This is a genomic window from Massilia haematophila, assembly GCF_042647645.1.
Lineage (GTDB): Bacteria > Pseudomonadota > Gammaproteobacteria > Burkholderiales > Burkholderiaceae_D > Telluria > Telluria haematophila.
Genome location: NZ_JBHRVV010000001.1, coordinates 1,702,501 through 1,759,680 on the forward strand (window position 1 = coordinate 1,702,501; position 57,180 = coordinate 1,759,680).

The window sequence follows — 57,180 nt, forward strand, 5'->3', positions numbered from 1 at the left end:
GGCGCCAGGAAGATACGCTTGCTGCCCCAGACCTGGGCGAACAGGTTGTCGTCGTAGTCGCAATGCAGCGGCGTGACCGTTCCGGCCGGTCCCAGCCAGAAGCGCGGTGGGCCCGGCTTCCTGAGCCAGCCCGGCCAGTGGCAGAAACGGTTCAGCGCGCGCAGCTCCAGGTTGCCGACATAAGGCGGCAGCGCCTGCTCACCTTCCGCCACCAGGTCCAGGTAGTCGAGCATCGACATGTCGCGCATCGCCCGGTCGGATGCGAAGGCGGTGCCGACGTAGTCGCCGACGCGCGCCCGCACCGGCAGCGCGCCGAAGCGCTCGCGCAGGGTTTGCGGAGTCAGCCCGCACAGCGGCCAGCGCCTGGCCGCGCCGCGCAGCAGGAACGGCAGCCCCTGGGCCGCGCGCGCCTGGAAGCCGGCGGCATCGATCGCGCCCACGCTCGGCACCTCGTGCAAGGTCGGAAGGTCGCGCGATGCGTGCTTGATGGCCTCGCGCATGGACTCGATCGATGTCACCCCGCGCACCTCGGCGTCCCGCTGCGCGCGTGCCTTTGCCTGCGCTTGCGCATCGTCGGCAGCCAGCGCTGGCCGCGGCGGCAGGCGCAGCGCCGCGTCTGTATGAATTGTGTTGTCGCCGAGCGTCTCGACGTCGTTCTTGTTCAGCATGCGCTTGCGAGCGGTAAAGTTCATATGGGGCGACAGCATAGCCTACGCAGCGAGGCAGGCCCAAGCCCTGCCGGCGCACGCATTGCCAGCGCGGCCCATTCCATGGATGATCTCGTTTTCACGAGACCAGACCGATGAGCATCCTGCACCCCTGCCCCGACGACGACGGCCGCCCCGTCCCCATCCGCCAGCCCTCGATCCCCACGCCCCTGTCCAGCTGGAGCGATCCGCGCGCGCTCGCGACCGTCGTCCCGGGCGGCGCGCTGCCGGCCGCGCTGAACGGCCTGCCCTTAGCGCCCTGGACCGACGCGCCCGATACGACGCAGGGCTGGAGCGCCTGCGCCATGGAAGCCGCGCTCGACGAGCCGCCCTTCGTCCTGCCCGCGGGCATGGCGGCGGCTGCCGGGGCCGTGATCCTGGAGGACGACGGGCGCGTGTGGCTGGTCGCGCCCTCGAACCGCTTCGGCGGCTATGCTGCCACCTTCCCGAAGGGACGGGTCGACCCCGGCACCAGCCTGCAGTGCGCCAGCGTGCGCGAAGCCTTCGAGGAGTCGGGGCTGCGGGTGCGGGTCGACGCCTTCCTGCTCGACATCCGGCGCACCCAGACTTACACGCGCTATTACATTGCGCGCCGCACCGGCGGCAGCCCGGGCTGCATGGGCTGGGAATCGCAGGCAGTCCACTTGGCGCCGCTCGACCGGCTGCGGCAGGTGGCTGTCCATCCGAACGACGCGCCGGTGATCGCGGCCCTCGAATGCTGGCTGGGCAGCTAGACTTAGAGCGCCTAACAAAACCTTCAGGGCAAGGGATGCGGCCACCCGACGCGGCGACGAAGACAGTACGCCTGTACGGCGAGGCGCTGCAACGCAGCTATGGAGGTTTTGTTAGGCGCTCCTAGGCTGTCTTCTTGTTCAGGCCGAGATAGGTATCGATCACCCGCGGATCGTTCGCCAGCGTCGCGGCCGGTCCTTCCATCACCACCTCGCCGGTTTCCAGCACATAGCCGTAGTCCGCGGCCTGCAGCGCGGCGCGCGCGTTCTGCTCGACCAGCAGGATGCCGACGCCGGTCTCCTTCAGGCGCACGATGACGCGGAAGATCTCCTTGACGATCAGCGGCGCCAGGCCGAGGCTGGGCTCGTCCAGCATCAGCAAGGTGGGCTTGGCCATCAAAGCGCGGCCCAGCGCCACCATCTGGCGCTCGCCGCCCGACATCGTGCCGGCCGCCTGCGACCGCCGCTCGCGCAGGCGCGGGAACAATTCGTAGACGAAGCCGAGCTGCTCCGCGTAATCCTTGTCGCCGCGCTTGTAGCGGCTGTAGCTGCCGAGCAGCAGGTTGTCCTCGACGCTCATGGTGGTGAACAGGTCGCGGCTTTCCGGCACCAGGCTCATGCCGCGGGCGACGCGCCCCTCGACCGGGTACGCGCTCACGTCCACGCCGCCCAGCCGTACGGCCCCGCGGGTCAAGGCGGTCGCGCCCAGCGCGCCGGCGACGGCGTTGAGCATGGTCGACTTGCCGGCGCCGTTCGGGCCGATGACGGTGACGATCTGGCCGGCGCCGACCGTGATGCTCGGGCCATGCAGGGCCTCGACCTTGCCGTAGGCGACGTGCAGCCCGTCGATCTGGAGAATGGGCGTGTTCATTCAGTCGATTCCTCCGAGGTAGGCTTCCAGCACGGCCGGGTCCTGCTGCACCTGGGCCGGCGCGCCTTCCGCGATCTTGGTCCCAAACTCCATCACGACCAGCCGGTCGGCCAGGTTCATCACGAAGTCCATGTCGTGCTCGACCAGCAGGATGCTCATGCCCTCGCCTTTCAGTTTGTTGATCAGGCTCGCCAGCGCCTGCTTCTCCTTATAGCGCAGGCCGGCCGCCGGTTCGTCGAGCAGGAGCAGCGCCGGATCGGCGCACAATGCGCGCGCGATCTCCAGGATGCGCTGCTGGCCGAGCGCCAGGTTGCCGGCCTGCTCGTACTGCAGTTCGCCCAGCCCCACGCGCTCGAGTTGGCGGCGCGCCTCGAACAGCAGCGCCGCCTCTTCCTCGCGGTCGAGCCGCAGCGCGCTGGCCAGCACGCCACGCCGTGCGCGCAGGTGGGCGCCGATGGCGACGTTCTCCAGCACGGTCATTTCCGGCAGCAGGTGCACGTGCTGGAAGCTGCGGCCGATGCCGAGCTTGACGATCTCGCGCGCCGGCAGCGTGTCGATGCGCGCCAGGGCCTCGCCGCGGCGCAGGCGGATCTCGCCGCCGCTGGCCGGCAGCACGCCCGTCACCAGGTTGAACATGGTCGACTTGCCGGCGCCGTTCGGCCCGATCAGGCCGACGATCTCGCCGCCGTGCACCGTGAAGCTCATGTCGTTCACCGCGACCAGGCCGCCGAACTGCTTGCGCGCCTTGTCGACCACCAGCAGCGGATAGCCCGGCGCCGCCTTGTCCCGCTGCGGCAGGGCCGCGCCACCCTCGGGCGCACTGTCCGGCGCCACCGCCGCCGGCCGCTGCGGCAGGTACTGGGCGATGAAGGGCCAGAGCCCGTTGCGCGCGCGCTGCAGCAGGATCACCATCAGGATGCCGAACACGATGATCTCGAAGTTCCCGTTGGCGCCGATCAGGGACGGCAGCCAGCTTTGCAGCTGGTCCTTCAGGATGGTCAGCACCGCTGCGCCGAGGATCGCGCCCCACAGGTAGCCGGCGCCGCCGATCACCGCCATGAACAGGTATTCGATGCCGGAATTCAGGCCGAAGGGCGACGGGTTCACGGCGCGCTGCAGGTGGGCGTAGAGCCAGCCCGAGACGCAGGCCAGCAACGCCGCGATCACGAAAATCCGGATCTTCATGGCCGCGGTGTTCACCCCCATCGCCTCGGCCATCAGGGCGCCGCCCTTGAGCGCGCGGATCGCCCGCCCGGAGCGCGAATCGAGCAGGTTGCGCAGCACGGCCACAAAGCCGAGCACCGCCAGCCAGATCATGAAGTACATGCTCTTGCCGGAGCCGAGATCGAGGCCGAACAGCGTGATCGGCGGGATGCCGGCGATGCCGTCGTACTTGCCGAGGAATTCCATGTTCCCGAACAGGTAGTATAGCGACAGGCCCCAGGCGATGGTCCCGAGCGGCAGGTAGTGGCCCGACAGGCGCAGCATGATGGCGCCGATGAACAGCGCACAGCCGGCCGTGATGACGAGGCCGCAGACCAGCCCCAGCCAGGGCGACAGGCCGTGGGCGGTGGCGAGGTAAGCGGTGGCGTAGGCGCCGAGGCCGACGAAAGCCGCCTGGCCGAAGGAGGTCAGGCCGCCGACGCCGGTCAGCAGCACCAGGCCGAGGGCGACGATCGCATACAGGCCGATGTAGTTGCCGAGGGTGATCCAGTACGGCGGCAGCGGCAGCAGGCCGAAGGCCAGCGCCGCCAGTCCGAAGATGAGCAGCGAACGGCGCGTCATGCTTCCTCCTCCTCGACCTGGGGATGGACGATCGAGCGCCACAGCAGCACCGGAATGATCAGGGTGAACACGATGACCTCCTTCAGCGCGCTGGCGTAGAACGAGGAATAGGCCTCGAGCAGTCCGACCAGCAGCGCGCCGCCGGCGGCCAGCGGATAACTCGCCAGGCCACCGATGATGGCGCCGACGAAACCCTTCAGCCCCATCAGGAAGCCGCTGTCGTAGTAAACCGTGGTGATCGGCGCGATCAGGACGCCGCACAGGGTGCCGATGATCGAGGCCAGCAGGAAGGCCAGGCGCCCGGCCTGGACCGTGCCGATGCCGACCAGGCGCGCGCCGCGCCGGTTGACCGCCGTGGCGCGCAGCGCCTTGCCGGACAGGGTGCGGTCGAAATACAGCCAGAGCGCGCCGATCAGGAGCAGCGCCGCCGCGATCACGACCACGCTCTGGCCCGAAATCGTCACCGTGCCGAGGTTGAAGACTTCCGTCCAGAACGGCGTCGTGCGCGAGCCTTCGGCGCCGAACAGCACCAGGCCGATGCCGAGCATCACCAGGTGCACGGCAACCGCCACGATCAGGAGGACCAGCACCGGGCTCTCGGCCAGCGGCTGGAAGGCCAGACGGTAGACCATCGGCCCCATCGGCACCACGATGGCAAAGGCCAGCAGCAGTTGCGCCAGCATCGGCAGGGCCGCGCCGTCGACGCTGCGTGCGATTCCGTAGACGGCGACCGGCAGCAGCACGAACTTGAGAAAGGATACGGCCAGCGCACGGCCCGGCGTGTGCTGGCCGGCCGGACTGCGCAAGGTGACGAACGCTTCCTGCGCGAAGCTGGCGACGCCCAGGATCACCAGCAGGGTGGCGCTTTGCGGGAAGTGGCCGGCCTGGAAGGCGGCCATGGTCAGGGCCCCGAAGGCGACGAACTCGCCCAGCGGAATGAAGATGACGCGGGTGATCGAGAACACCAGCACCAGCGCCAGGGCCAGCAGCACGTACACCGCGCCGCTGGCGATGCCGTCCTGGGTCAGGATGGCGAAGATAGATAGATCCATACCGCTGCCGATGGGCGCGACGGCTCCCGGCGGCGGCGCCGCTACCGACGTACGGCGCGCCACGGGCCGGCCACGCCCGCGTGGCCCTCCTCTCTCCAATCGTTGTTATGGGCGGCGCTTCGGGAATGACTCCGGCAACGCCCGCTTATGCGTAGATGATATTCGAAAAACATTGAAAATCGACATTTTTTCCAGCCGAGCGGCCTATACTATGGCGTGTTCCCGCCTCGTTCGTCTTCGCTGGAACGGTTGGCGGCACCCACTTCAAAACAACAAAGGAGACTGGCATGACCGCAACACCGCGTTTCCCTCTCGTCCGCAAGCGCGTCCTCGCGCTCGCCGCCCTCGCCACCCTGGCTGCCGCCAACGTCCACGCGCAGATCAAGGTCGGCGTCTCGATCTCGACCACCGGCCCGGCCGCCTCGCTCGGCATCCCCGAGAAGAACACCGTCTCGCTGTTCCCGGCCGAGATCGCCGGCCAGAAGGTGCAGTACATCGTGCTCGACGACGCCTCCGACGCCACCCAGGCCGTCAAGAACGCGCGCAAGCTGGTTTCCGAAGACAAGGTCGACCTCCTGATCGGCTCCTCGATCACGCCGACCTCGCTGGCCATGCTGGAAGTGGCGGCGGAGACCCAGACCCCGATGATCTCGATCGCCGGCGGCTCGCGCATCGTCGAGCCGATGGACGCCAAGCGCCACTGGGTATTCAAGACCACCCAGCACGACGGCCAGATGGCGGCCGCCATCACCCAGCACATGGCGAACAACGGCGTCAAGAGCATGGGCTTCATCAGCTTCAGCGACGCCTACGGCGACGGCTGGTGGACCGAGGCCCAGAAGATGGCGGACGTGCGCAAGATCAAGGTCGTGGCCAACGAACGCTTCGCCCGCACCGACACCTCGGTCACCGGCCAGGTGCTGAAACTGGTCTCGGCCAATCCGGACGCGATCCTGATCGCCGCCTCCGGCACCCCGGCCGCGCTGCCGCAAAAGGCGCTGCGCGAACGCGGCTACCGCGGCAAGATCTACCAGACCCACGGCGTTGCCAACAGCGACTTCCTGCGCGTCTGCGGCGCCGACTGCGAAGGCACCTTCATCCCGGCCGGCCCGATGCTGGTCGCCGCCCAGCTGCCCGACGCCAACCCGGTGAAGAAATCGGCGCTGGCCTACGTCAACAAATACACGGCCGCCTACAACAAGGACAGCCTGTCGACCTTCGGCGGCCACGCCTGGGATGCCGCCCTGCTGCTGCAGGAAGCGGCGAAGACGGCGGTGCCGAAGGCAAAACCGGGCACCAAGGAATTCCGCGCCGCCCTGCGCGACGGCCTGGAAGGCATCAAGAACCTGCCGGCCTCGCACGGCATCTTCAACATGACGCCGACCAACCACCAGGGGCTGGACCAGCGTTCGCAGGTAATGGTGCGGATCGAGAAAGGGGCCTGGAAGTACGTGCCCTGAGGATGCCGAGGCATCCCCCGGGGATGGTTTAGCCATGACGACCGCTTGATAGACGACGATGCCGTTCAGGAAAACCTGAACGGCATTATTGTTTTCCGATCGGGCCGCCGCCGCGGCGAGTTGCCGAGTTGCCGAGTTGCCGGCTGTGGGAATGCGCGCATTTTGGCAAGCGCCAGGCTGCTATCCTGCAATGCGGTCATGGGCGCGAGACCGTCCGTTCCAGGCCATCTGCCTGCGATACCAAAACAAGCTTTTCTTTTCAAAACAGGGACACTATGAATATCGGCGTTAATTCGACACCGTTCGAGATTACATGTCATTGGATCGATGTATGCCTCGACAGGATGCGCGTGCTGGGATATCGCGACGGCAAAGAAATTTCCTGGGTTTCCATGCCAGGCGAGAGTGTCAATGCGCGTGCAAATCCTGGCGACATCGCTCGGATCTCTCATGAAATCGGCATCCGTGACGGCCTGATCGTCAAGCTGCATCAGGCCACCGGCGATTTCTGCAAGACGCGCTCCACTGCCGACGTGAAGTACGTCGGCATGCGGCAAGCGATGTACGCGCTGTTTGCGAAAGAGGTCTGGCGCGATACCCATCTGTGGTTATTCCGCTTTGGACTCTCGTTCACGGTCTTTCACGAAGTCGGACACCTGAACCAGCAACATGGACTCTTCCGCCGCAAGCTGGGTCTCCGCGCCGGCAACCATTCCCTGGATGACGATGCGCATGTCGAATACGCCGACGGCGATGCCGAACTGACAGGCGAGGAGGCGCTTCTTGCGCAGACGCTCGAACGCTGCGCCGATTTCGAAGGCGTCAAGCGCACCATGGACGTGATCCGGGCCATGTCGAGCACACCCGACGGGAAGCCGCAGCATCGCGAGCAGACGACGCGGATGGTCTGGCTGGCGCTGGTGGGCATGTGCATATTCTGCTATCTGCTGCATGAGGAACGCGGTAGCCGGCAGCTCTATCCGCTGCTAGGCGGCCATCCGCGTCCATCGGCGCGCATGCTCGAGATCGTTCGAGATACGCATCAGTATATTCTTCGCTATCCCGACTTTTTCCCGCTCAGCGAGGACCCCGATGCATGCCTCGACTTTCTTGAAGAAGCCGTCATCACCGCCTCGCAATTCTGGCATTCCCGCTCGTCGTCGCCGGAAATTCCAACGGTACACGCCGAGATGCAGGACAGTGCAGACTATCTGCGCTGGCGCGAGAGCATCCGGACTAAATGGAACGAGATTGTGCCGGTACTGAACGCACAACGCATTTGCAAAGGTGCCGAGTTGCCCGAACTGCCGTCTGCGGCATGACGCAGCAGCTGGCGAGCCGCTTCACTCCAGCACGCGGTTGCGCGACTCCACGTCCACGAGTGCAATCGCCAGCGCCCCGAGCGCCAGAAAGCCGGCCAGCATGGCCAGCGCCAGTGTGAAGTGGGTCGCCATCACCGGCGCCACGATGGCCGGCGCGAACAGGCCGCCGAAGCGCGCCACCGCGCCGGCCGTGCCCATGCCGCTGGCGCGCAGGTCGGTCGGGTAGACCTCGGGCGTAAAGGCGTACAGCGCGCCCCAGGTCCCCAGCAGCGCAAAGCTCATCAACAGGGTCGAGCCGACCACCACCGCGGTGGCGCTGCCGAAGCTGTAGAGCATGCAGCCCAGGGCGCTCAGCAGCAGGAAGCCGATCAGGGTGGGCTTCCTGCCCCAGCGTTCCACGCCGTAGGCCGACAGCGCGAAGCCGGGCAACTGCACCAGGGCGAGCAGGATCAGGAATTCCTGGCCGCGCATGAAGCCGAAGCCTTCGCTGCTCAGGCGCACCGGCAGGTAGACGAACACGCCGTAGTAGGCGATCGAGATCAGCGCCCAGGCCGCGAACAGGCAGACGCTGCGGCGCAGCAGTCCGTGCGAGAACAGCGCCGACAGCCCGTGCTTGACCGGGCTTTCCTGATGCAGCGCGGGAATCGCCACCTGGCGGCCATTCACCCGCGCGACGCGCTCGAGCACCGCGCGCGCCTGCTCCGGCATGCCGCTGCGGTTCAGGTACATCGGCGACTCGGGAATCGACAGGCGCAGCACCACGCCCACCAGGGCCGGGATCCCGGTCACGAAGAAGATCACGCGCCAGGCGTCCTCGCCCCAGCGCAGCGCCACCAGGGCCAGCACCGCCAGCAGGATGGTGCCGACCGCCCAGAAGGATTCGAGCAGCACCAGCCAGCGCCCGCGCCGGTCGCTCGGCAGGAATTCGGCCATCATCGTGTAGTCGACCGGCAGCGTGCCGCCGACGCCGATGCCGGTCAGGAAGCGCAGCGCCAGCAGCCAGGTGAAATCCGGCGCAAAGGCGGAGGCGACGCCGAAGCAGGCGTCGACCAGCACCGCCGTCATCAGCACCGGGCGGCGTCCGATGCGGTCGGCCAGGCGGCCGAAACCGAAGGCGCCGAGCAGCATGCCGACGAAAAATACGGTGCCGGTCTCGAGCGCCTGCGGCATGGCGATGCCGAAGGTTTTCGCGATCGAGGGCGCGGTGAAGCCGATCGACAGCACCTGCATGGCGTCGGCCATCCAGACCAGGCCGAAGATCATGAACAGGCGGTACTGGAATTTGCCGACACCGGCTGCCTGTATGCCCTGCTCGACGGTCATGCGCGATGTCGCCATCTGTTTCCCTTCAAGGTTGCTGTGCTTACGATCGGGCAATTTTAACGTTTTCCCATCGGCCCTGCGGGCTCTCCGATAGCGCCGAGTGTGCAGGACATCGCCGGCGCGGACGGTGCAATGGAAGACATAGCGGCGAAAAACCGGCGACCTTCGGCATCCAGGCTGCGGCCAGTGCTTGACAGCGTCGATTACGAGTGTAATCATCGCTGGCGATTACAACTGTAAATGATTCTCTCATGCCGACTACTTCTGAAACCAACATCAGCGACGCCGAGACGCACGTCATGGAGGTGCTGTGGCGCGCACCCGGACCCGTCGTGGCCGAACAGGTCGTGGTTGCCCTTTCCGAAAGCCAGCACTGGCAAAGCGCCACCGTCAAGACCCTCCTCAACCGTCTGCTCAAGAAGGGTGCGATCGCGGCCACCAAGGATGGACGGCGTTTCCTCTACCATGCGGTGCTGCGGCGCGAGGACTGGCTGGCGCGCGAAAGCGAGGGCCTGGTGCAGCGTCTGTTCGGCGGGCGCATCGCGCCGCTGGTCGCGCACTTCGGCAGCCGGCGCAAGCTGTCGCCCGCAGACCTCCAGGAGCTACGCCGCCTGGTCGATGAGTTCGACGATGGCAAGTGAGCCTGCTCCCTGCCGGGACGCGCTGCGCCCTTCGCCAGCCTTGCGATCCTTATCCTGCTGGCTCGGCACAAGCTCCATGGAAGGCGTGAGACCGACCACCGAACCGACCGTGCGCGCAGCAGCGACGCTATGGGTCTTTATGAGCGCGGCGCCGCGTTAAGGTAGCGGAGCACTTGGAGTGACGCTACCAGCGTTCGGAACCGATGGGCACCGACGCGGGAGGAGAAGGACTGGACAGCCAAGCGATGGAGGAGTTCGCCCCGAACGGTGTGACTACACGCAACTGTGAATTGTCGGTTCGGCTACATAATTATGTGGTCAGTCAAAAAAAGGGCCGGGAGGGGTTCCCGGCCCCTGGCACAACATAGAAAGGACTCAAATGCGAATGACATACGCGTTGCGAAGTTTCAGGTTTACGATCCACCTACATCCGGCGATCATCGTCGTCTTCATCGCGACATCGCTGCCTTTGCATTGATTATTTAAAACTATCCGGCGTTCGGTCTGCACACCGGGCGCCGGACAAGCATTAGCGTATTCCCATCCTTAAGGACCGTCAAACCCCCACATCAAGTTGAGCCTGACTCCAATCAATGCATAACTTTTGATGCAAGTCACATACGCGCCCTGAACTCACCCTGCAGGCGCCTCCTGCCCCCCACTGGTCGGCCCTTGCGTGACCGGCCGCCCGTCTTCCCAGTTCAACAGGTCGATGCACATGCGGCGCGCGGTCTGGGCCGTGTCCCAGGCGTGATACACGATCCAGGTCTGGCTGTCGTCGGGCGAGGTGGTGAAGGAGTTGTGTCCCGGCCCGAGGATGCCGGGCCGGCTGCGCATCAGCAGCGCCTCGTGCCCGCCCTCGGGCCGGCGATACGGTCCGAGCGGGTGGTCGGCCAAGACGTAGCTGACGCCGTAGTTCTCGCGCTCCCAGGCGCCGCCGCTGTAGAAGCAGTAGACGCGGCCATCGTGCACCTGCACCGCGGCGCCCTCCACCGTGTGCCAGTCGTGGACGCTGCCGTACATGGTGCGCCCCTTGCGGAAGATGTGCCAGTCCTGGTGCGGGCGCACCACGACCTGGGGCTGGCCGGCCAGGGTCGTCATGTCGAGCAGGCGGTCGACCACGATGCCGGTGCCGACCCGGTGGTCGTCCTCGATGTCGAGGAAATCGACGCAATAGAACAGGTACCACTCGCCGTCGAGGTGCCGGTAGGGATGGGCGTCGATCGAGAACGGCTGGTCCGGCACCAGGATCTTGCCGCAATCGACGAAGGGGCCGGCCGGATCGTCGGCGACGGCCACGCGCAGCTTCTGGTCGGTGCCCTCGTCGGCCGAGCCCGATGAGTAGTACATGTAGAAGCGGCCCGCGTGGAAGGCCACTTCCGGCGCCCAGTAGTGCAAGGCGCCGGTCGGCGCCAGCGCATGGCCGAGGGGCTCCCACGCGACCAGGTCCGCCGAACGCAGCACCGGCACCTGGCGGCCGTCCGCGCCGGCTGGGCCCGTGCCGTAGGCGTAATAGACGCCCTCGTGCTTCAGCACGAAGGGGTCGGCGAAGGTCTCCGGATAGACCGGGTTCTGGTAGGTGCGCTGCAATCGCTTCTCCTTGAACGGGACCCTGGCCCTCACATTTTGTAGCGCAGGCTGAGCGCGTAGGTGGTCGGGTTGTAGCGGATGTCGCGCGGCTGGTATGGCCCGAGCGAACTCTCGAACTTGGCCTTGGTCAGGTTGATCGCGTCGAAGTGCAGCGACACGTTCGGCGTCACCTCGTAGCCGATACTCAGGTCGACGAAGGTGGTGGCCTTGACCACGCGGTCCTGGGCGAAGGGCGGCTCGGCGATCTGCTCGACGTAGTCGCCGCGGCGCGTCGCGGCCAGGCGGCCGGTGACGCCGTTGCGCTCGTAGAGCAGCGCGAGGTTGTAGTTCTGCTTGGCCACGCCGATCAGGGCGGTTTTCTCGTAGACGTCGCTGCCGAAGCTCGTTCTGGTCTCGTTGTCGCCGTCGATCCAGGTGTAGTTGGCCTGGACGCCGAAGTCGCTCCAGATACCGGGCAGGAAGTCGAAGAACTTCTGGATGCCGAATTCCGCGCCGCGCAGCGTGCCCTTGCCCGAGTTCTGCGGACGCGTCACGCGGTAGGTCACGCCGCCGATGCTCTCGTCCTGGGTGAAGTTCTGCAGGTAACCGTCGATATCGCGGTGGAACAGCGCGATCTGGGCATAGCCGTTCTTCGCGAAATAGTACTCCAGCGTGGCATCGATATTCTTGGAGCGGGTCGGTTCCAGGTAGGGGTTGCCCGAACCGCCGCTGCCCGGGGCGTTCACCGTCGGCGGAACCAGGGACAGCGCCGGGTTCAGCTCGCGGAAGCCCGGACGGGTCAGGGTCTTGCCGGCCGACAGGTGCGACTGCCATTGCTCGTTCCAGTTGACGACCGCCGAGATGCTCGGCAACACGTTGGTCTCGGAGGTCGACAGGCTGACGTCGCTGACCACGTCGCCGATGCGGTTCTGGCCGCGCAGCGTGCGCTTGTCGCGCAGTACGCGTGCACCCGCTTCGCCGCTGACCTTCACGCCGCCGAACTCGGTTTCCCAGCGTCCCGACAGGTAGAAGGTGGCGTTGCGTTCCTTCTGGTCGAACAGGCGGGTCGGGTCGTCGGGCACGCGGCCGCTCGGCTGGCCATAGGCATTGCGCACGGTGTCGGCGTTATCGAGCAGGAAGTCGGACGACGGCGTGTACCAGGGGCCGCCCAGGCGGTCCAGGCCCGGCACCAGCTGTTCGAAGCCAGGGCCGAACAGGCCGATCGGGGTCGGGCGGTTGGTATTGGCAAGATCGGACGCGCGTTCGGCGCCGTGGTAGCTGGCCTTGCGCTGGGACAGGCGCACACCCGCCAGGATGGCGCGGAAGAAGTCGCCGCCGAGGCGGTAGGTGCCGTCTGCGCGCCACTGCCACTGGTTGCCGGCCTGTTCGTTCCAGTTCTGGACCAGGCCGCGCAGCACGAACCCGTTCGGGTCGCGCAAGGCATTCGCGCTGCCCGGCGTGGTGACCGCGTTGTAGCCGCCATGGCCGTCGGCGCCGACCGCGTACACGCTGGAGCTGGCGCCCGGGACCTGCTGGTCGACGATGATGGTGTCGTTGACGAACTTCGAGCGGGTGTAGGCCACGTGGGTATTCACCGTCAGCGGGCCGTTCGCGTAGCGCAGCGCGAGGTTCAGGTAGTTGGTACGGGTGCGCTCGTCCTGGCCCCAGGTGCTGGTCGCCATGTAGGGGTCCCAGTCATAGGCGCCGGGGCCGAACTGGGCGGCCGCAGCGTCGGCCGACAGGATCGGGCAGATCGTGCCGCGCCGCGTATTGCAGTGGCTGCCCTGCGGCGCCAGCGCCACGTTGGTCAGGCGCGGCGCCCAGGTGACGATGTCGAGAATGTAGTTGACCGCGTTGCGGCCCTGATAGCCCATGCCCAGGTACTGGGCGCTTGCCTGCAGCTGCGGGCTGATCTTCCACTGGAAGGCGCCGTGGATGCTCTGGCGCTCGCGCTTGCCGCTGTTGTAGATGCCGCCGATGTTCGGCAGCTGGCCCAGCACTTCGCCCGGGGCCGCCACCGGCGGCACCCGGTTGTCGAGGCGGGTCGCGGTGCCGTCCGCGTTCACCGAGAACACGTTCTCGGGGCGGTCGACCCATTGCACCGGATAGGCCCAGTTCTCGCGGAACACGGCGACGTCGAGCAGCGCGCCCATTTCGCCGACGCCGGTGTCCCAGCGGTTGCTGACCGAGAAGCCGCCGCCGGGGTTGTGCCGGTCTTTCGTCGCATCGCTGCCGTTGGTCTTCTGCATGCGGTCCTCGACGAAGCCGGTGAAACTGAGGCCCTTGGCGTCGAAGGGCGAGCGCAAACGCACGTTGACGGCGCCGGCGATGCCGCCCTCGAGCTGGGTCGGGGTGGCCGACTTGTAGACCTCAAGGCCGGAGATCGACTGCACCGGCAAATCCTGGTAGGACAGGCGGCGCTGGGCGGCGGTGAAGATCTCGTTGCCATCGATGGTCGTGACCACGTCCGGCAGGCCGCGGATGATGACGGTGTCGGTCTGGCCGCGGTCGCGCCCGACCTGCACCCCGGCCACGCGCTGCAGGGCGTCGCCGGCCTGGCGGTCGGGGAACTTGCCGATGTCCTCGGCATTGATGGCGTCGACCACCTGCAGCGCGTCGCGCTTGATGCTCTCGGCCGAACGCAGGCTCTGGCGCAGGCCGGTGACCTGCACCACCGACACTGCCTGGACCGGCTGGGCCGGCTGGGCGTCGGCGGGCGGCTGGCCTGCCGGCTGCGCGGCCACGGCGGCCTGCCGGTCGGCAGCCTGGTTGGCCTGGCCCGTCGACCCGGCGGAGGCGCTGTCGGCGCCGCTTTGCGCCAGCGCCGGCGCCCCGTAAGCCCACGCCAGCATCAGGGCGGCGCAGAGCGGCTTGACTGTGAATCGGGTCATGCTTGTCTCCTGGGTTTTGTATGAGAGTGACGCTCCCGGGCCGCCGGCCGCTGCCGGCCTGGGCCTTGACGAAATCTTACGAGGCCGGCCCGGCCGTCACCCATAACGAAAAACGCAGGAGCTATCCGAAAACGTCATGTCGTCTGCCCCATGCCACACTCTTCACGCCGCACCGTTCACGGCATGCGCGCGGCCGACGCCCGCGCAGCCGGCGGCTCAGCGGTGCTCTCGACCCATCCCGGCGCGAACACCCGTCCCTCCTCGTCGAACAGGAAGGCGCGCGTGGCCGGGAACACCAGTTCCGCCTTGCTCCCCGGGCTCGGGGGCGCGGTGTCGGCGTCGCACTTGACCGCCACCATCTCGGCCACGCCGTCGACGTGGAAGTAGACCAGGGTGACGTCGCCCAGGTACTCGACCAGGGCGACGGTGGCCGCAATGCCGCCGCCCTCGCCCCCCGGCCTGGCCATCTGCAGGTGCTCGGGCCGGACCCCGAGCGTGACCGGGACGCCGGCCCGGACGCGCGCGGCATCGGCCGCGACCTGGACCCTGGCCCCGCCGGCCAGCGCCACGGTGGCGCCGCGTTCGCCCTGGTGGACGAGCGTCGCATCGAAGAAATTCATGCGCGGGGAGCCGAGGAAGCCGGCCACGAAGCGGTTGGCCGGGCGTTCGTACAGCTCGAAAGGCGTGCCGACCTGCTCGATACGGCCGCCGTTCAGGACCACGATCTTCTGGCCGAGGGTCATCGCTTCGACCTGGTCGTGGGTCACGTAGATCATCGTGCTTTTCAGTTCCCGGTGCAGGCGCGCCAGCTCGACCCGGGTCTGGCCGCGCAGGGCCGCGTCCAGGTTCGACAAGGGCTCGTCGAACAGGAAGACATCGGGTTTGCGCACGATGGCGCGGCCGATCGCCACGCGCTGGCGCTGGCCGCCCGACAGCGCCTTCGGCTTGCGCTCGAGCAGGTGGCCGATCTGCAGGATCTCGGCCGCGCGCCCTACCCGCTCCGCGATCTCCGCCTTCGGCACTTTCGCCAGCTTCAGCGCAAAGCCCATGTTCTCCGCCACGCTCATGTGCGGATAGAGGGCGTAACTTTGGAACACCATGGCGATGCCGCGTTTGGCCGGCTCGACGTCGTTGCTGACGCGCCCGCCGATCTCAAGCGTGCCTTCGCTGATGTCTTCCAGGCCGGCGATGATGCGCAGCAGGGTCGACTTGCCGCAGCCGGAGGGGCCGACGAAGACCACGAATTCGCCGTCCTCGATCGTCAGGTCGATGCCCTTGATGACGCTGTTGTTCTCGTACTGCTTCTTGATGCCGCGTAGGCTGACCGATGCCATGTGGTCTCCTGAATGGTTAGCCTTTGAGGCCGCTCGCCGCAAGGAAGCCCTGGGTCACGCGGCGCTGGAAAGCGATATAGGCCAGCCCGACCGGCAGCGCGCCCAGCAGCGCGGCGGCCATCAGCTGGGCGTAGCGCACCCCGAAGGCGTCGTAGGTCTGGGTCAGGCCCAGCGGGATCGTCATCATCTCGTTCGAGGTGACGATGATGAAGGGCCAGAGGAAGTTGTTCCAGGCGCCGATGAAGGTGACGATCGCCATCGCCCACACGATGTTGCCCGAGATCGGCAGGTAGACGCTCCACAGCACGCGCAAGGGACCGGCGCCGTCCATCACCGCCGCTTCGCGGAAGTCGGCCGGTATCTGGTCGAAGAACTGCTTGAACACGTAGATCACGACCGGCGACACCACCTGCGGCAGCACCAGACCGGCGTAGCTGTTGATCATGCCCAGCTGGTGCATGGTGCGAAACAGCGGCACCAGCAGGGCCTCGAAGGGCAGCAGGAAGGCCAGCATGGCCAGGGCGAACAGCAGCGAACGGCCGCGGAAACGCAGCTGGGAAAAGGCGTAGGCTGCCATCAGGCTGATCGCCATCGTCACCACGGTGACGAGGAGCGCCACCAGGGCGCTGTTGAACAGCCAGCGCGGCATGTTGCCGGCGCTAAGCGTCTTGCGGAAAGCGTCCAGGGTCCAGGTCTGCGGCAGCCAGTGGAACACGGCCGATACGGTTTCGTGTTCCGGGCGCAGCGCCGTCGACAGGGCCCACAGCAGCGGGAAGGCCCAGAGCGCGGCGAGCAGCACGGCCGACGCCAGCGCGGCGATCGTCCATCCGAGTTGGGAGCGCTGCTTCATCGATCCCTCCTCATGTTGCCCTCCTCCCCAGCGCGCGCGCCAGCAGCGACAGGGCGATCACCACCAGCATGAAGGCCATCGCGACCGCCGCCGCGTAGCCGGCGTCGCTCTGGGTAAACGCGGTTTCGTACATGTAGTGCAGGGTGACGCGGCTGGTGTTGTAGGGACCGCCGCTGGTGAGGATGTAGGTCTGGCCGAAGACTTTCAGCGAGGCGATCAGCTGGATCAGCAGCGCGGTGCCGAGCACCGGCTTCAATGCAGGCCAGGTGATCGCCCGGAACAGGGTGAAGCCGCGCGCGCCGTCGAGCGCCGCCGCCTCGTACAGCTCGGCCGGGATGTTGCGCAGGCCGGCCAGCAGCATCAGCATGTTGAAGCCAACCGTCCACCACACGGTGCCGATCGCCACCGCCGGCAGCGCCCAGTGCACGTCGGCCAGCCAGGCGCGCTGTCCGCCCACCAGGTGGTTGATCACGCCCGACGAGGGCTGCAGCATCCAGTCGGCGATCAGGGTCATCACCGAGATCGGCAGCACATAGGGAAGGAAGAAAGCGCCCTGCAGCCAGGCCTGGGCTTTCACGAAGCGGTGCACCAGCAGCGCCATCACCAGGCCCAGGCCGGTCAGCGGGATCACGGTCAGCAGCGCGAAATAGAAGGTGTTCCAGAGCGAGGCCCAGAACGAGGGGTCGGTCACCAGGGTCGCGTAGTTGTCCAGGCCGACGAAGGCGCTGGTGCGCGTCAGGCTGCTTTCGGTGAGGCTCAGGTAGAAGGTATGCAGCGCCGGCACCAGGAAGAACAGCAAAAAGGCGAGCACGAAGGGCGCCAGCAGCAGCGCGGCGGGCAGGCTCTCGGCGCGCGCCCCCTTCCGGGCGGGGACAGAGGCGGCAGGGGCTTGCGCCGTGCTCGGCATCGGTATGTCCATCGGCGTCTCCATCAATACCGCGGCGGCTTCTTGCGCAGCAGGCGCAAGGCCTCTTTCTCGAACATGTCCATCGCCTCGGCCGGGGTGAGCTGGCCGGACAGCGCGCCCGGCATGAACTTCGAGGCCATCGCCTCGACCGGCCCGGCGGCGCCCATGTACCAGCCGTCCGGATCGTAGACGACGTTCTGCGCCGCCTGCGCATACATCGCGTTCGGCATCAGGGCGCGCGCCTCTGCCGATTCGGCCACCGGGCGGTAGGCCGGGACGTGGCCGCCCTCGGCCCAGCCCAGCGAATGGCGGCTGACGTAGGCCATGAAGGCGAGCACCGCCCGCACCTTCTCCGGCGCCATCGGCCGTCCTTCGTTGGCGGGAATCGCAAAAGCGTGCGAATCGGTCCAGACGCTGGCATCCTGGTACAGGCGCGGGAACGGCACGATGCCGTACTCGAAGCCGAGCGTGCCGGCCTCGGTGGTGCGCACCAGTTCCGGCACTTCCCACACCCCGTTGATCATGAAGCCGGCGCCGCCGCCCATGAACTGGCTGGTCGAGGCCGGGTAGTCCAGGCCCACCGGGCCGTAGCCGCGGGTGAACCAGGCGCTGACCCTGGCCAGTTCCTCGACGCCGGCGCGGCCGTAGGCGAAGTGTCCGTTCGCTATCAGCGGCGCCTTGCGCTGCGCCAGCAGCGACACCCACAGGCGCCAGATCGCATACGAACCCTGCCCGGACTCCATCGCCAGGCCGGCCTTGCCCGTGCGCTCCTTTACCGCGCGGAAGGCGTCCGTCAAGGCCTCGTAGCCGACGATGGGCGCCAGGCGGCCCGCGGCGTCGAGCAGCCCGGCCTGCCGCGCCAGCGTCTTGTTGTAGTACAGGACCAGCGGGTGCAGGTCGAGCGGGATCGCGTAGTGGGCGCCGGCGTAGCGCGATTTCTCCCACTGGCGCGGGAAGTAGTCGTCCCCCTTCAGGCCGGCGACGGCCAGCTCGGCCGGGGCGATCGGGCGCAGCACGCCGCCGCCGGCCAGGTTCGGCAGGCGCGACAGGTGCACGGTGGCGAGATCCGGCCCCTCCCCGACCACCGCCGAGGTGATCAGCTTCGTATAAAAGGGTTCGCCCCATTTCAGCGTGGTGCTGACAACGCGCACCCCGCCCTGGCTGGCGTTGAAGGCCTCGACCAGCGCCCGCATGCGCGCGCCGTCCCCGCCGCTAAGGAGGGTCCACATCCTCAGCGTGATCTGTCCACGCGGCTGGGCGCGCAGCAGCGCCGGCGTGCCCAGCGCGCCGAGCAGCATGGAAGCCTTCAGCATGCTCCTGCGTTGCGTCACATCGTCTCCATGTCCGTCGTCGCGGCCTGTCCCTGCCGCTGCCTTGTTTCGAATCGTGTTGCCAACCATCCCGCCATTATCGCTCCCATCCGGCCAGGCCTGCGCCAGCCTGCCCTAGCGGATCAGCGTCGGCCCGCGCGCGACCGGCTTGCCGTCGACCCAGTCGAGCTTGTCGAGGTAGAGGAAGCGCCGCTCGCCGCGTTTGCCGGCGGGTGTCAATTCCCAGGCGTGGTAGGCGATGTAGTCCTGGCCGCCGACCCGGAACACGGCCTGGTGGCCGGGTCCGTACAGCAGGCTCTCCTTGCTGCTCTTCAGGAAGGGCGTGTCGCCGACCGGCTGGCAGGGGCCGAGCGGCCCGGCGCAGCTGGCATGGCCCACCGCATACGAGCCGTCGCCGAAGTCGTTGGCCGAGTAGAACAGGGTGTACCTGCCGTCGCGCAGCACCATGGTCGGCGCCTCGATCACCTTGCCCTCCCAGCTGCGCCCATTGGTCAGGAGCCGCGTCGGCTCCCCCAGCAGCGCCAGGCCGTCGGGCCGCAGCTCCTGCACGAAGATATGGGTCGGCAGCTGGCAGCAGTTGCCGTCGCTCTTGAAGTAGAGGTAAAGACGGCCGCCGTCCAGGAAGGGACTGGCGTCGATGGTGCCGCCCAGCGCCGCCTGGCAGACCAGGGGCCGGCCGGCGCTGTCCACGAAAGGCCCGGCCGGCGACATGCCCACCGCCGCGCCGACGCACTGGCGGTCCGAGGCCTGGTCGTGCGCGGTGTAGTAGAGCACATAGCGCTCGCCCAGCTTGATCACTTCCGGCGCCCAGACGTGGGGCTCGTGCGGGCGTACCCAGCGCGCCAGCGTCGGCATGGCGTCGGGCAGCTTGCGCCAGGCATGCAGGTCGGTCGAATGCAGGACCGGCACGTTGATGCCGTCGCCGTTGGTCGCGTAGGCATAGTAGCCGCCGCCGTCGGGCAGCACGAAGGGATCGGGGAAGTTGCCGATCGCGCTGGTGTCGCGGTCGCCGTGGACGCAGCCCAGCAGGGCTGCGGTGCACAGGCCGGCCAGCAGGGTTCGCAGCCGTTTCATGTCCTGCCCTCGCGCTCGCGCCCGTACTGGCGTCATCTCCAGGCATCCGTGCATGTCTCGCTCCTCGTCTCGTGGCATCGATCCTGTCTGGGATCATACGGACGGGCAGCCGCGATTTCCCATAACGAAATTCGCCGGAGATATGCCAAAACCGTATTCGTCAGGCCTGGAGCGGGGGCGGGAGAATGGGAGGCACGCGAGACGCCAGTCCCGCCGCTTCGCGCAGGGCCGCGAGCATGGCCCCGGCCGAGGGCGACAACTGGTGGCGCTTGCGCGTCACGATGCCATACACGTCGGCGCGCAGCCCGAGCTCGAACGGCAGCACGGCCAGCGTGCCCGCTTCCAGCTCGGCCTGCACCAGGCCGGTCGGCAGCGCGACCACGCGCTCGCCCTGCGCCAGCAGCCGCGTCACCAGCGGCAGCGACAGGGTTTCGACGATGTCGGCCGGTTGCGGCAGGCCGCGCGCGATGAACAGCGCCATCAGCCGGTCGCGCAGGCGCCCCGGCGGCGGCAGGATCCAGGCAGCTTCCGCCAGGTCCTCCAACCCGAGGTCGCTCCGTTCCAGCCAGGGATGGCCGGCGCGCACCACCAGGCTGCGCGCCTCGTCGGCCAGCGGTTCGAAATCGAGTTCGACGCCGGCGGCCGGATCGTGGATGCGGCCGATGACGATGTCGAGTTCGCCGGCGCGCAACTGCTCGACCATGGTATTGCTGCCCTCGACCGAGACCGCGACCTGGATGCGCGGATTGCGTTCCTTGAGCAGCTTGAGCGCCTGCGGCACCAGCGAACTGGCCGGGGACAGCACGCTGCCGATGCAGACCCGCCCGCCGAAGCCGGCCTGGCCCTGGATGATTTCCTGGTGCGCCGCGTCCATCTCGGCCAGGGCCGCGCTGGCGCGCCGGATCAGCACCTTGCCGTACCAGGTCGGGGCCACCCCGCGCGGCAGGCGCTCGAACAGGGGAACGCCGAGCGCGTGCTCGAGTTCGCCGATCAGCTTGGAGGCGCCGGGCTGGGTCAGGCCGGCCGCCTCGGCCGCGTGCAGGATCGAGGCGTGGCGCCCCAGTTCGACCAGCAGCACCAGGTGCCGGATCTTCAGGTGAAAGCGGATGAACCGGGTGGAAGACGAATCTCGCATGCCGCTTTGTGAAATTTTTGTCAAGAAATCATAAGGCAGCGCTGATGCAAGCGTCAATCTAGCGCGGGTAGCGTGTCGGTGTCCTGCAACGTCGGGGTCAGAACGCGACCGCCGTCTTCAGCCCGAGCACGACGGCGTCATGGTGCCAGGTGCTGGCGCCCGGATGCTTCACGTACTGCAGGTTGGGACGGATGCTGACCGACGGCAGCGGTGACCAGCTGTAGAACACTTCGGCCGCGTATTCGTAGCCGTGGGCGATGGCGGCCGTCGCCTGCGGCTGCGCTGCCTCGTCGCGGCGCAGGGCGCGGGCGCGGGCGCGGCGGCCGTTCGCATGGGTGGCGCCGAGCGCCACGCCGATCATGTCGCGCTGGCGGTCGAAGACACCCTTGTATTCCATGCCGATGGCGACCTGGCGATCGATGGCGGCGGTGAACTTGTCGGCCTGGGTCGCATTCAGGAACACGGTCGCTCCCCTGCCGCCGGCGCTGCCCGTGACCTGCTGCTCGAGATTGACGTAGACGCCGTAGGCGCCGTCGCGGCGCAGGGCGTCGGCGCTGCCCGCAACGAGCGGACGGCGCAGCGCGTCCAGCGCCACGTCGTCGCCATCGGAGGTGTTGTACCAGGCGCCGACCTTGTAGCTGCCCGGCAGGCCACGATACAGGCCGCTCTGCGGCTGCCAGCCGAATTCGACCGGGATCAGGGCGCCGGTCGTGCCGTGCGGATTGTTCGGGTGCAGTCCCTTGCGCACGGCGTAACCGTCGTCGAGGTAGCGCGGGTTGACCTGGTAGACGCCCAGCTGCAGGTAGCTTTCGCGCGAGGTGTTCAACCTGGCGACGCCGGCCCAGACGCTGACCGGCCAGTTGGCCCAGTAGCTGCCGACCAGGTTGCCCGGCTGCGAACCGCAAAAAGTCAGGTTCTGGAAGTCGCAGGAAAAGCCGGCGAAGTCGGCGCCGATGCCCATGCGGCCGGCCTTCAGCACCAGCCTGCCGTCGAGCAGCGCCTGCTCGAGGTGGAAGTCGGTCAGGCGCCAGGTCTGGCCGCGGCCGTACACTTCCTGGACCTGCTGGAAGGTGCCGAGCCCGGCGTCCGTGCTCAGGTTCTTGCCGTTGCGGTTGGTGACGGTGGCCTTGAAGGTGGCGCCCTGCCAGCCCCAGAGCTTGCCGAGGTCGAGGCGGCTGCCCAGCACCCACTGGTCGCTGTAGCGGCCCAGTTCGCGTGTGCCGCCAGCGCTGTTGTGCGCCAGTTCCGAGGTATAGCCGAAGTCGAACGAAACGCCCTGTTCGGCCAGGCGGGTGCGCTCGCCGTTCCAGTCGCCGAACAGGTAAGGGCCGGCGTCGGCGGCCGAGGCGAACCCGGACGCCAGCAGGCCCAGCGAAAGTGCGGTGGCGAGGGTGCTCTTGCGTGAGATGGTATTCATGATGTGTTTGCTTCCGGCAATGCAGCGGCCCGGCCGGTCCCGGCGGGAGCCGCCATGCGTTTCCGGATGGTGTCGGAATGTGAAAGTGAAAGGAGAAAGAAGGAAAGAACGAGACAGCACGCGCCGCGCCGCGGCGCGTGCTGTCGAGCAATTACATCTGTTTACTTGTAATTACTTCTTGGTTGCGGGAGCGGCAACACCATCAGGCAGGGCATAGGCAACCATTTCGTCGCCCATCTTGGTGCCCAGCGAGCCGTGGCCGCCGGCCATCACCACGATATATTGCTTGCCGGTCTTGTCCGACACATAGCTCATCGGGGTAGCCTGGCCGCCCGCAGGCAGGCGCGCCTTCCAGATTTCCTTGCCGTTGCTGACGTCGTAGCCGCGGATGTAGTAGTCCAGGGTGCTGCTCAGGAAGGTCACGCCGCCGCCGGTGGTCACCATGCCGCCCAGGCTGGGCACGCCCAGCGGCAGGGCAATCGGCACCGGTGCGCTGTCGCGGGTCGTGCCGTTCTTGTGCATCCAGACCTTCTTCATGGTCTTCAGGTCGACCGCCGCCACGTAGCCCCAGGGCGGTGCCTGGCACGGGAAGCCCAGCGGCGACAGGAAGGGACTGATCTCGACGGCGAACGGAATGCCGGTCTGCGGTTGCAGGCCCATCTCGCCGCCGGTACCGCCCTTGGCCTGGGCTTTCTCGCGCGGGACCAGGCGTTCCAGGAAGCCCATGTAGTTGGGGTTCAGGATCAGCAGCTGGCGCACCGGATCGACACTGGCGCCGCCCCATTCGAAGATACCCAGCGGGCCCGGGGAGATGATGGCGCCCTTGCCTTTCCCGCCCACGGTCTGCGGGGTGAACGGACCTTCGTAGCGGTGGTTCTTGTAGATGATGCGGCAGGCCAGCTGGTCGAAGGGCGTGGTGCCCCACATGTCGGTTTCGCTGATGTTACGCTCCGGCAGGAAGCTCAGTGCCGAGTAAGGCTGGGTCGGCGACAGGTGGTCGCCTGGGGCGGGGTTATCCGTCGGCACCGGTTTTTCCGGCGCCGGCACGACCAGCGTGCCATTGCGGCGGTCGATCACGAAGATGTGGCCGGTCTTGGTCGTCGCGACCACCGATGGCACCTTGCCCTTCGGGGTGTCGATGTCCACCAGGGTCGGCTGGCCGCCGATGTCCATGTCCCAGATGTCGTGGTGGACGGTCTGGTAGACCCAGCGCAGCTTGCCGGTCGCCAGGTCGAGCGCGACGATGGCACTGTTGAAGCGCTCGCCGTTCTTGTTGCGCGTGCCGCCCCAGGTATCCGGGGTCTCGTTGCCCATGGGGATATACACCATGCCCAGCTTCTCGTCGATGCTCGACACGCCCCAGGAATTCGGCGAATTGCGGACGTAGGTTTCGCCTTCGGTCAGCGGATTGGTCTCGTCCGGGCGGGCCGGATCCCAGTTCCATACCAGCTGGCCGGTGACCGGGTCGTAGCCGCGGATGACGCCGGACGGCTCGTCGATCGAGTGGTTGTCGGTCACGCTGGCCGCCATCACGATCATGTTCTGCGCCACCGCCGGCGGCGAGGTCGGCATCAGCATGCCGCGGACCTTGACCGGGTGTCCCTTGTAGAGATCGACGACGCCGTTGTTGCCGAAGGACGCGCAGGATTTGCCGGTATCGGCGTTGACGGCGATCAGGGTGCCGTCCATGGTCGGCGCGATGATGCGGCGCGGGCACTCCATCGTCGCGGCATCGGCCCGTGCGGGAGCGCCGTTCAGCGACGGTGCGTTGGCGTCCCAGTAGGACACGCCGCGGCAGATCATGTGCTGGTAGTGGGCCGCGTCACGGTTGATCTTCGGATCGTGGCGCCAGATTTCCTTGCCGGTGTCCGGATCGAGCGCGATCACGATATTGTGCGGCGTGCACATGTACAGCATGCCGTTCACTTTCAACGGGGTGACCTCGTTGGCGATCTCGCCCGGGTCGGTCGGCCCCTTGAAGTCGCCGGTGTGGTAGCTCCACACCTGCTTCAGCTGGCTGACGTTGGCGGGCGTGATCTGCGCCGCGGGCGCATAGCGGTCGCCGTAGCCGGAGCGGCCGTAGGCCGACCAGTCGTTGGCGGCGACGCCGGCGGCATCGTGGGTGCCGCCGCCGGCCATGTTCTCGGCCGCGACGACACCGTGCAGGTCATGGTAATCCTGGAACAGCGCGACCACGCCGACCAGCAGCGTGACCACGGCAGATGCGATCAGCGCCTTGCGTCCGACGTCAGCGCCTTCCGCGGGCTTGTCCAGGCGGCGGTCGACGAAGGGCAGCAGCAGCCAGACCGCGGCGGCAAACCAGATATCCAGTCGCGGCAGCAATTGCCACCAGTCGAACCGGACTTCGACCAGGGACCAGGCGACGGTCACGACCAGGATCGCCGCCATCAGGCCCAAAGCAGAACGGCGTCGCTTGAGAACAAGGACGCCGTTGATGATCAGTGCCAGGCCCGACACCAGGTAGTAGAAAGAACCGCCGAGTGTGGCCAGATAAATGCCCCCGCCGAGCAGGGCCAGGCCGAGGAGGATGAAGATGGATCCGGTAATCGTCAGAAGCGGTCCGGACCGCGAAGAGGGGTTCATAAAAGTCCTTAGGAAAGTTCCAGGGCGCTATGATATGCTCCCGACACAGGTTTGTAAACCACTTGGTTTCTTAATTTCCTGACAATTACAAGAATACTACCCCATCATCTGAGGAGAAAAATGAACAAGGACGAACGACCCAAGGTCGGCCGCCCCGCCACCTATACGCCCGCACAACTGCTCGACCGTCTGGTCGAGGCGGCGATCGCCATCCTTGACGAACAGGCCGCCAATGCCGATTTCAGTGTTGCGCAAGTGGCCCAGCGCGCAAAGGTATCGAAGCGCAGTGTGTATATGGTTATTTCCAGCAAGGAAGAGTTAATCGGACACATCATCGAGCGGGGCGCCAAGGTCGCCACCACCATGCTCGATGCGCCGGTGACAAGCGCGCAGGATGCGCGCGCGGTACTGGGCCGTTTCCTGGTCGAATGGGTCCGCTTCGCCTGCAGCGCCCAGGCGATCGGCCTGTACGTGATGGCGATCCGCGAGCGCAGCCGCTTTCCCGCGATCGGCGAAGCCTATTACCGCAACCGCAACAAGCACGGTTTGGACCAATTGGTCGCGTGGCTGGAACGCATGCACAGGAAGGATTTTTGCCCGGTGCCGGATGCCTTGCTGACGGCCGACCTGGCGTTGAACATGGCTGCGTCCGAGCGCCAGCGCATCCTCGCGCTGGGCATCGACGCGCCTTATGGCGAGCGCGAACTGGACGAACGCGTCGAGTTCATCCTGCAGTTCGTGTTTCGCGAACCAGCCGCCGGCGTGCGCCCGGCGGCATCTATTTCAGACAGGAGCAAGGAATGATCAAACTGAGTGTGATGTACCCGGCCGGCCCCGATGCGGTGTTCGACCATGCCTACTACCGCGATGTGCACATGCCGCTGCTGAAGCAGCGCATGGGCGCAGCCTGCAGGTGCTACAGCATCGATCAGGGCATCGCCGGCGTCACGCCCGGCAGCACGCCGGCATTCCTGGCGATGTGCCATGTGTACTGCGACTCGGTGGAAGCGCTCATGGCCGGCATCGGTCCACACGCCGCCGAGCTGGCGGCGGACCTGGCCAACTTCACCAATGTCACGCCCGTGCAGCAGATCAGCGCGGTGGTGGCCGACGAGGTGTGAGGATTGATGATGAAGGAAGCCGCGCAGGGACGGACTGGCGTCCGCCCCGACGCGGCTTAAGCCTGACGACTGCTTACACGCCGACCATCGACACCGCCTTGGTGTTCAGGTAGGCCTCCAGCGCTTCCGGTCCGCCCTCGGTGCCGTAGCCCGAATCCTTGATGCCGCCGAAAGGCAGCTCGGCGCTCGGCGTGGCCGGCTGGTTAATCCACAGCATGCCGACTTCGACGCGGTTCATCAGCAGGTGGGCGTTCTTGATCGAGCGCGTGAAGGCATAGCCGGCCAGGCCGTAGGGCAGGCGGTTGGCCTCGAGGATCGCTTCTTCCAGGCTGTCGACGCCGCGGATCGCGGCGACCGGGCCGAAGGGCTCGTCGTTGAACACGCTCGCTTCGAGCGGCACGTCGGCCAGGATGGTCGGTGCGAAGAAGTTGCCGGTCTCGCCGACGCGCCTGCCGCCGAACGCCAACGTGGCGCCCTTGGCCTGCGCATCCTCGACCACCTTGCCGATGGCGGCGACGCGGCGCGCGTTGGCCAGCGGGCCCAGGGTCGTGCCCTCGGCCAGGCCGTCGCCCAGCTTCAGGCCTTCGGCATGCTTGACGAAAGCACGCGTGAATTCTTCCTTGATCGCGTTGTGGACCAGGAAGCGGGTCGGCGAAATGCAGACCTGGCCGGCATTGCGGAACTTGGCGGCGCCGGCGGCCTTGACGGCCAGCGCCACGTCGGCGTCCTCGGCGACGATCACCGGCGCATGGCCGCCCAGCTCCATCGTCACGCGCTTCATGTGGGCGCCGGCCAGCGCGGCCAGCTGCTTGCCGACCGGGGTCGAACCGGTGAAGGTGACCTTGCGGATGACCGGGTGCGGAATCAGGTAGCCGGAAATCTCGGCCGGGTCGCCAAACACCAGGCCCACCACGCCCGGCGGGATGCCGGCGTCGACGAAGCACTGCAGCAGCGCCGCCGGCGAGGCCGGGGTTTCTTCCGGCGCCTTGCACAGGAAGGAGCAGCCGGTGGCCAGCGCCGCGCCCAGTTTACGCACGATCTGGTTGACCGGGAAGTTCCACGGCGTGAAGGCGGCGACCGGGCCGACCGGCTCCTTCAGCACCAGCTGCTGCGCCTTCGGATTGCGCGACGGGACGATGCGGCCATACACGCGCATGCCTTCGGCCGCGAACCAGTCGATGATCTCGGCGCCGGCCAGGATCTCGCCCTTGGCTTCGACCAGCGGCTTGCCCTGCTCCTGGGTCAGCAGGCGGGCGATGTCGCCGGCGCGCTCGCGCAGCAGGCTGGCGGCGCGGCGCATGGTGGCGGCGCGTTCGGCCGCGGGCACGAAGCGCCAGGCCTCGAAGCCCTGCTGCGCCGCGGCCAGCGCGCGGTCCAGGTCGGCGATCGAGGCATGGGCCACCGTGCCGATCGCCTGACCCGTGGCCGGGTTGAGCACCGGGATGGTCTTGCCGCCTTCGGCATCCTGCCATTCGTTGGCGATGAGGAGACGGGTATCGGGATAGCTGGACGTGGTCATGGCGTATCGGTTCCTGTGTTGGAGTGAGAACAGAATGATAACCCGGACGCGGCCAGGATGGAGAGGATGCGGCAGACGATGCCCGCGCGGGCGGCAAGCGTGCGGACCCGCCGCCGGACGGATGCTAGACTTTGGCCCCGGATATCGCACATACTGTCGCCGCCAGGCCCGGCCCTGGCCGCCTGCACGCCACGCGCGACTTGCAGCGAACCGGTCTCCCTCCTCCACTGCATGGCCCGCGGCGCGCCGCCGCCCCCATTCGAAGGATACGTTTTCAGCATGCGTTCATTGATTCTCGGTCTCCTCTTTTTCTTCTCGCTGGCAGCGAGCCTGCCCGCCGGCGCCGTCCTGCCCCTCGTTCCGAAGACCGCCGCGGAAGATCCCGCCGTGCTGCCCGATCCCCTCGGCCGGCAGACGCCGCGCTCGATGATCTCGGGGCTGATCGGCGCCCTGGCCCAGCACGACTACGACCGCGCCGCCCAGTACTTCGAACTGCCGAACAACAGCAACCGCCAGCGCGTCAACGCCGCGACCCAGGCGCGCGCCTTCCAGATGCTGCTCGACGAAGGCGGCTCGCTGCAGCCCTACGCCGTCCTGTCGAACGAGGCCGTCGGCCGGATCGACGACGATTTGCCGATCGAGCAGGAAAGCGTCGGCCAGATCACCATCCAGGGCAAGCGCATCCCGGTCCTGCTGACCCGCAGCGAGGACGAGGGCCAGCAGGTCTGGCGCATCTCGCAGGAGACCATGACCCAGTTGGCGGCGGCAAGCAAACGCCCGGCCGCAGCCCTGGCGGAAGGCCAGAAGCAGAACGAGATCACCATCGCCGGTGCGCCGCTGAAGGACTGGGGCCTGCTGATCGGTCTGGGCGTGCTGATCTTCGGCGGCCTGTGGATGGTGGCCGCGCTGATGGTCGCCATCATGCGCCGCCTGGTGGCGGACCCGACGACCAACGGCCTGTACCGCTTCTTCGAGGCGGCGCTGCCGCCGCTGAGCCTCCTGATCGCGGTGTTCGTCTTCTTCGGCTGGGCCGAGCGCCTGCCGGTGGCCATCGTGGCACGCCAGACCCTGCTGCGCTATACCGGCATCATTTCCGTCATCGCTTTCGTCTGGTTCGGCCTGCGCCTGGTCGACGCGCTCGCCGAACTGGCCATCGTGCGCATGCAGCAGCGCCAGCGGCGCCAGGTGATCTCGGTCATCACCCTGCTGCGGCGTACCGCCAAGGTCCTGCTGCTGCTGTTCTCGGGCATCGGCATCCTCGACACCTTCGGCATCGACGTCACCACGGGGATTGCGGCGCTCGGCATCGGCGGCATCGCCCTGGCCCTGGGCGCGCAGAAGACCGTCGAGAACCTGGTCGGCAGCGTGACGGTGATCGCCGACCGCCCGGCCCAGGTGGGCGACTTCATCAGGGTCGGCGACCTGATCGGCACGGTGGAAGACGTCGGCATCCGCTCGACCCGCATCCGCACCCTGGAGCGGACCCTGGTGACCATCCCCAACGGCGACCTGTCGGCGCGCCAGATCGAGAACTTCGCGCCGCGCGAGCGCTTCCTGTTCAACCCGGTCGTCTGGGTCGACTACCGCGCCTCGTCGGCGAAACTGCGGGAAGCGATCGGCATCGTCCAGCAGGTGCTGAAGGAGCACGAGAAGATCGCCGAGGGCGCGCGCGCCCTGCTCGGCCGGATCGGCGAGCGTTCCTTCAACATCGAGGTGTTCGCCTACATCGACGTGCGCGACTTCGAGGAAAGCCTGCGCATCCGCGAAGCGCTGCTGCTGGCGATCTACGAGCGGCTGGAAGCGGCCGGCATCGGCCTGGCCTTCCCGGCCCAGACCATCGTGGTGTCGCGCGCGCAGCAGGCGGATGCACCCGCAAACGGCGACGACGGAGCGCAGAAAGCGCCGTCCTGAAGCGCGCCGCGTCAGCCCAGCAGCTTCTCGCGCGCCGCCTGCTTCAGCCAGTCCGGGTATTCGCTCATCAGGAGGTCGTAGAGCTGGGCGTCCGAATGCTCGTCGGGGCTGGCGACGGCGAAGAAGTCGGCGTTGTCGATCAGCCGGCCATCGAGCTCGTCGAGCTTTTCCAGGAAGGGAAAGTCGGAGTCGGCGAAGTTCAGGAGGCGCTTGCTCTTCGATTTCTTGCCCTTGCCGATCCCCATGAACTGCCAGAAGATCGGCTCGCGGCTGGCCCAGCGCAGCTGGCGCTCGGTCAGCGGCTGGTCCGAGGTGCCGCCGTCGGTAACGAACATGACGTAGACCGGCAGCGCGGCCTTATCTCCCTGCTTGTTCCGTTGAACAAGCGGTTGCTTGCGCTCGCCGCCGCCGGCATCGGGGAAGTAATGGCGGCGCACCGCCTGCATCGCCGCGCCGTAGCGGGTATCGCCTTCGAGCGGATGGCGCTCGATCAGCTGGCCGACATAGCCGCGGAAGTTGGACAGCCCCATCGGCGCGACGTGGTGCACGTTGCGGCCGAACAGGAAGACATCGATCTCGCCGTCGTCGTCGAAGCGGCAGCCGAGGGCCAGGATGCGCTCGGCGAAGGCTTGCACCAGCCCCTTGCGGTACAGACTGCTCATCGACCCGGAGATGTCGAGCACCAGGCAGACCCGGGCCCGGTGCTGCTCGAGGCCGACCTTCGCCAGCGACACGCCCGCCGATTTCACCAGGCTGACCAGCTGGGGCGCGGCCTGCTCGACGCGTTTTTCCAGGTTGACGGCGGGCGGTTTGGCAGGGATCGCACCCGCCTGCGGCGCCGGCGCGGGCGCCGGCGCGGACGGGGCGACGTCGGCCCCGAAATGCGCCACCAGGGCAGCCAGCCCGCCATTGAAACCCTGGCCGACCGCCATGAAGCGCCAGCCGCCGTCCTTGCGGTAGAGCTCGCCCAGCATCAGCGCCTGCTCGGCGGCGAAGTCCTGTCCCGAGAAATCGACACGCGCGAATTCGGCGTCCTGCGCACCCTGTTGCACCAGCAGGCGCAGGTGACCGGCGCGCAGTTGCGACATGCGGCCGTCGCCGTCGACGCTGGCGGTGATGACCAGGCGCGCGACGCTGGCCGGCAGCCGGCCCAGCTCGAATGCAAAGCCGTCCCGGTCGCTCCCCACCGCTGCGCTGCGCACGCCGCCGCAGGGACTGACCGGCTGGTTGAAGAAGGTCATGTACGGTTCGCCGACCAGCTTGCCGCCCGCATCGAGCGCGAAACAGGCGAAATCGAGCGCCAGTCCCTCGGCGGCCAGGCCGGCCCGCAGGACACCGCCTGGCGCGTGCTCCGCGAGCGCCAGGCGCTCCCCTCTTTTCAGTTGCTTCATTCATCCTCCAGGTACGCAATGGACCGGCCTACGCCGGCGTTCACGAAAACGGGGTGCCGACAGCAGCGTCAGAACAGCTCGAGGTTCGGCGATGGCGGTGGCGCCTTGGTACGCGCCGCGGCCGGCGCCGGCCAGTCGCGCATGCGATCCGCCGGATAATGGCGCAGGAAGCTGTGCGCCATGTCGATGCTGCGGCAGGCCAGCCAGTCCTCGACCTCGTCGTGCGGCAGGATGACCAGCGAACGCTTCTCGTCGCCCGGCTTGTGCATGCGGCGCATCAGCGCGTGCTCGTCGGCATTGATGGTGATCTGGGAGAAGGAAGACGACACGCCGCCGTCGGGCTCCTGCCAGTCGCGCCACAGTCCGGCCACGAAAAACAGCGATTCGTCCGCCATGCCGATCGCGTGGCGAACCGCGCGCCCGCTCTCGTAGCAGGGTTCGTAGAACCAGGCCATCGGCACCGCGCACAACTGCAACCGGCGCCAGGCCGGCGCGAACGAGCGCCGCTCGACCAGCGATTCGGCGCGCGCGTTCATGGTGTCGAAGGGTTTGACGCCGGGCGGGATGTGGCGGCGCGGGACCATGCCGTACGTGGCCAGGCAGGCATCAAGCCGGCCATCGGCGCCCGCCCGCAGGATCGGGGCGGCATAGTCCTTCCAGGTTTCTTCCGGCCAGCGCCAGTCGGCCGGCAGCTCGCTGAAGGCGCCCAGCGAGCCGAACTTGCCGAACTGTTCGGGCGTGGGAGGACGGTAGTTGACGCACATGGCAGCCGCAGCCTTCAGAAACCGTCGAACACGGTGTCGAGGTGGGTCACCTGCGGGGCGCCGTCGAAGCAGTGGCCGACCAGGCGGCGCCACTCCTGGAAATCCTCGCTGCCGCGGAAATGGACGGTATGGTCCTCGAGCGTTTCCCAACGCACCAGCAGGCGGTAGGCACGCGGGTTCTCGATACCGCGCTGCAGCTGCATACCGGCGCAGCCGCGGGCGCGCTGGAACAACGGCGCGGCCTGGCGCACGCCGGCCTCGAACCCGGCTTCCATGCCGGGCTTGATCAGAATTTCCGCGCTTTCGAGCACCATTGAAGCATCCTTCCCTGAAGCGGCGCGCGGACTGCGCGCCTGGCCGGGATTATGCCACGCGCAGCGCCATTTTCAGGAAAGCGCCAGCGCGGCCCGTTCCGCCCGCGCCCACCCGATGCCGGGCGCCCTGGAGTCGATATCCGGGCTGCCGCGCAATGCCCGCTCCCGCTCGGGAATCCGGAAGACGCTGACCGTATCGACCAGGCCGCCGGACTGGTCGCGCAGGGACTGCGCGGCGGCGGCGGCTTCCTCGACCAGGGAAGCGTTCTGCTGGGTGACCATGTCCATTTCGCCGATGGCCTGGTTGATCTGTTCGATCCCGCGTTCCTGCTCGCCGCTGGCGGCGGAGATCTCGGCCATGATGTCGTTCACCTGGCGCACGCTCTGCATCACGCGCTCCATGGTGGCGCCAGCCTCGCCGACCAGCTGGCTGCCGGTTTCCACCTTCTCGACCGAATCGCCGATCAGGTCCTTGATTTCCCTGGCCGCGGTGGCGGAGCGGTGCGCCAGGTTGCGCACCTCGGATGCGACCACGGCGAAGCCGCGGCCCTGCTCGCCTGCCCTGGCCGCTTCCACCGCCGCATTGAGCGCGAGGATATTGGTCTGGAACGCGATGCCATCGATGACCCCGATGATGTCGACGATCTTCTTCGACGACGCGTCGATGAAGCGCATCGTCTCGACCACGCGCGCGACGACTTCGCCGCCCTGCGCGGCGATGGCCGAGGCGCCGGCCGCGAGCGCATTGGCCCGGCGCGCATTCTCGGCGTTCTGCTTGACCGTCGCGGTCAGTTCCTCCATCGAGGACGCGGTCTCCTCCAGCGCGCCGGCCTGCTGCTCGGTGCGCGACGACAGGTCGAGGTTGCCCGCTGCGATTTCCCCCGCCGCCGTGGCGATGGCATCGGTGCTGCCGCGCACCCTGGCGACGATCTCCACCAGGCTGTCGTTCATCGTGCTCAGGGAGGCAAGCAGCTGGCCCGTCTCGTCGCGCGAGTGCACCGAGATGGTGCTGGTCAGGTCGCCGGCGGCGACGGTGCGCGCCAGGGCGACGGCGTCGTTCATCGGCCGCGTGATCGAGCGCGCGCTGGCCCAGGCAATGCCTGCGGCAGCCAGCAGCGCCGCCATGCCAAGGCCGAGCAGGACCCGGTAGGCCTTGGTGCAGGAGGCGTTCGCGGCCTGCTCTTCCTGCTGGTTGACCTGCGCCTGGTAGGCCAGGAGCGCGTCGATGGCGCCCATCCAGGTGTTGACTGCCGGCGCCACGACCGCGGTCAGGTGCTTCACGCCGGCTTCCAGCTCATTGTTCCGGCCATAGCGGCGCACGAGTTCGAACTGCGGCACGGCCACCGCTTCGGCAGCGACGACCTTGTCGAGCAGTGCCCGCCCCTGAGGCGAACGGACGCGCTCCTGCAGCACCGCCATCGCCTGCGCGTACTTGTCGGACGCGGCGGCCATGCGCCCATCCGCCTGCTGCATCGCCTGCTCGTCCGTGACCAGCGTCAGGTCGCGCACGGCAATGGCCAGCTGGCGCTCGGCGTCGCGCAGGTCGGTCACGGCCTCGATCTTCATGTTGTTGTCGTTGACGATCGTGTCGATGGTATCGCGCATCCCGGATAGCGCACTTATGCCCGTGGCCAGCACGGCCACCATGAGGGCGACGACGATGCCGAAACCCAGGGCCAGGCGTTGGCCGATTTTCAGATGTTTCATTGATTTATTAGAAAGGTAGAAGGATGCCGCCGCCTCGCGGCCAGCAAGCCTGAATTGTCGCTTTTGAGGAATAAGCGAAAGATATTGAACGCGATATCCGTATTCGTATCGCTGATTTGCCGATTTTAAGTGCACGCAGTTTCGCAGAGTCAACTTTTATGGCGTTTTCGACCAAAAAAGTACGGATCAGCGAGGACGTGTTGGGGACGGACAAGGATATGAGACATTTCGAGAGAAATGTTCACAATTGCGGGGCGAGATGGGAGGTCAGGCAAGCGCTTGCCTGCCCCCCGGTCTCCTAGAAGTGGTACTGCGCCTTCAGCATCGGCGTCCTTGCCGTCGCACCGGGAATGGTGCGGCCGTCGTTGCCGAACTTGTTGCCGAACTTGTTCTTCCAGTACTGGTAGGCCACCCCCGCCCGGAAGCGTTTCGGCTTGGCGTCGAAGAAGGTGCCGACGTCGAGCATCAGCTGCATGTCGATGTTGGTCTCGGTCGCGGTGTCGCGCCCGAACTCGTTCTTGCCCTTGGCGCCGATCAGGTTCGCATAGCCTTCGAACGACAGCCGCGACGAGGCCAGCGGAAAGGCCCAGACCACGCCCAGCATGGGATGGGTGTCGTAGCGGTAGCGCGGCGTGGCGACCCCGGTGTAGCCGCTGTAGGGCGCATTGCTCTCCCACAGGCCGTACAGGCCGACGTTCAGCATCCCCGGCACGTCGAACATGAAGGTGGGGCCGGCGACCAGCATCCGCTTCTTCGAGTTGTAGCCGGCGTCGTTCTTGGTATTCACGTCGAAGCCCAGGGTCAGGCCGGCGTCGCGCAGGGGGCCGAAGCGCAGCGGGGCGCCGCTGGCCTTGCCCCATTCGACCGTGTGGCGGTAGACCAGGTAGAACTCCTGGGCGCCCGAGGTCGCGCCCTTCGAGGACGGGTCGGTCTTGTCGGACAGGAGGACGTCCAGGTTGGCGAAGTTGGTCCCGTACCTGTAGCCGCTCACGTGGTTCAGCTGGACGATGTGCTTGCGGATGTCGTTCGCATTGAAGGGCTCGGCGAAGCGGGTGCCGGTGCGGTAGCCGATCGAGGTGTCGCTCCAGTCGGCCGCCCGGGCCGTGCCGGCCAACCCGGCCGCGCCGGCGGCCAGGACGATGGCGGCGACAATGTGGGGTGCGCGCCTCATGCCTTGCCCGCCTGCGCAACGGAGTGCTCGATGCCGCCATGCTCTTCGTGGCTGGCGGCCGGAACGGCGCGGCTGCCGTTGAAGAACAGGTTCAGCGCCACCGCGGCCACGGCGGTCAGCAGGATGCCCGATTCCAGCAGCGGATGCAGGTTGTGCGACATCTGCTGGGCCCAGCGCGGCGCCACCAGCGGGATCAGGCCGAAACCGATCGACAGCGCGACGATGTAGAGATTGAAGCGGTTGTTCTGGAAGTCGACCCGCGACAGGATGCGGATCCCGGCCGCCGCCACCATGCCGAACATGACGAGGCCGGCGCCGCCCAGCACGAACTGGGGAATCGCCTCGACCAGGGCCGCCATCTTCGGCAGCATGCCCAGCACGATCATGATGATGCCGCCCGCCACGCAGACCCAGCGGCTCTTCACGCCGGTGACCGCGACCAGGCCGACGTTCTGCGAGAAGCTGGTGTGCGGGAAGGTATTGAAGACGCCGCCGATCACGGTGCCGAGGGCATCGGTGCGCAGCCCGGCCGCGAGCTGGGCCTGGTCGATCTTCTTGCCGGTCATGTCGGACAGGGCCAGGAACATGCCGGCCGACTCGATCATGACGACCACCATCACGACCGCGAGCGTGAGGATCATCACGATGTCGAAGGTCGGCATGCCGAAGGCGAAGGGCGTGACCAGTTCGAACCAGTTGGCCCTGCCGACCTTATCGAAGTGCATCTTGCCGGCGGCGTAGGCCACGCTGCAGCCGGCCACGATGCCGAGCAGGATCGAGATATTGCAGACGAAGCCGCGCGCATACTTCACCAGCGCCAGCACCACGACCAGCACGAAGGCGGCGATCGCCATGTCGTCGAGCGCGCCGTAGGCGGGATTCGGGTTCATCGGGATCGGGCCGGCCAGCTTCAGGGCGGGGACCGCCACCGTTTCCGGCATTGCCGCCGCACTCGCCGCGGCTGCGGCTTTCGCGTCGTCGACCATGGTCGCCAGGCGCGCCACGTCGACCGTCTGCGCCGCCGAGTCCTGGCCACCCATGGCCCAGCCGACGCCGACCCGCATCAGGCTGACGCCGATGACCAGGATGATGGTGCCGGTGACGACCGGCGGAAAGAAGCGCAGCATGCGGCTCATCAGGGGCGCGATCAGGATCGCCAGCAGGCCGGCGCCGATGCCGGCGCCGAAGATGGCGCGGGCGCCGTCGACGCCGGGCACGGCGTTCGCGATCGCCACCATCGGGCCGACGGCGGCGAAGGTGACACCCATCATGACCGGCAGCCGGATGCCGAACCAGGAGCCCAGCCCGAAGGACTGGATCAGGGTCACCAGGCCGCAACAGAACAGGTCGGCCGAGATCAGCATCGTGACCTCGGCCGGCGACAGTTTCAGGGCGCGGCCCACGATCAAAGGTACGGCGATGGCGCCGGCGTACATGACCAGCACGTGCTGCAGGCCGAGTGCGCTCAGTCGCCCGAGTGGCAGTTTCTCGTCCACCGGATGGCGGCTCTGGTGTTTCATGCTTGTCTCCTGATTATTATTGACGTCAGTCTGCAACCAAAGAATGCAAGCTGCTGGCCGGGCGAGGACCGCAGTTACCGGCCCGCCATCCGGTGAGGGCCCGGTTCTTACTCGACCGGGGCGCCCTCTTCGTACCAACGCTTGAGCAAGTCCCGCTCTCCGGCGGTGATCTGGGTAGCGTTATTCAGTGGCATGACCTTCAATACGACGGTCTGCTGGTACATCTGCTGCGCGTGGCGCTTGATCGAGGCCGGCGAATCGAAGGCGATGCCCTTGCTCGGCATCGCCGCCGAGTGGCACATCGCGCAGCGCTGGTCGATCACGCCCTTGACCTGCTGGAAGCTGACCGCGTGGGCGGTGGCGCCGCCGGCAGCCGCTGCGGCGGGGCTTGCGCCTGCCGCAGGGGCTGCCGCAGCGGCCGCCGGCGGCGTCGCCGCCATGACCGGCGCGACCGGCTCGGGCTTCGGCGTCAGCCAGACCACCATCGCCAGCAGGGCCGCGACGCCGGCCATCGCATGTTCCCAGGGCACGCGCTTGCCCAGCACCAGGGCCTTGTGGCGCGCCACGAAGCTGTGCCTTACCAGGGCGCCGGCCAGCATCAGCAGCACCAGCACCACCCAGTTGTGCTCGCCCGAATACAGCCAGCCATAGTGGTTCGAGAGCATGGCGATCAGCACCGGCAGCGTGAAATAGGTGTTGTGGACGCTGCGCTGCTTGGCCCGCCAGCCGTGGATCGGGTCGACCGGCTGGCCGGCCTTGAGCTGGGCCACGACCTTGCGCTGGCCGGGAATGATCCAGAAGAAGACGTTCGCGCTCATCGCGGTGGCGAGCATGGCGCCCACCAGCAGGAAGGCGGCGCGGCCGGCGAACAGCTGGCAGGCCAGCCAGGCGGCGAAGACCACGAACACGAACACGCAGGCGCCGACGATCAGGTCGCCGTTCTTCTTGCGTCCGAAGGCGCGGCAGATGATGTCGTAGACGAACCAGAAGACCGCCAGGAAGCCGAGCGCGCTGGCGACGGCCGCGCCGGACGACCAGTCGTGGACCGTGCGGTCGACCATGAAGGTGCCGGCATTGAACAGGTAGAGCACCGTGAACAGGCCGAAGCCCGAGAGCCAGGTGGCGTAACTCTCCCAGTAGAACCAGTGCAGGTTCTCGGGCATGGCCTTGGGCGCCACCAGGTATTTTTGCGGGTTGTAGAAGCCGCCGCCGTGCACGGCCCAGAGTTCGCCGTCGACGCCCTTTTGCACCAGGTCGGGCGCGGTGGGCTTGTGCAGCGAGTTATCGAGGAAAACGAAGTAGAAGGATGCGCCGATCCAGGCGATCGCCGTGATCACGTGGGTCCAGCGCAGCAACAGGTTGACCCAGTCTAGCAGGTAGGTGTCCATAGAGCCTCAAGCGAAAAGGAAGTACGGCGTCCATGACGCTGTACTGTCCCATCACCACAGCGGGCTCTGTGAGGGGCGATCATCGCAACCATCGGCGGCAGACTGGGCCGGCATACCGATGCGCTCCGCGGCGACGAAACAACTGTATACGATCCCGTTAAGTTTGCATAACGGTTTTTTATGTTTTTATCACCTAGGAGCCACGGTAGGTCGAGTAGGCCCAGGGGCTGACCAGCAGCGGCACATGGTAGTGGCCGGCCGCGTCGGCGATGCCGAAATCGATCGGCACCTCGTCGATGAAGGCCGGTTCCGGCAGCGCGACCCCACGTGCGCGGAAGTAGCGCGCCACCGAGAACACCAGGCGGTAGCGCCCCGCCGCCATGGCGGTCGCGTCGAGCAGCGGGCCGCCGTCGGTGCGGCCGTCCGCGTTCAGTTCCAGGGTCTTGATGGTGGTGGCGCCATTGGCGTCGATGCGTTGCAGGCTGACCTGCATGCCGGCGGCCGGGCAGCCGTGCATGAGGTCGAGCACGTGGGTGCTGAGGTGTCCCATGAGTCTCCTTTTTCGATTGCGGCCCGATGCGGACCGGGTAAGCTGGATTGCATACACTTTTTGTTTTCAATCCAGGAAAAAGTGTATACACTTCAGACATGATGTCAACAATTTATTCTTCTAGCGAATCGTCCAACCGACCATGAGCCGCCCTCGCCCGCCCCTGAAAATCGTCCTGCCGCCGGACGACGTGTCCGCTCCCTTCGGCGTCCAGGATCAGGACCAGGCTGCGCCCGCGGCCAGCGCCACCCAGCGCATCGTCGACGCGATCGTCAACGCCATCGCCGACCGCCGCCTGATGCCCGGCACCAAGCTGTCCGAGCAGAAGATCGGCGACATCTTCAAGGTGTCGCGCACCGTGGTGCGGCAAGCCTTCAACCAGCTCAGCCGCGACCGGCTGGTGGTGCTGGAGCCGGCGCGCGGCGCTTTCGTCGCCACGCCCACGGCCGAGGAAGCGCGCGACGTGTTCGAGGTGCGCGAGATCCTCGAGACGGCGGTGACGAAGCAGCTGTGCGCCACCATCACCGACGAGCAGATCCGCCAGCTGCGCGAACACCTGGAGCGCGAGCGCGCGGCCGTGACCGGCGCCCAGGTGTCGGGGCGCACGCGCCTGCTGGCCGACTTCCACATCGTGCTGGCGCAGATGCTGGGCAACGGCGTGCTGGTCCAGATGCTGGGCGAACTGCTGACGCGCTCGTCCCTGATCGCCCTGATGCGCCAATCGAGCCAGTCGGCCGAGGAATCGCACGACGAGCATGTCGCCATCGTCGACGCCTTCGAACGGCGCGACGCCAAGGCCGCCGTGCGCCTGGTCGGCAAGCACCTGGCCAACGTCCAGCACAACCTGAACCTCGATCCGCAGCGTGTCGACCTGGCCGAGATCCTGAAGCGCTGACCCATCCATTCTGAACCTGAGCCAACCATGACCCCAAGCTATCCACGCGACCTGCAGGGCTACGGCGCCCGCCCACCCCACGCCGACTGGCCCGGCCGCGCCCGTGTCGCCGTGCAGTTCGTCCTGAATTTCGAGGAAGGCGGCGAGAACAGCGTGCTGCACGGCGATGCCGGCAGCGAGCAGTTCCTGTCCGAGATGTTCAACCCGGCCGCCTTCCCGGCGCGCCACCTGAGCATGGAGAGCATCTACGAGTACGGCTCGCGGGTCGGGGTCTGGCGCATCCTGCGCGAGTTCGAGCGGCGCGGCCTGCCGCTGACCGTGTTCGGCGTCGGCATGGCGCTCGAGCGCTGCCCGGACGTGACCGCCGCCTTCCGCGAACTGGGGCACGAGATCGCCTGCCACGGCTGGCGCTGGATCAGCTACCAGAACGTGGACGAGGCGACCGAGCGCGATCACATGGCGCGCGGCATGGAAGCCATCGAGCGCCTGACCGGCGAGCGCGCGCTCGGCTGGTACACCGGCCGCGACAGTCCGCACACGCGGCGCCTGGTGGCCGACTACGGCGGCTTCGAATACGACAGCGACTACTACGGCGACGACCTGCCCTTCTGGCTGCGCGTGCGCCGCAGCGACGGCAGCGAGGCGCCGCAACTGGTCGTACCGTATACCCTGGACTGCAACGACATGCGCTTCGCCCTGCCCCAGGGCTATTCGCACGGCGACCCCTTCTTCTCTTATCTGCGCGACGCCTTCGACGTGCACTATGCCGAAGGCGAAGAACGCCCCTCCATGATGAGCATCGGCATGCACTGCCGCCTGCTCGGACGCCCGGGCCGCTTCCTGGCGCTGCAGCGCTTCCTCGACTACATCGGACAGCACGACCGGGTCTGGGTCGCGCGTCGCATCGATATCGCGCGCCACTGGCAGCGCACCCATCCCTTCGACCCGGCTACGGCCTTCCTCTGGAAGTAACATGCTGATCCCTGATATGCTGACCCTTGAACGTCTCAACGCCGCCGACGAGGCGCAATTCACCGCCCTGCTCGACGGCGTCTACGAACACTCGCCCTGGATCGCGGCGCGTGCCTGGCAGCGCCGTCCCTTCGCCACCCTGGCCCAGCTCAAGCACGCCCTGATCGAGGCGGTGCGCAGCGCGCCGGGCGAAGCGAAGCTCGGCCTGATCCGGGCTCACCCCGAACTGGCCGGCAAGGCCATGGTGTCGAAGTCGCTCACCGCCGAATCGACCAACGAGCAGAACAAGGCCGGCCTGACCGACTGCACGCCCGAGGAATTCGCCACCATCGGGCGCCTGAACGCGGACTACAACGCCAAGTTCGGCTTTCCCTTCATCCTGGCCGTGCGCGGCCCGCGCGGCGCCGGCCTGCCCAAGCGCGAGATCATCGCCACCTTTGCCCGGCGCCTCGCCAACCAGCCCGCATTCGAGCTGGATGAGGCCCTGCGCAACATCCACCGCATCGCGGAGATCCGCCTGAACGACAAGTTCGGCCACGAACCGGTGCTGGGCAATCTGGTCTGGGACTGGGCCGAGGAATTGGCGACGCACAGCGACCCGGGCTACGCCGAACGCGGCGAATTGTGCGTGACTTACCTGACCGACGCCCACTGCGCCTGCGCGGCCCAGCTGGCGCGCTGGATGCGCGAGGACTGCGGTTTCGACGAGGTGAACATCGACGCCGTCGGCAACGTGATCGGGGTCTATCACGGCACCGACCGCAATGCGAAGCGCCTGCTCACCGGCTCGCACTACGACACCGTGCGCAATGGCGGCAAGTATGACGGCCGCCTGGGCATCCTGGTGCCGATGGCCTGCGTGCGCGAGCTGCAGCGCCAGGGACGCCGCCTGCCCTACGGCATCGAGGTGGTCGGTTTCGCCGAAGAGGAAGGCCAGCGCTACAAGGCCGTGTTCCTCGGCTCGGGCGCCCTCACCGGGCAATTCAACCTGAACTGGCTCGACCAGCAGGATGCCGACGGCGTTGCCATGCGCGCCGCCTTCGAACGGGCCGGCCTGCGCGCGCAGGACATCGCGGCATTGAAGCGCGATCCGGCGCGCTACCTCGGCTTCGTCGAAGTCCACATCGAGCAGGGTCCGGTGCTGAACGACGCCGACCTGCCGCTGGGCGTGGTCACCTCGATCAACGGCAGCGTGCGCTTCTTCGGCGAGATCGCCGGCACCGCCTGCCATGCGGGCACGACGCCGATGACGATGCGGCGCGACGCCGCCGCCGCCGCCGCCGAACTGGTGCTCTACGTCGAGGAGCGCGGCGCGGCCGTGCCCGACCTGGTGGCCACCGTCGGCATGCTGGAAGTGCCGAACGGCTCGATCAACGTGGTGCCGGGCCGCTGCCGCTTCAGCCTCGACGTGCGCGCCACCACCAACGAGGTGCGCGACGCCTGCGCGCGCGACATCCAGGAACGCCTGCGCGCGATCTGCGCGCGGCGCGGCCTCGACTACACGCTCGAAGAATCGATGCGCGCCGCCGCCGCGCCCTGCGATCCCGCCTTGCGCGCACGTTGGGAGCGCGCGGTCGACAGCCTCGGCCTGCCGGTATTCCCGATGCCCAGCGGCGCCGGTCACGACGCCATGATGCTGCACCAGATCATGCCCCAGGCCATGCTGTTCCAACGCGGCCTGAACGCCGGCATCAGCCACAACCCGCTGGAAGCGGTCACCAACGACGACACCGAACTGTGCGTGCTTGCCTTCCAATCCCTCCTCCACCAACTTGCCACGGACCCGACATGACCACGACTAGCCCTTACGAGAACCTCGACGCCTGGATCGACGCCCATTTCGACGAGGAGGTGCGCTTCCTGCAGGAGCTGGTGCGCGTCCCCACCGACACCCCGCCGGGCAACAACGCTCCGCACGCCGAGCGCACCACCGAACTGCTGCGCGCGTTCGGCTTCGAGGCCGAGCAGCATGCGGTGCCGGCGCCGGTGGTGCAGGAAGCCGGCCTGCAGACCATCACCAACCTGGTGGTGCGCCGGCAGTACGGTCAAGGAGGTGGCCGCACCGTCGGCCTGAACGCCCACGGCGACGTGGTGCCGCCGGGCGAAGGCTGGACCCATCCGCCCTACGGCGCCGAAATCGCCGACGGCAAGCTGTATGGCCGCGCCGCCGCCGTCAGCAAGTGCGACTTCGCCACCTTCACCTTCGCCACCCGCGCGCTGGAAGCCCTCGGCGCCCCGCTCAAGGGCGGCGTCGAGCTCTACTTCACCTACGACGAGGAATTCGGCGGCGAACTCGGTCCGGGCTGGCTGCTCGAGCAGGGCATCGTCAAGCCCGACCTCCTGATCGCCGCCGGCTTCAGCTACCAGGTCGTCACCGCCCACAACGGCTGCCTGCAGATGGAAGTCACCGTCAACGGCAAGATGGGCCATGCGGCGGTGCCGGAGACCGGCGTCGACGCGCTGCAGGCCGCGACTCGCATCCTGGTCGCGCTGTACGAGCAGAACCGGATTTTCAAAGGCACCCGCAGCCAGGTCAAGGGCATCAACCACCCCTACCTGAACGTCGGCCTGATCGAAGGTGGCACGAATACCAACGTGGTGCCGGGCAAGGTCGTGCTCAAGCTCGACCGCCGCATGATCCCCGAGGAGAACCCGGCCGAGGTCGAGGCGGCGCTGCGCCGGCTGATCCAGGACGCCGTGTCCGACTGCCCGGGCATCACGATCGAGATCCGGCGCCTGCTGCTGGCCAACGCGCTGCAGCCGCTGGCGGGCAACCGGCCCATGGTGGAGGCCCTGTCGCGCCACGGCAGCGCCGTGTTCGACGAACCGGTCGAGGCGGCCGGCACCCCGCTCTACACCGACGCTCGCCTGTTCGGCGAGCGCGGGATTCCGGCCGTGCTGTACGGCTGCGGCCCGCGCACGGTGGGCGAGAGCAATGCCAAGCGCGCGGACGAGCACATCGATCTCGAGGACCTGCGCCGCGCCACCAAGGTGGTCGCGCGTGCGTTGTTCGATTTGCTGGATTGAGCCGTACTGATTGAACAATGGACGGGCGCCGCAAGGCGCCCGTTGGTTTGGTGTGACCGCTTTACCGCACGTCGCTCACCCGTGCCACGTGCAATCGTAGGGTGGGCACTCCGTGCCCACGCGTTACGTGCGCCTCCTTTGTCTGGCGGCTGGCCCCTCTCGCCCGCTAACGTCAATCCCGGCCCGCTTCCATCGCATACTTTGCGGGCGATATTTCGCCGCATGTGACTACCGGCCACGTACGTAACGCGTGGGCACGGGTGCCCACCCTACGACGCGAAACGCAACGGGCGCCGCGAGGCGCCCGTTGTCCGCATATCACGTTTTTATCTTGCGGCTTACGTTACATCACTCACCCGCGCCACGTGCAGCAGGTTGGTGCTGCCGGTCAGCCCGGTAGGGAAGCCCGCAACCACCACCACGTCGTCGTTCGGCTTGGCCAGGCCGTGTTCCCGCGCCGCGCGCACGCCGTCGGCCACCATCATGCTCAGGTCGGCCGCTTCCTCGAAGCGCAGCGGGTGCACGCCCCAGGCCAGCGCCAGGCGCCGGGCGATGCCCAGGTCCGGCGTCAGCGCCAGGATCGGCGCGGCCGGGCGCTCGCGGCTGGCGCGCAGGCAGCTGGCGCCGCTCGCGGTATAGGCCACGATGGCCGCCGGCGCGATCAGGCTGGCGACGCGGCGCAGCGCGCAGCAGATCGCATCCGCCGTGGTCGCCTCGGCCGGCGTGTGGCTGGCGTCCAGGCCGATGCGCCAGCGCGGGTCGCGCTCGACCTCGCGGATCACGTCGTCCATCACCGTCACCGCTTCCACCGGATACTGGCCGGAGGCGGACTCCGCCGACAGCATCACCGCATCGGCCCCTTCGTAGATCGCGCTGGCCACGTCGGAGACCTCGGCGCGCGTCGGCACCGGCGCGGCCACCATCGATTCCAGCATCTGCGTCGCCACCACCACCGGGCGCCCGGCCGCGCGCGCCGCGTACACGATGCGGTGCTGCAGGACCGGCACCTGCTGCGGCGGCAGCTCGACCCCGAGGTCGCCGCGCGCCACCATGATGCCGTCGGACAGCGCGACGATTTCCTCCAGGGCGTCGATGGCGGCCGGCTTTTCCAGCTTGGCCATGATCCAGGCGCGCTTGCCGACCAGGGCGCGCGCCTCGCGGATGTCGTCCGGCCGCTGCACGAAGGAGAGCGCGACCCAGTCCACGCCCAGCTCCAGCCCGAAGGCCAGGTCGGCGCGGTCCTTGGCGGTCAGCGGCGAGATCGGCAGCACCACGCCGGGCACGTTGACGCCCTTGCGGTCCGACAGCCAGCCGCCGACCTGCACGGTGGTCTCGGCGTAGTCGGGCCCGCAGGCATCCACGCGCAGGCGCAGCTTGCCGTCGTCGAGCAGCAGTTCGGCGCCGGGATGCAGGGCGGCGAAGATCTCGGGGTGCGGCAACCGGGCGCGGGTGCTATCGCCATCAAGCGAGTCGAGGTCGAGCCGGAAGCGCGCACCGGCTTCCAGCAGCGCCTTGCCGCCGGCCAGGCTGCCGACGCGCAGCTTCGGGCCTTGCAGGTCCATCAGCACGCCGATCGGCCGCCCGAGTTCGCGCTCCACCGCGCGGATCGCTGCGTAGCGCGCGGCGTGGTCGGCATGGCTGCCGTGGCTGAAGTTCAGGCGGAACACGTCGGCGCCGGCGAGGGCCAGCGCACGGATGCGGTCGATGCCGGAACTGGCGGGGCCGAGGGTGGCGAGGATGCGGGAACGGCGTTGGCGTAGCATGGGAACTCCTGTGGTCTGAAAAAAGACAGGCGCGAACCTGGGTCCGCGCCTGCAAGACAGAAAATGCAGAAAGGCGAAGTCAGGCTTCAGGTGACTAGGATAGCCCGGAAGTCGTTCACGTTGGTCAAAGTCGGCCCCGTCACCAGGGCATCGCCCAGCCGTCCGAAGAATGTGTGGGCGTCGTTCTCGTCGAGGCTGTCGCGCGGCGGCATGCCGGCCGCCCAGGCGCGCGCCAGGGTGTCGGGCGCGAGGAACGCGCCGGCCACCTCCTCCGCGCCGTCGACGCCGTCGGTGTCGGCCGCCACCGCATGGATGCTGGGCGCGCCGTTCAGGGCGATGCCCAGCGCCAGCAGGAACTCGACGTTGCGCCCGCCGCGCCCGCCGCCGCGCAACGTGACCGTGGTCTCGCCGCCCGACAGCAGCACGCACGGAGCGCCCGCCGGCTGGCCGTGGCGGCGCGCCTGCAGGGCGATGCCGGCCATGACCTTGGCCACCTCGCGCGCCTCGCCCTCGATGCTGTCGCCGAGGATCAGCGGGGTGACGCCGGCCGCGCGCGCCACCTCCGCCGCCGCTTCGAGCGCCATCTGGGGCGAAGCGATCAGGTGAGTCGTGACCTTCGCCAGGCGCGGATCGTCCGGTTTAACGCTTTCGCCAAGCCCGCTCTCGAGCAGGGCCCGCGCGCCTGGAGGCAGCGCGATGCCGTAACGGCGCACGATCGCCAGCGCATCCTGGCAGGTCGTCGCGTCGCCCACCGTCGGCCCGGAGGCGATGTCGACCGGATCGTCGCCCGGCACGTCCGAGATCAGCAGGTTGACGACGCGCGCCGGATGGCAGGCCGCCGCCAGGCGCCCGCCCTTGATGCGCGAGAGGTGGCGGCGCACGCAGTTCATCTCGGTAATGCTGGCGCCGCAGGCCAGCAGCGCACGGTTGATGGCCTGCTTGTCTTCCAGCGCGATGCCGGCGCCCGGCAAGGGCAGCAGCACCGAGCCGCCGCCCGACACCAGGCAGATGACCAGGTCGTCCGGGCCCAGGCCCTGTACCGTCTCCAGCATTGCGCGCGCCGCCTGCAGGCCGGCGGCGTCCGGCACCGGGTGCGCGGCCTCGACGATGCGGATGCGCTCGCAAGGCACGGCGTAGCCGTAACGGGTGACGACCAGGCCGGTCAGCGGCCCCGGCCAGGCGCGCTCGAGCGCCTGCGCCATCGCCGCCGAGGCCTTGCCGAAGCCGATGACGACGGTGCGCCCCTTCGGCGGCTCGGGCAGGTAGAGGGGGATGCGGCGCGCCGGCTGGGCCGCGTCGACCGCGGCCTCGAACATGCGCGCCAGCAGGTCGCGGTGGCCGGCGTCCATCAGGCTTCCTGGCCGATGGCGAAGTTGGCCATGATCTCCAGCGCGCGCACCATGGCCGAGTGGTCCCAGCTGCCGCCGTCGTGGGCCGCGCAGGTGTTGAACAGCTCCTGGGCGGTGGCGGTGTTCGGCAGCGCCACGCCGAGCTGGCGCGCGGTGGTCAAGGCGAGGTTCAGGTCCTTGCGGTGCAGGTCGATGCGAAAGCCCGGCCCGAAGTTGCGCTTGACCATGCGCTCGCCGTGCACTTCCAGGATGCGCGAGGAAGCGAAGCCGCCCATCAGCGCTTCGCGCACCCGGGCCGGATCGGCGCCGGCCTTGGCCGCCAGCAGCAGGGCCTCGCCGACCGCCTCGATGGTGAGCGCCACGATGATCTGGTTGGCGACCTTGGTGATCTGGCCGTCGCCGTTGCCGCCGACCAGGGTGATGTTCTTGCCCATCAGCTGGAACAGCGGACGCACGCGATCGAAGGCCGCTTCGCTGCCGCCCACCATGATGGTCAGGCTGGCGGCCTTGGCGCCGACCTCGCCGCCCGATACCGGCGCGTCCAGGTACTCGCAGCCGAATTCGCGGATGCGTTTCGCGAAATCCTTGGTCGCCACCGGCGAGATCGAGCTCATGTCGACCACCACCTTGCCCGCGGTGAGTCCGGCGGCCACGCCATACTCGCCGAACAGCACTTCTTCCACTTGCGGCGTGTCCGGCACCATGACGATGATCACGTCCGCCTGCCGCGCCACCTCGGCGCTGTTGGCGCAGGCCACCGCGCCGGCCTCGATCAGCGAGGCCGGCGTCTCGCCATGCGTGTAGGTGAACAGGCGGTGCCCGTGACTCGCCAGATGTCCCGCCATCGGGGCGCCCATGATGCCCAGGCCAATGAAACCGATCGTTGCCATGTCGTTCTCCTTGATGTTGTGTTTGTCGTCGTTCAGGCCAGCGCCCCGATCCAGCCGAGGCCCGCGCGGGTGTCCGCGGCCGGCTTGTATTCGCAGCCGATCCAGCCGTCGTAGCCGAGGCGGTCGATGTGGCGCAACAGCCAGGGGTAGTTGATCTCGCCCGTGCCCGGCTCGTTGCGTCCGGGGTTGTCGGCCAGCTGGATGTGGGCGATGCGCGCCAGGTGGCGCTCGATGGTGTTCGCGAGCTCGCCCTCCATGCGCTGGGCGTGGTAGATGTCGTACTGCAGGAACAGGTTATCGGACCCGACCTCGTCGAGGATGGCAATCGCCTGCTCGGTGCGGTTCAGGTAGAAGCCCGGGATGTCGCGCGTGTTGACCGGCTCGATCAGCAGGCGGATGCCGGCGCCCTTCAGCTTGTCCGCCGCGAAGCGCAGGTTGTCGACAAAGGTGCGCTGCACCGCGTCCGGATCGACGCCCGCGGGATGGACTCCGGCCAGGCAGTTCACCTGCTTGCAGCCGAGCAGGCGGGCGTAGTCGATGGCGCGGCCGACGCCGTCCTGGAACTCGCCGATGCGGTCCGGGTGGCAGGCGACGCCACGCTCGCCCTTCTCCCAGTCGCCGGCCGGCAGGTTGTGCAGCACCTGGACCAGCTGCAGGCGGTCGAGCCGTTCGGCCAGGGCAGCCGGGTCGTAGGCATAGGGGAACAGGTACTCGACGCCCTTGAAGCCGGCGTTGGCCGCGGCTTCGAAGCGGTCGAGGAAGGCCAGCTCGTTGAACAGCATCGTCAGGTTGGCGGCAAATCTTGGCATGACTGGTTCTCCTTCAGACGTTGGCAATCGCCGTGGGCGCGTCCTCGCGCTGCACGGCCAGTGCTTCGAACTCGTTGACGGCATCGATCTCGGTGCCCATCGCAATGTTGGTGACCCGTTCGAGGATGATCTCGACCACGACCGGCACCCGGTGCTCGCGCATCCAGGCGCGCGCCTGGTCGAAGGCCGGTCCGATCTCCTCGGCGCGGCGCACCCGCAGCGCCTTGCAGCCCAGGCCCTCGGCCACGGCGATATGGTCGACGCCATAGCTTTCCAGTTCGGGCGCATTGATGTTCTCGAAGGCGAGCTGCACGCAGTAGTCCATGTCGAAGCCGCGCTGGGCCTGGCGGATCAGGCCGAGATAGGCGTTGTTCACCACCACGTGCAGGTAGGGCAGCTTGAATTGGGCGCCGACGGCCAGCTCCTCGATCATGAACTGGAAGTCGTAGTCGCCCGAGATCGCGACCACTTCGCGTTCCGGATCGGCGGCGCACACGCCCAGCGCGGCCGGGATGGTCCAGCCCAGCGGGCCGGCCTGGCCGCAGTTGATCCAGTTGCGCTCCTTGTACACGTGCAGGAACTGGGCGGCGGCGATCTGCGACAGGCCGATGGTGCTGACATAGCAGGTGTCCGGCCCGAAGGCGCGGTTCATCTCCTCGTACACGCGCTGCGGCTTGAGCGGCGCGCCGTCGAAGTGGGTCTTGCGCAGCATGGTGCGCTTGCGCGCCTGGCAGTCGGCGACCCAGGCACCGCGGTCGGGCAGGCCGTGGATCAGCTTCAGGCCGCGCGCCACGTCGATCAGGAGGTCGAGCGCGGCGCCGGCGTCGGAGACGATGCCGTAGTCGGGATCGAAGACGCGCCCGATCTGGGTCGGCTCGATGTCGATGTGGACGAACTTGCGCCCTTTCGTATAGACCTCGACCGAGCCGGTATGGCGGTTGGCCCAGCGGTTGCCGATGCCGATCACGAAGTCGGAGGCCAGCATGGTGGCGTTGCCGTAGCGGTGGGAGGTCTGCAGGCCGACCATGCCGGCCATCAGCGGATGGTCGTCGGGGATCGCGCCCCAGCCCATCAGGGTCGGGACCACGGGTACGCCGACCAGTTCGGCGAACGCCTGCAGGCGCGCGGCCGCGTCGGCATTGATCACGCCGCCGCCGCAGACGATCAGCGGCCGTTCGGCGGCGTTCAGCATGGCCAGCGCCTTTTCGGCCTGGGCGCGGGTGGCGGAGGGCTTGTACACCGGCAGCGAGGCATAGGTCTCGATGTCGAATTCGATCTCGGCCATCTGCACGTCGAACGGCAGGTCGATCAGCACCGGCCCCGGGCGGCCCGAGCGCATGATGTGGAAGGCCTGCTGGAAGACGCGCGGCACCAGGGCCGGCTCGCGCACCGTGACCGCCCACTTGGTGACCGGCTTGGCGATCGATTCGATGTCGACCGCCTGGAAGTCTTCCTTGTACAGGCGCGCACGCGGGGCCTGGCCGGTGATGCACAGGATAGGTATCGAATCGGCCCAGGCGGAATAGAGGCCGGTGATCATGTCGGTACCGGCCGGGCCCGAGGTGCCGATGCACACGCCGATGTTGCCGGCCCGCGCGCGGGTATAGCCCTCGGCCATGTGGGAGGCGCCCTCGACGTGGCGCGCCAGCACGTGCTCGAAGCCGCCGTTCTGCTTCATCGCCGAATACAGCGGGTTGATCGCGGCGCCCGGCACCCCGAACACCCTGCCTATGCCTTCCTTGCGCAGCACGGCCGCTGCCGCATCGATTGCCCTCATACGGGCCATAGTCGCCTCCCTTGCCTTGGATTGATCGGATTGTCCAGGTCAGGATAGCGCCGGGTCCAGGAATGTTGAATTGCTGGTACTATTGGCTCTGTCGATACTAAAAGTATGGAGTGAGGCAGGCATGGACCGCTATACCGAAATCCGCAGTTTCGTCCTCGTCACCGAAAAGGGCAGCTTCGCGGCGGCCGCGCTGGCCGAAGGCGTGACCCCGGTGGTGATGGGCCGGCGCCTGGATGCGCTGGAAGGCCGGCTCGGCGTGCGCCTGATGCACCGCTCCACGCGCGGCCTGTCGCTCACGGCCCTGGGCGAACAGTTCCTCGAGCCCTGCCGCCAGTTGCTGCGCGACTTCGAGATCACCGAGAACAGCATCAGCGCGGGCCGCAGCACCGTGCGCGGCCACCTGGTGGTCTCGGCGCCGGCCGCCTTCGGCCGCTCGCACGTGGCGCCGCACGCCCCGCCCTTCCGCGCCATCCACCCGGAACTGAAGATGTCGTTCAACTTCACCGACAGCGTGGTCGACCTGGTGCGCGAAGGCTACGACATGGCGATCCGCATCGGCGAGGTGCAGGACCCGAACTACGTGGCGGTGCCGCTCTTCCCCAACCGCCGCGTGGTCTGCGGCACCCCCGCCTATTTCGCCCGCCACGGCGTGCCGGCCGCGCCGGAAGACCTGGTGCACCACAACTGCCTGGCCTTCAACCTGCAGGGCGGCCAGCAGCGCGGCTGGACCTTCACCCGCGACGGCAGGCTGTTCGCGGTGCGGGTCGACGGCGACCTGGCCTGCAACGACGGCGAACTGCTGTTCGACTGGGTGAAGCAAGGACTGGGCATCGGCTGGCGTTCGACCTGGGAAATCCAGGCCGAACTCAAGCGCGGCGAACTGGTCACCGTGCTCGACGAATTCGCGGTCAACGACTACCCGATCCAGGCCGTCTACCCGCAGCAGCGCTACCTGCCGGCGAAGATCCGCCATTTCATCGATTACCTGAAAGACATCTACAACGCCCCGGGATACTGGGAAAAGCTGGCCGGCACGAAAGCGGACGACAGGACGGCCGCGCCGGGGATGTAGGCGCCAAACTGGCCCGCGCTCTGCGGGAATCGGCGCAATCGACTATCATCCGGTGATCATCAGCGCTGCTGCCGGGTCGGTCCCGGCCAGGCGCCGCCCCATGTGTTGACCAGTCCTTCGGCCCTGTCCTTCGACCTGTCCATCCTTGCGGCGCGGCCGCTTCCGCAGCGCGCCTACCCCACATCAAGGACACCGCAATGACCCCACTTTCCATTCTCGAACTCGGCCGCGTGCGCCAGGGCTCGGACCGCCGCGCCGCCCTCGACGAGGCCAGGACCGTGGCCCAGCATGCCGAGCGGCTGGGTTACCGCCGCATCTGGGTGGCCGAGCACCACAACATGCCAGCCGTGACCACGGCCGCCACCTCGCTCGTGATCGCCCACATCGCCGCCGGCACCAGCACCATCCGCGTCGGCGCCGGCGGCGTGATGCTGCCGAATCACGCGCCCTACCTGATCGCCGAGCAGTTCGGCACCCTGGAAACGCTGTTCCCCGGCCGTATCGACCTCGGGCTGGGCCGCGCGCCCGGCACCGACCAGACCACCCTGCGCGCCCTGCGCCGCAGCCCGGCCAGCGCCGAGAACTTCCCCCAGGACGTGCTCGAGCTGCAGGCCTTCCTCGCGCCCGACGGCGAGGTCGGCGGCATCGAGGCGGTGCCGGGCTCGGGCACCGCGGTGCCGCTCTGGATCCTTGGTTCGAGCATGTTCGGCGCCCAGCTGGCGGCCCACCTGGGTCTGCCATACGGCTTCGCCTCGCACTTCGCGCCGCAGATGCTGCACCAGGCGCTCGAGTATTACCGTTCCCACTTCAAGCCCTCGGCGCAACTGGACAAGCCCTACGCCCTGGTCGGCGTGAACGTCATCGCGGCCGATACCGACGAGGAAGCGCGCTACCTGGCGACCTCGCAGCAGATGGCGTTTGCCGACCTGTTCCGCGGCGTTTCGGGATTGATGCAGCCGCCGGTCGACGATATCGAGGCCTACTGGACGCCCGCGGAGAAATTCCAGGCCGGACGGATGCTGGGCTGCAGCGTGATCGGCAGCCGCGACACCGTGCGCGCGGGTTTGAACAAGCTGGTCGCCGAGACCGGCGCCGACGAACTGATGATCGTGTGCGACGTCTTCGATCCGGCCAAACGGCTGAAGTCGCTGGAGATCGTGGCCGATCTCATGGCCTGAAGGGCTTGCGGTTCAGTTCCCCGGCTTCGTACACGACCTTGCCGCCGACCACGGTCTGCAGCACCCGGATGCTGGCGATGTCCTCGTCCGGAACGGTGAAGAAGTGACGGTCGAGGACGATCAGGTCGGCCAGTTTTCCCACCTCCAGCGATCCGGTCGCGGCCTCCTGCCTCAGGGTCCAGGCCGCGTGCATGGTCGCCGCCCGCAGCACCGCCGCGCGCGGCATGCCGGGTTGGGCGGTCAGGCGTCCGGCATATTCCTTGCCGGCGCCCGGTGCGGCGGTGCGCGTGACCGCGACTTTCAGCGCAAACCACGCGTCCAGCGGATCGACCGGCCAGTCGCTGCCGTAGGCGACGCGCGCGCCGGCGTCCAGCAGCAGTGCCTGCGGCTGGACCGTCGCGTAGCGCGCCGGGCCGAGATAGGGAGCGAGCGCACCAACGGTGTCCGGCGCCGGCTTGGCCCACTGGAAGGACAGCACGGGCGTGACGTCGAGTTGGGCGAAGCGCGCGTAGTCGCCCGGGTCCACGATCTCGGCATGGGCGAGCGCCGGGCGTGTCCGCTTCCCCTCTTCCGTGGCGCGCAGCGCGGCAACGGCATCGAGCGACTCGCGCACGGCACGGTCGCCGTCGGCATGGATGTGCGGGTCGATGCCCGCCCGGGCCAGTTCCACTAGCGTGGCGCGCAGGACCGGCGCCGGGAAGTAGCTCGATGGACCGCTGCTCGTCCCCGGCTGCCAGTCCGGCTGGTCTGCGGTTCCCTTGTTGACCAGGTAAGGCGCGAGCATGGCGCCGGTGAAGGCGGGCGCGGCGATCACGCCATCCATGAACAGCTTGGCGTGGCGCACCTGCATCGAGGGTGCGGCGCGGGTCGGTCCCTGGTCGAAGCGCGCTTGCTGTTTCACCACCTCGGCAACGGCGCCTTGCGGGCTCGCTCCCTTGTCCAGCTCGACCAGCACCGCGAAGTGGGCGCGCGCGGTGAGCCCACCCTGGCGCTGCAGCGTGGCGAAGGCCGTCATGGTCTCGATGTCGGTCCAGGCGTCGAGGAAGCTGGTGATGCCCTGGCGCCGCATCGCGGTCAGCGCCGCCTTCGACGCGGCCAGGTTCTCCGGTCCCGTCAAGGGCGGCAGCAGGCGCATCGCCAGGTCCTGGGCCGCGTCTTCCAGCAGGCCCGTTGCCGCGCCGCCCGCGTCGCGCATGATCCTGCCGCCGGCCGGATCGGGTGTGTCGCGCCGGATGCCCGCCAGCGCGATCGCCCGCGAATTGAGTTGCACCGAATGGCCGAAGGAGGAACGCACGATGACCGGGCGCGCCGTCCGCAAGGCGTCCAGGATCGCGGCCGTGGTGACCGTGCCTACGGGCCGCATCCCCTGCTGGAACCAGTTCACCACCAGCAGCGGGCGGTCAGGCGCCGTGGTTTTGTCGCGGTCGAGGCAGGCCTGGATGCGGGCCTGGAACTGCGGCACGGTGAGCGGCAGGTAATCCAGGCTGCAGTTGAGCAGGCGGCTGCCGCCCGACTGCGGATGCATGTGGGCGTCGACCAGGCCCGGCATCAGCATGCGGCCCCGCAGGTCGATGACGCGGGTGCGCCTGCCGATCAGCGGCTTGACGCCCGCATTCTCGCCCACGTACACGATGCGCCCGGCGCGCACCGCCAGCGCCTGCTGCACGCTGTCCTGGCCGTCGACGGTGTAGACATGGCCGTTGCGGTAGACCAGGTCGGCCGCCGGTGCGTCCGCCCGCGCGGCCACCGCCGCCAGCGGCAACAGCGCGCACAGGAGCGCCCTGCTCATGCGCGCCGCCGCGCCACGTCGCGCAGCACCTCGCGCGCCGCATTGTGCCCCGGCGCCCCGGTCACACCGCCGCCCGGGTGGGTGCCCGCGCCGCAGGTGTACAGGCCGGCGATGGGACCGCGGTAGTCGGCATGACCGAGCATCGGCCGCGCAGCGAACAGCTGGTCCAGCCCCAGGGCGCCGTGGAAGATGTCGCCGCCCACCAGCCCGAAGGTGCGCTCCAGGTCGAGCGGGCTCATGATCTGCCGGCCCAGCACCGAACGCCTGAAGTTCGGGGCCCAGCGGTCGACGGTGTCGATCATCAGGTCGGCCACGCGCTCGCGGTGCGCGTCCCAGCTCGACCCGTCGGGCAGTGCGGGCGCGACGTGCTGGCAGAACAGGCTGGCCACGTGCTGGCCGGGCGGCGCCAGCGTCGAATCGAGCGTCGACGGAATCAGCATCTCGACGATCGGCTCGCGCGACCAGCCATGGAGGCGCGCATCGATCCAGGCGTGCTCCATGTACTGCAGGCTGGGCGCGATGACGATGCCGCTGCCGTGGTGTTCCTGCGCCTCGGTGCCGGGCAGGCAGCGGAAGCTGGGCAGCTCCGACAGCGCCACGTTCATGCGGAAGGTGCCGGACCCGCAGCGCCAGCCCTGCATGCGGCGCAGGAAGTCGCCAGGCAACGCGCCGGGATCGACCAGCTTCGTGTACAGCAGGCGCGGGTTCAGGTTCGAGACGACCACGCGCGCATCGAAGCGCTCGCCCTTGCCTGTGACCACACCGCTGGCACGCCCCTCCTCCAGCAACACCTCGCGCACGCCGTCGCCGAGGCGGATCTCGACACCGAGCGCCTGGGCCGCCTTCGCCATCGCCTGGGTGATCGCGCCCATGCCGCCGATGGCGTGTCCCCAGGCCCCCTTCTTGCCGTTCACTTCGCCGAAGACGTGGTGCAGCAGCACGTAGGCCGACCCGGGCGCGTAGGGGCTGGCGTAGTTGCCGACCACGCTGTCGAAGCCGAAGGCGGCCTTGATCGGCGCGCTCTCGAACCAGCCGTCGAGGTAGTCGCCGGCCGACTTGGTGAACAGGTCGAGCAGTTCGCGCTGGCTGGCGAGCGACAGGCCGCGCATCCGGTTGCCGAGCTTGCCGGCCTTGACCAGCTCGGGCAGCGCGGCCAGCCAGTTGCCTTGCACCCGGTTCGGCGGCGTCTGCAGCACCAGTTCGCGCAGCAAGTCGGCGGCGGCGTCCAGGTGACTGGCGTAGGCATCGAGCCTGGCGGCGTCGCGCTGCGAGAATTTGGCCACCTCGGCCGCCGTCCGGCCGGCGCCGACTTTCAGGTAGCGCCGGTCGTCCAGCGGCAGGAAGTTCGACAGGGGCCGCTCTACGACGCGCAGGCCGTGGCCGGCCAGGTCCATGTCGCGGATGACCTTGGGATTGAGCAGGGAGACCGTGTAGGACGCGACCGAATTACGGAAACCCGGGTGGAATTCCTCGGTGACGGCGGCGCCGCCGACGACCTGGCGCTGCTCGATGACGGTGACTTTCAGGCCGGCGCGGGCCAGGTAGAAGGCACACACCAGGCCATTGTGGCCGGCTCCGATGATGATGGCGTCGCGCATCCGTTTCCTCCCTGGGGAACGCGTGCATTATGCGCCGGATGCGGGGCGGCGCGCACCTCGTAGATCGACGAGGTCTGCGCGTTGCCGGATTCGTCGTCCGAACCGGCTCAGTCGGCCGCGACGCGCCGGCTGTTTTCCTCCCGCGCCGGACCCCGCTCCTGCTTGCGTCGTTCGCTGACCATTTCCCTGGTCACCTCGCGCTCGTAGCAGATCGGCGCATAACCGCCTTTGCGGCTCCAGGCGCTGCGGCCGCCGCAGGCGCTGCCGTTGCGCGTGACGTTGTAGGGACAGGGGCAGCGGCCCGGATACGAGGCGATCGATTCGTCGATGATGCGTTGCTTGATCTGCCGCTCGCTGGCCTGCGTGCCCTCCCTGGCGGCCGCGGGAGCGAGCGCGATGGCGCACAACAGAAGGACGAGCATGCGTCCTGCATGGTTTCTTGTAGACATGGCGTTCCGGGATGAGAAGAGTCGGTCGAGGGCCGGCCAGCAGCAGGCAGCCGGTCCTGACTATACTGAAATTTCCCACGCGAAAATCCTCGCATTCTCACAGGCAGCGCCAAGCCTGCTGCGCGTCGATGTCCCGGCCGGTCGAACTTATTCGCGTTCCGGCGGCCTAAACCGACAGGACGGGAAGCGCCCGCGCGCCCTCCCCCGCACATTCACAGGAGCTGACAATGTCGATCACCGGCTATCTCGATTTCCACCCCGAGATCGGAGGGCGGGCCTTCGTGCACGAGTCGGCGCAAGTGATCGGCGAGGTGCGCATCGGCGACGACAGCTCGATCTGGTGCAACGCCGTCCTGCGCGGCGACGTCAACCACATCCATGTCGGGCGCTGCACCAACATCCAGGATTTCACCATCGGCCACGTCTCGCACCGCAGCGAACACAACCCGGTCGGCACGCCGCTGGTCATCGGCGACTACGTCACGGTCGGCCATTCGGTGATCATCCATGGCGCCACCATCGGCAACAACTGCCTGATCGGCATGGGCGCGATCCTGATGGACGACGTCGTCATCCAGGACCATGTCCTGGTCGGCGCCGGCAGCCTGGTCGCGCCGGGCAAGGTGCTGGAAAGCGGATTTCTCTACCTGGGACGGCCGGCGCGGCGGGTGCGGCCCTTGACGGAGGACGAGCTGGGCCAGGTGCGCTACCTGGCCGAGCATTACGTGCGGCTCAAGGACAATTACCTGGCCACGGCGGCAGCGCCTGTAGTGGCCGGCGTGGAGGCGCACGAGGATTGAGGGCCATGAATACCCTGTCGCCAGGGCCGCAGCGCCCTGGCCAGGACGGCTGGTGCCGTCCCGGCCACGAAACGCCTATCAGGTGGACGCCGCCGCCTTCGCCCGCGCGGCATGCAGCTTCTTGTAGCTGTCCATCAGGCGATGGTGCCGGTCAAGCCCCTCGAGTTGCATGCTGGTCGGGGTCAGGCCGAAGAAGCGCACGCTGCCGTCCACCGAGCCCAGCGCCGCGTCCATGCGCGCGTTGCCGTACATACGGCGGAAGTTGACGACGTAATCGTCGAGCTCCAGCTCCTCGTCGAGCACCACTTCCAGCACCACGTTCAGCGCCTGGTAGAACAGGCGGCGCTCGACGGTGTTGTCGTTGTACTGGAGGAAGGCGCCGACCAGCTCGTGGGCCTCCTCGAAGCGCTTCAGGGCGAGGTTGATCAGCAGCCGCAGCTCGA

47 protein-coding genes (2 of these 47 cut by a window edge) are annotated in these 57,180 nt (G+C 67.9%); 14 read left to right on the plus strand and 33 right to left on the minus strand.

What is annotated here, in order from left to right; genetic code table 11:
* A protein-coding gene (locus tag ACFOPH_RS07620; protein ID WP_379734530.1) for a cupin-like domain-containing protein crosses the window boundary here: on the minus strand, nt 1-692 show its 5' portion. Its footprint begins 277 nt before the window's first position; 692 of the gene's 969 nt are visible here — the first part of the coding sequence; its start codon is at nt 690-692; its stop codon lies off the left edge, out of view.
* A gap of 110 nt (nt 693-802) precedes the next feature.
* On the opposite strand from ACFOPH_RS07620, the gene ACFOPH_RS07625 reads away from it, so the two are divergent.
* Entirely contained in the window at nt 803-1,441 is a 639-nt protein-coding gene (locus ACFOPH_RS07625) for an NUDIX hydrolase (protein WP_379734532.1), read from the plus strand.
* Nucleotides 1,442-1,562: 121 nt separating this feature from the next.
* On the opposite strand, the gene ACFOPH_RS07630 is transcribed toward ACFOPH_RS07625, so the two are convergent.
* From ACFOPH_RS07630 to ACFOPH_RS07640, 3 genes are read right to left on the minus strand one after another with little or no spacing between them, the layout of a single operon-like run.
* Complete coding sequence (locus ACFOPH_RS07630; protein ID WP_379734534.1) at nt 1,563-2,309, minus strand: ABC transporter ATP-binding protein; 747 nt, start codon at nt 2,307-2,309, stop codon at nt 1,563-1,565.
* Nucleotides 2,310-4,094, minus strand: a complete 1,785-nt coding sequence (locus ACFOPH_RS07635) for a branched-chain amino acid ABC transporter ATP-binding protein/permease (protein ID WP_379734536.1) — start codon at nt 4,092-4,094, stop codon at nt 2,310-2,312.
* A complete protein-coding gene (locus ACFOPH_RS07640; protein ID WP_312551446.1) occupies nt 4,091-5,146 on the minus strand; it encodes a branched-chain amino acid ABC transporter permease in 1,056 nt (351 codons plus the stop codon). Before ACFOPH_RS07640 ends, ACFOPH_RS07635 begins: the two co-directional genes overlap by 4 nt.
* Nucleotides 5,147-5,433: 287 nt before the next feature.
* Here ACFOPH_RS07640 and ACFOPH_RS07645 point away from each other — a divergent pair, with 287 nt between their 5' ends.
* Both ACFOPH_RS07645 and ACFOPH_RS07650 read left to right on the plus strand, forming a co-directional pair.
* Entirely contained in the window at nt 5,434-6,606 is a 1,173-nt protein-coding gene (locus ACFOPH_RS07645; RefSeq protein WP_379734538.1) for an ABC transporter substrate-binding protein, read from the plus strand.
* A gap of 275 nt (nt 6,607-6,881) precedes the next feature.
* Complete coding sequence (locus tag ACFOPH_RS07650; protein ID WP_379734540.1) at nt 6,882-7,928, plus strand: hypothetical protein; 1,047 nt, start codon at nt 6,882-6,884, stop codon at nt 7,926-7,928.
* A 21-nt stretch (nt 7,929-7,949) separates the two neighbouring features.
* Here ACFOPH_RS07650 and ACFOPH_RS07655 read toward each other — a convergent pair whose 3' ends face one another.
* A complete protein-coding gene (locus tag ACFOPH_RS07655; protein ID WP_379734542.1) occupies nt 7,950-9,266 on the minus strand; it encodes an MFS transporter in 1,317 nt (438 codons plus the stop codon).
* Between the two features lie 236 nt (nt 9,267-9,502).
* Here ACFOPH_RS07655 and ACFOPH_RS07660 point away from each other — a divergent pair, with 236 nt between their 5' ends.
* Complete coding sequence (locus ACFOPH_RS07660; protein WP_312551438.1) at nt 9,503-9,892, plus strand: BlaI/MecI/CopY family transcriptional regulator; 390 nt, start codon at nt 9,503-9,505, stop codon at nt 9,890-9,892.
* A gap of 633 nt (nt 9,893-10,525) precedes the next feature.
* Here the strand turns inward: ACFOPH_RS07660 and ACFOPH_RS07665 are convergent.
* The 10 genes from ACFOPH_RS07665 to ACFOPH_RS07710 all read right to left on the minus strand — a co-directional run bounded on the left by ACFOPH_RS07665 (nt 10,526) and on the right by ACFOPH_RS07710 (nt 25,004).
* Nucleotides 10,526-11,482 carry a glycoside hydrolase family 43 protein gene (locus ACFOPH_RS07665; protein WP_312551437.1) on the minus strand — a complete coding sequence of 319 codons (957 nt, stop codon included), beginning with the start codon at nt 11,480-11,482 and terminating at the stop codon, nt 10,526-10,528.
* A gap of 29 nt (nt 11,483-11,511) precedes the next feature.
* Nucleotides 11,512-14,352 (minus strand): TonB-dependent receptor, encoded by a 2,841-nt coding sequence (locus ACFOPH_RS07670; RefSeq protein ID WP_379734544.1) that lies wholly within the window; start codon nt 14,350-14,352, stop codon nt 11,512-11,514.
* A gap of 176 nt (nt 14,353-14,528) precedes the next feature.
* Nucleotides 14,529-15,686, minus strand: a complete 1,158-nt coding sequence (locus ACFOPH_RS07675) for an ABC transporter ATP-binding protein (protein ID WP_379734546.1) — start codon at nt 15,684-15,686, stop codon at nt 14,529-14,531.
* 16 nt (nt 15,687-15,702) lie between these two features.
* Entirely contained in the window at nt 15,703-16,536 is an 834-nt protein-coding gene (locus ACFOPH_RS07680; protein ID WP_312551846.1) for a carbohydrate ABC transporter permease, read from the minus strand.
* 10 nt (nt 16,537-16,546) lie between these two features.
* A complete protein-coding gene (locus ACFOPH_RS07685) occupies nt 16,547-17,455 on the minus strand; it encodes a carbohydrate ABC transporter permease (RefSeq protein ID WP_379734548.1) in 909 nt (302 codons plus the stop codon).
* A gap of 11 nt (nt 17,456-17,466) precedes the next feature.
* Nucleotides 17,467-18,756: an extracellular solute-binding protein gene (locus ACFOPH_RS07690; RefSeq protein ID WP_379734550.1), complete on the minus strand. Its 1,290-nt coding sequence runs from the start codon at nt 18,754-18,756 to the stop codon at nt 17,467-17,469.
* Nucleotides 18,757-18,888: 132 nt separating this feature from the next.
* A complete protein-coding gene (locus ACFOPH_RS07695) occupies nt 18,889-19,848 on the minus strand; it encodes a glycoside hydrolase family 43 protein (protein WP_379734552.1) in 960 nt (319 codons plus the stop codon).
* A gap of 160 nt (nt 19,849-20,008) precedes the next feature.
* Nucleotides 20,009-20,983, minus strand: a complete 975-nt coding sequence (locus ACFOPH_RS07700; RefSeq protein ID WP_379734554.1) for a LysR substrate-binding domain-containing protein — start codon at nt 20,981-20,983, stop codon at nt 20,009-20,011.
* A gap of 97 nt (nt 20,984-21,080) precedes the next feature.
* Nucleotides 21,081-22,400, minus strand: a complete 1,320-nt coding sequence (locus ACFOPH_RS07705; RefSeq protein WP_379734556.1) for a carbohydrate porin — start codon at nt 22,398-22,400, stop codon at nt 21,081-21,083.
* 171 nt (nt 22,401-22,571) lie between these two features.
* Nucleotides 22,572-25,004 (minus strand): membrane-bound PQQ-dependent dehydrogenase, glucose/quinate/shikimate family, encoded by a 2,433-nt coding sequence (locus ACFOPH_RS07710; RefSeq protein ID WP_379734558.1) that lies wholly within the window; start codon nt 25,002-25,004, stop codon nt 22,572-22,574.
* Nucleotides 25,005-25,124: 120 nt separating this feature from the next.
* On the opposite strand from ACFOPH_RS07710, the gene ACFOPH_RS07715 reads away from it, so the two are divergent.
* Nucleotides 25,125-25,808 (plus strand): TetR/AcrR family transcriptional regulator, encoded by a 684-nt coding sequence (locus ACFOPH_RS07715; RefSeq protein WP_312551837.1) that lies wholly within the window; start codon nt 25,125-25,127, stop codon nt 25,806-25,808.
* The gene (locus ACFOPH_RS07720) at nt 25,805-26,125 is read left to right on the plus strand and encodes an EthD family reductase (RefSeq protein ID WP_379734560.1); all 321 of its coding nucleotides are present in this window, start codon (nt 25,805-25,807) and stop codon (nt 26,123-26,125) included. Before ACFOPH_RS07715 ends, ACFOPH_RS07720 begins: the two co-directional genes overlap by 4 nt.
* Before the next feature lie 73 nt (nt 26,126-26,198).
* Here ACFOPH_RS07720 and ACFOPH_RS07725 read toward each other — a convergent pair whose 3' ends face one another.
* On the minus strand, nt 26,199-27,644 hold the full coding sequence (locus ACFOPH_RS07725; protein ID WP_379734562.1) for an NAD-dependent succinate-semialdehyde dehydrogenase: 1,446 nt from the start codon (nt 27,642-27,644) through the stop codon (nt 26,199-26,201).
* A gap of 279 nt (nt 27,645-27,923) precedes the next feature.
* Between ACFOPH_RS07725 and ACFOPH_RS07730 the strand changes: the two genes are divergently transcribed.
* Nucleotides 27,924-29,555 (plus strand): mechanosensitive ion channel family protein, encoded by a 1,632-nt coding sequence (locus tag ACFOPH_RS07730; protein WP_312552332.1) that lies wholly within the window; start codon nt 27,924-27,926, stop codon nt 29,553-29,555.
* A gap of 11 nt (nt 29,556-29,566) precedes the next feature.
* Here the strand turns inward: ACFOPH_RS07730 and ACFOPH_RS07735 are convergent, their stop codons facing one another.
* The 8 genes from ACFOPH_RS07735 to uraH all read right to left on the minus strand — a co-directional run bounded on the left by ACFOPH_RS07735 (nt 29,567) and on the right by uraH (nt 38,360).
* Nucleotides 29,567-30,946 (minus strand): VWA domain-containing protein, encoded by a 1,380-nt coding sequence (locus ACFOPH_RS07735; RefSeq protein WP_312552334.1) that lies wholly within the window; start codon nt 30,944-30,946, stop codon nt 29,567-29,569.
* Between the two features lie 68 nt (nt 30,947-31,014).
* Nucleotides 31,015-31,710 (minus strand): SOS response-associated peptidase, encoded by a 696-nt coding sequence (locus ACFOPH_RS07740; protein WP_312552335.1) that lies wholly within the window; start codon nt 31,708-31,710, stop codon nt 31,015-31,017.
* 14 nt (nt 31,711-31,724) lie between these two features.
* Nucleotides 31,725-32,024 (minus strand): antibiotic biosynthesis monooxygenase family protein, encoded by a 300-nt coding sequence (locus ACFOPH_RS07745; RefSeq protein ID WP_312552336.1) that lies wholly within the window; start codon nt 32,022-32,024, stop codon nt 31,725-31,727.
* Between the two features lie 72 nt (nt 32,025-32,096).
* A complete protein-coding gene (locus tag ACFOPH_RS07750) occupies nt 32,097-33,731 on the minus strand; it encodes a methyl-accepting chemotaxis protein (protein WP_379734566.1) in 1,635 nt (544 codons plus the stop codon).
* Between the two features lie 298 nt (nt 33,732-34,029).
* Nucleotides 34,030-34,902: an outer envelope protein gene (locus ACFOPH_RS07755; protein WP_312552340.1), complete on the minus strand. Its 873-nt coding sequence runs from the start codon at nt 34,900-34,902 to the stop codon at nt 34,030-34,032.
* Entirely contained in the window at nt 34,899-36,422 is a 1,524-nt protein-coding gene (locus tag ACFOPH_RS07760) for a nucleobase:cation symporter-2 family protein (protein WP_379734568.1), read from the minus strand. The genes ACFOPH_RS07755 and ACFOPH_RS07760 overlap by 4 nt, the downstream gene beginning before the upstream one ends.
* Before the next feature lie 107 nt (nt 36,423-36,529).
* Nucleotides 36,530-37,810, minus strand: coding sequence for a urate hydroxylase PuuD (locus ACFOPH_RS07765; protein ID WP_379734570.1), 1,281 nt, complete (start codon nt 37,808-37,810; stop codon nt 36,530-36,532).
* Nucleotides 37,811-38,003: 193 nt separating this feature from the next.
* A complete protein-coding gene (gene uraH, locus ACFOPH_RS07770) occupies nt 38,004-38,360 on the minus strand; it encodes a hydroxyisourate hydrolase (RefSeq protein ID WP_379734572.1) in 357 nt (118 codons plus the stop codon).
* A gap of 142 nt (nt 38,361-38,502) precedes the next feature.
* On the opposite strand from uraH, the gene ACFOPH_RS07775 reads away from it, so the two are divergent.
* From ACFOPH_RS07775 to ACFOPH_RS07790, 4 genes are read left to right on the plus strand one after another with little or no spacing between them, the layout of a single operon-like run.
* Nucleotides 38,503-39,255 carry a GntR family transcriptional regulator gene (locus ACFOPH_RS07775; protein WP_379734574.1) on the plus strand — a complete coding sequence of 251 codons (753 nt, stop codon included), beginning with the start codon at nt 38,503-38,505 and terminating at the stop codon, nt 39,253-39,255.
* A 27-nt stretch (nt 39,256-39,282) separates the two neighbouring features.
* Nucleotides 39,283-40,227, plus strand: a complete 945-nt coding sequence (gene puuE / locus ACFOPH_RS07780; RefSeq protein WP_312552895.1) for an allantoinase PuuE — start codon at nt 39,283-39,285, stop codon at nt 40,225-40,227.
* A gap of 1 nt (nt 40,228) precedes the next feature.
* Nucleotides 40,229-42,019, plus strand: coding sequence for a 2-oxo-4-hydroxy-4-carboxy-5-ureidoimidazoline decarboxylase (gene uraD, locus ACFOPH_RS07785; protein WP_379734576.1), 1,791 nt, complete (start codon nt 40,229-40,231; stop codon nt 42,017-42,019).
* Nucleotides 42,016-43,254: an ArgE/DapE family deacylase gene (locus ACFOPH_RS07790; RefSeq protein ID WP_379734578.1), complete on the plus strand. Its 1,239-nt coding sequence runs from the start codon at nt 42,016-42,018 to the stop codon at nt 43,252-43,254. Before uraD ends, ACFOPH_RS07790 begins: the two co-directional genes overlap by 4 nt.
* A 338-nt stretch (nt 43,255-43,592) precedes the next feature.
* Here the strand turns inward: ACFOPH_RS07790 and pyk are convergent, their stop codons facing one another.
* From pyk to gcl, 5 genes are all read right to left on the minus strand, one after another.
* Entirely contained in the window at nt 43,593-45,017 is a 1,425-nt protein-coding gene (gene pyk, locus ACFOPH_RS07795) for a pyruvate kinase (protein ID WP_379734580.1), read from the minus strand.
* A gap of 86 nt (nt 45,018-45,103) precedes the next feature.
* Nucleotides 45,104-46,366: a glycerate kinase type-2 family protein gene (locus tag ACFOPH_RS07800; protein ID WP_379734582.1), complete on the minus strand. Its 1,263-nt coding sequence runs from the start codon at nt 46,364-46,366 to the stop codon at nt 45,104-45,106.
* Nucleotides 46,366-47,292, minus strand: a complete 927-nt coding sequence (locus ACFOPH_RS07805) for a 2-hydroxy-3-oxopropionate reductase (protein WP_312550759.1) — start codon at nt 47,290-47,292, stop codon at nt 46,366-46,368. The genes ACFOPH_RS07800 and ACFOPH_RS07805 overlap by 1 nt, the downstream gene beginning before the upstream one ends.
* Nucleotides 47,289-48,065 carry a hydroxypyruvate isomerase gene (gene hyi / locus ACFOPH_RS07810; RefSeq protein WP_312550756.1) on the minus strand — a complete coding sequence of 259 codons (777 nt, stop codon included), beginning with the start codon at nt 48,063-48,065 and terminating at the stop codon, nt 47,289-47,291. The genes ACFOPH_RS07805 and hyi overlap by 4 nt, the downstream gene beginning before the upstream one ends.
* Nucleotides 48,066-48,078: 13 nt before the next feature.
* A complete protein-coding gene (gene gcl, locus ACFOPH_RS07815; RefSeq protein ID WP_312550755.1) occupies nt 48,079-49,851 on the minus strand; it encodes a glyoxylate carboligase in 1,773 nt (590 codons plus the stop codon).
* A gap of 121 nt (nt 49,852-49,972) precedes the next feature.
* Between gcl and ACFOPH_RS07820 the strand changes: the two genes are divergently transcribed.
* Together ACFOPH_RS07820 and ACFOPH_RS07825 are read left to right on the plus strand one after the other, a co-directional pair.
* Nucleotides 49,973-50,923, plus strand: coding sequence for a LysR family transcriptional regulator (locus ACFOPH_RS07820; protein WP_312550753.1), 951 nt, complete (start codon nt 49,973-49,975; stop codon nt 50,921-50,923).
* A 197-nt stretch (nt 50,924-51,120) separates the two neighbouring features.
* The gene (locus ACFOPH_RS07825; protein WP_379734585.1) at nt 51,121-52,101 is read left to right on the plus strand and encodes an LLM class flavin-dependent oxidoreductase; all 981 of its coding nucleotides are present in this window, start codon (nt 51,121-51,123) and stop codon (nt 52,099-52,101) included.
* Here ACFOPH_RS07825 and ACFOPH_RS07830 read toward each other — a convergent pair.
* From ACFOPH_RS07830 to ACFOPH_RS07840, 3 genes are all read right to left on the minus strand, one after another.
* Complete coding sequence (locus ACFOPH_RS07830; protein WP_379734587.1) at nt 52,091-53,890, minus strand: amidohydrolase; 1,800 nt, start codon at nt 53,888-53,890, stop codon at nt 52,091-52,093. The genes ACFOPH_RS07825 and ACFOPH_RS07830 overlap by 11 nt on opposite strands.
* Nucleotides 53,887-55,488, minus strand: coding sequence for a phytoene desaturase family protein (locus ACFOPH_RS07835; protein WP_379734589.1), 1,602 nt, complete (start codon nt 55,486-55,488; stop codon nt 53,887-53,889). Before ACFOPH_RS07835 ends, ACFOPH_RS07830 begins: the two co-directional genes overlap by 4 nt.
* 107 nt (nt 55,489-55,595) lie before the next feature.
* A complete protein-coding gene (locus ACFOPH_RS07840) occupies nt 55,596-55,910 on the minus strand; it encodes a hypothetical protein (protein WP_379734591.1) in 315 nt (104 codons plus the stop codon).
* 254 nt (nt 55,911-56,164) lie between these two features.
* On the opposite strand from ACFOPH_RS07840, the gene ACFOPH_RS07845 reads away from it, so the two are divergent.
* Nucleotides 56,165-56,737, plus strand: a complete 573-nt coding sequence (locus ACFOPH_RS07845) for a gamma carbonic anhydrase family protein (protein ID WP_379734593.1) — start codon at nt 56,165-56,167, stop codon at nt 56,735-56,737.
* 78 nt (nt 56,738-56,815) lie between these two features.
* On the opposite strand, the gene ACFOPH_RS07850 is transcribed toward ACFOPH_RS07845, so the two are convergent.
* Nucleotides 56,816-57,180, minus strand: partial view of an OsmC domain/YcaO domain-containing protein gene (locus ACFOPH_RS07850; protein WP_379734595.1) — the final stretch only. 1,837 nt of this gene lie beyond the right edge of the window; the window shows 365 of its 2,202 coding nt (coding positions 1,838-2,202); its start codon lies beyond the right edge, outside the window — the gene reads right to left on this strand; it ends in the stop codon at nt 56,816-56,818.

Bases quoted from the DNA above. Each gene is read 5' to 3' on its own strand.
- ACFOPH_RS07740 (WP_312552335.1), bottom strand. From the start codon at position 31,710: ATGTGCGTCAACTACCGTCCTCCCACGCCCGAACAGTTCGGCAAGTTC.
- ACFOPH_RS07825 (WP_379734585.1), top strand. From the start codon at position 51,121: ATGACCCCACTTTCCATTCTCGAACTCGGCCGCGTGCGCCAGGGCTCG.
- ACFOPH_RS07760 (WP_379734568.1), bottom strand. From the start codon at position 36,422: ATGAAACACCAGAGCCGCCATCCGGTGGACGAGAAACTGCCACTCGGG.
- ACFOPH_RS07680 (WP_312551846.1), bottom strand. From the start codon at position 16,536: ATGAAGCAGCGCTCCCAACTCGGATGGACGATCGCCGCGCTGGCGTCG.
- ACFOPH_RS07695 (WP_379734552.1), bottom strand. From the start codon at position 19,848: ATGAAACGGCTGCGAACCCTGCTGGCCGGCCTGTGCACCGCAGCCCTG.
- ACFOPH_RS07840 (WP_379734591.1), bottom strand. From the start codon at position 55,910: ATGCTCGTCCTTCTGTTGTGCGCCATCGCGCTCGCTCCCGCGGCCGCC.
- ACFOPH_RS07630 (WP_379734534.1), bottom strand. From the start codon at position 2,309: ATGAACACGCCCATTCTCCAGATCGACGGGCTGCACGTCGCCTACGGC.
- ACFOPH_RS07690 (WP_379734550.1), bottom strand. From the start codon at position 18,756: ATGCTGAAGGCTTCCATGCTGCTCGGCGCGCTGGGCACGCCGGCGCTG.
- ACFOPH_RS07645 (WP_379734538.1), top strand. From the start codon at position 5,434: ATGACCGCAACACCGCGTTTCCCTCTCGTCCGCAAGCGCGTCCTCGCG.
- ACFOPH_RS07720 (WP_379734560.1), top strand. From the start codon at position 25,805: ATGATCAAACTGAGTGTGATGTACCCGGCCGGCCCCGATGCGGTGTTC.
- ACFOPH_RS07845 (WP_379734593.1), top strand. From the start codon at position 56,165: ATGTCGATCACCGGCTATCTCGATTTCCACCCCGAGATCGGAGGGCGG.
- ACFOPH_RS07745 (WP_312552336.1), bottom strand. From the start codon at position 32,024: ATGGTGCTCGAAAGCGCGGAAATTCTGATCAAGCCCGGCATGGAAGCC.
- ACFOPH_RS07800 (WP_379734582.1), bottom strand. From the start codon at position 46,366: ATGGACGCCGGCCACCGCGACCTGCTGGCGCGCATGTTCGAGGCCGCG.
- ACFOPH_RS07650 (WP_379734540.1), top strand. From the start codon at position 6,882: ATGAATATCGGCGTTAATTCGACACCGTTCGAGATTACATGTCATTGG.
- ACFOPH_RS07625 (WP_379734532.1), top strand. From the start codon at position 803: ATGAGCATCCTGCACCCCTGCCCCGACGACGACGGCCGCCCCGTCCCC.
- hyi (WP_312550756.1), bottom strand. From the start codon at position 48,065: ATGCCAAGATTTGCCGCCAACCTGACGATGCTGTTCAACGAGCTGGCC.
- ACFOPH_RS07670 (WP_379734544.1), bottom strand. From the start codon at position 14,352: ATGACCCGATTCACAGTCAAGCCGCTCTGCGCCGCCCTGATGCTGGCG.
- ACFOPH_RS07830 (WP_379734587.1), bottom strand. From the start codon at position 53,890: ATGAGCAGGGCGCTCCTGTGCGCGCTGTTGCCGCTGGCGGCGGTGGCC.
- ACFOPH_RS07820 (WP_312550753.1), top strand. From the start codon at position 49,973: ATGGACCGCTATACCGAAATCCGCAGTTTCGTCCTCGTCACCGAAAAG.
- ACFOPH_RS07710 (WP_379734558.1), bottom strand. From the start codon at position 25,004: ATGAACCCCTCTTCGCGGTCCGGACCGCTTCTGACGATTACCGGATCC.
- ACFOPH_RS07635 (WP_379734536.1), bottom strand. From the start codon at position 4,094: ATGACGCGCCGTTCGCTGCTCATCTTCGGACTGGCGGCGCTGGCCTTC.
- ACFOPH_RS07735 (WP_312552334.1), bottom strand. From the start codon at position 30,946: ATGAAGCAACTGAAAAGAGGGGAGCGCCTGGCGCTCGCGGAGCACGCG.
- ACFOPH_RS07715 (WP_312551837.1), top strand. From the start codon at position 25,125: ATGAACAAGGACGAACGACCCAAGGTCGGCCGCCCCGCCACCTATACG.
- ACFOPH_RS07790 (WP_379734578.1), top strand. From the start codon at position 42,016: ATGACCACGACTAGCCCTTACGAGAACCTCGACGCCTGGATCGACGCC.
- ACFOPH_RS07835 (WP_379734589.1), bottom strand. From the start codon at position 55,488: ATGCGCGACGCCATCATCATCGGAGCCGGCCACAATGGCCTGGTGTGT.
- gcl (WP_312550755.1), bottom strand. From the start codon at position 49,851: ATGGCCCGTATGAGGGCAATCGATGCGGCAGCGGCCGTGCTGCGCAAG.
- uraH (WP_379734572.1), bottom strand. From the start codon at position 38,360: ATGGGACACCTCAGCACCCACGTGCTCGACCTCATGCACGGCTGCCCG.
- ACFOPH_RS07755 (WP_312552340.1), bottom strand. From the start codon at position 34,902: ATGAGGCGCGCACCCCACATTGTCGCCGCCATCGTCCTGGCCGCCGGC.
- puuE (WP_312552895.1), top strand. From the start codon at position 39,283: ATGACCCCAAGCTATCCACGCGACCTGCAGGGCTACGGCGCCCGCCCA.
- ACFOPH_RS07660 (WP_312551438.1), top strand. From the start codon at position 9,503: ATGCCGACTACTTCTGAAACCAACATCAGCGACGCCGAGACGCACGTC.
- ACFOPH_RS07750 (WP_379734566.1), bottom strand. From the start codon at position 33,731: ATGAAACATCTGAAAATCGGCCAACGCCTGGCCCTGGGTTTCGGCATC.
- ACFOPH_RS07685 (WP_379734548.1), bottom strand. From the start codon at position 17,455: ATGGACATACCGATGCCGAGCACGGCGCAAGCCCCTGCCGCCTCTGTC.
- uraD (WP_379734576.1), top strand. From the start codon at position 40,229: ATGCTGATCCCTGATATGCTGACCCTTGAACGTCTCAACGCCGCCGAC.
- ACFOPH_RS07775 (WP_379734574.1), top strand. From the start codon at position 38,503: ATGAGCCGCCCTCGCCCGCCCCTGAAAATCGTCCTGCCGCCGGACGAC.
- ACFOPH_RS07640 (WP_312551446.1), bottom strand. From the start codon at position 5,146: ATGGATCTATCTATCTTCGCCATCCTGACCCAGGACGGCATCGCCAGC.
- ACFOPH_RS07765 (WP_379734570.1), bottom strand. From the start codon at position 37,810: ATGGACACCTACCTGCTAGACTGGGTCAACCTGTTGCTGCGCTGGACC.
- ACFOPH_RS07725 (WP_379734562.1), bottom strand. From the start codon at position 27,644: ATGACCACGTCCAGCTATCCCGATACCCGTCTCCTCATCGCCAACGAA.
- pyk (WP_379734580.1), bottom strand. From the start codon at position 45,017: ATGCTACGCCAACGCCGTTCCCGCATCCTCGCCACCCTCGGCCCCGCC.
- ACFOPH_RS07705 (WP_379734556.1), bottom strand. From the start codon at position 22,400: ATGAATACCATCTCACGCAAGAGCACCCTCGCCACCGCACTTTCGCTG.
- ACFOPH_RS07730 (WP_312552332.1), top strand. From the start codon at position 27,924: ATGCGTTCATTGATTCTCGGTCTCCTCTTTTTCTTCTCGCTGGCAGCG.
- ACFOPH_RS07675 (WP_379734546.1), bottom strand. From the start codon at position 15,686: ATGGCATCGGTCAGCCTACGCGGCATCAAGAAGCAGTACGAGAACAAC.
- ACFOPH_RS07700 (WP_379734554.1), bottom strand. From the start codon at position 20,983: ATGCGAGATTCGTCTTCCACCCGGTTCATCCGCTTTCACCTGAAGATC.
- ACFOPH_RS07655 (WP_379734542.1), bottom strand. From the start codon at position 9,266: ATGGCGACATCGCGCATGACCGTCGAGCAGGGCATACAGGCAGCCGGT.